Source organism: Aeromonas salmonicida subsp. salmonicida (genome assembly GCF_001643305.1).
In the GTDB taxonomy this organism is placed as follows: Bacteria; Pseudomonadota; Gammaproteobacteria; order Enterobacterales; family Aeromonadaceae; genus Aeromonas; species Aeromonas salmonicida.
The window spans coordinates 57,449-99,424 of the sequence record NZ_LSGW01000083.1 but is presented as its reverse complement, the minus strand read 5'-3'; the positions used below and the strand labels follow the sequence as shown (position 1 = coordinate 99,424).

34 protein-coding genes and 1 other annotated feature (1 of these 35 running past the window's edge) are annotated in these 41,976 nt (G+C 59.5%); of the genes, 19 read left to right on the top strand and 15 right to left on the bottom strand.

Annotation, left to right across the window (positions count from 1 at the left end; genetic code table 11):
* The first annotated feature begins 177 nt into the window (after window positions 1-177).
* The 3 genes from AXW79_RS15620 to AXW79_RS15610 all read left to right on the top strand — a co-directional run bounded on the left by AXW79_RS15620 (window position 178) and on the right by AXW79_RS15610 (window position 3,126).
* On the top strand, window positions 178-1,800 hold the full coding sequence (locus AXW79_RS15620) for an acyl-CoA synthetase (protein WP_005311363.1): 1,623 nt from the start codon (window positions 178-180) through the stop codon (window positions 1,798-1,800).
* A gap of 231 nt (window positions 1,801-2,031) precedes the next feature.
* Window positions 2,032-2,715, top strand: a complete 684-nt coding sequence (locus tag AXW79_RS15615) for a helix-turn-helix transcriptional regulator (protein ID WP_005311366.1) — start codon at window positions 2,032-2,034, stop codon at window positions 2,713-2,715.
* A 90-nt stretch (window positions 2,716-2,805) separates the two neighbouring features.
* Entirely contained in the window at window positions 2,806-3,126 is a 321-nt protein-coding gene (locus tag AXW79_RS15610) for a hypothetical protein (RefSeq protein ID WP_005311368.1), read from the top strand.
* A 103-nt stretch (window positions 3,127-3,229) separates the two neighbouring features.
* Here the strand turns inward: AXW79_RS15610 and hisIE are convergent, their stop codons facing one another.
* The 11 genes from hisIE to hisG form a co-directional block, all read right to left on the bottom strand.
* A complete protein-coding gene (hisIE, locus tag AXW79_RS15605; RefSeq protein ID WP_005311370.1) occupies window positions 3,230-3,865 on the bottom strand; it encodes a bifunctional phosphoribosyl-AMP cyclohydrolase/phosphoribosyl-ATP diphosphatase HisIE in 636 nt (211 codons plus the stop codon).
* Window positions 3,858-4,631 carry an imidazole glycerol phosphate synthase subunit HisF gene (gene hisF, locus AXW79_RS15600; protein ID WP_005311371.1) on the bottom strand — a complete coding sequence of 258 codons (774 nt, stop codon included), beginning with the start codon at window positions 4,629-4,631 and terminating at the stop codon, window positions 3,858-3,860. Before hisF ends, hisIE begins: the two co-directional genes overlap by 8 nt.
* Before the next feature lie 180 nt (window positions 4,632-4,811).
* The gene (locus AXW79_RS15595) at window positions 4,812-8,771 is read right to left on the bottom strand and encodes a PAS domain S-box protein (RefSeq protein ID WP_011898720.1); all 3,960 of its coding nucleotides are present in this window, start codon (window positions 8,769-8,771) and stop codon (window positions 4,812-4,814) included.
* Window positions 8,768-10,927, bottom strand: a complete 2,160-nt coding sequence (locus AXW79_RS15590; protein WP_005311375.1) for a PAS domain-containing protein — start codon at window positions 10,925-10,927, stop codon at window positions 8,768-8,770. The genes AXW79_RS15595 and AXW79_RS15590 overlap by 4 nt, the downstream gene beginning before the upstream one ends.
* Window positions 10,920-12,029, bottom strand: a complete 1,110-nt coding sequence (locus tag AXW79_RS15585; protein ID WP_005311377.1) for a response regulator — start codon at window positions 12,027-12,029, stop codon at window positions 10,920-10,922. The genes AXW79_RS15590 and AXW79_RS15585 overlap by 8 nt, the downstream gene beginning before the upstream one ends.
* A gap of 136 nt (window positions 12,030-12,165) precedes the next feature.
* Complete coding sequence (gene hisA, locus AXW79_RS15580) at window positions 12,166-12,912, bottom strand: 1-(5-phosphoribosyl)-5-[(5-phosphoribosylamino)methylideneamino]imidazole-4-carboxamide isomerase (protein ID WP_005311379.1); 747 nt, start codon at window positions 12,910-12,912, stop codon at window positions 12,166-12,168.
* 5 nt (window positions 12,913-12,917) lie between these two features.
* Window positions 12,918-13,541, bottom strand: a complete 624-nt coding sequence (gene hisH, locus AXW79_RS15575) for an imidazole glycerol phosphate synthase subunit HisH (RefSeq protein WP_005311381.1) — start codon at window positions 13,539-13,541, stop codon at window positions 12,918-12,920.
* An 82-nt stretch (window positions 13,542-13,623) separates the two neighbouring features.
* Complete coding sequence (gene hisB / locus AXW79_RS15570) at window positions 13,624-14,733, bottom strand: bifunctional histidinol-phosphatase/imidazoleglycerol-phosphate dehydratase HisB (RefSeq protein ID WP_005311383.1); 1,110 nt, start codon at window positions 14,731-14,733, stop codon at window positions 13,624-13,626.
* Window positions 14,734-14,744: 11 nt separating this feature from the next.
* Window positions 14,745-15,812: a histidinol-phosphate transaminase gene (gene hisC / locus AXW79_RS15565; RefSeq protein WP_005311385.1), complete on the bottom strand. Its 1,068-nt coding sequence runs from the start codon at window positions 15,810-15,812 to the stop codon at window positions 14,745-14,747.
* 109 nt (window positions 15,813-15,921) lie between these two features.
* Entirely contained in the window at window positions 15,922-17,220 is a 1,299-nt protein-coding gene (hisD, locus tag AXW79_RS15560) for a histidinol dehydrogenase (protein WP_005311389.1), read from the bottom strand.
* 12 nt (window positions 17,221-17,232) lie between these two features.
* Complete coding sequence (gene hisG, locus AXW79_RS15555; RefSeq protein WP_005311391.1) at window positions 17,233-18,129, bottom strand: ATP phosphoribosyltransferase; 897 nt, start codon at window positions 18,127-18,129, stop codon at window positions 17,233-17,235.
* A gap of 25 nt (window positions 18,130-18,154) precedes the next feature.
* Window positions 18,155-18,283: a sequence feature (His leader region), on the bottom strand.
* Window positions 18,284-18,469: 186 nt separating this feature from the next.
* On the opposite strand from hisG, the gene AXW79_RS15550 reads away from it, so the two are divergent.
* The 7 genes from AXW79_RS15550 to rnd all read left to right on the top strand — a co-directional run bounded on the left by AXW79_RS15550 (window position 18,470) and on the right by rnd (window position 26,099).
* Window positions 18,470-18,712 (top strand): hypothetical protein, encoded by a 243-nt coding sequence (locus tag AXW79_RS15550; RefSeq protein WP_005311393.1) that lies wholly within the window; start codon window positions 18,470-18,472, stop codon window positions 18,710-18,712.
* Window positions 18,713-18,779: 67 nt separating this feature from the next.
* Window positions 18,780-20,690, top strand: coding sequence for an ATP-dependent DNA helicase (locus AXW79_RS15545; RefSeq protein WP_005311395.1), 1,911 nt, complete (start codon window positions 18,780-18,782; stop codon window positions 20,688-20,690).
* Between the two features lie 132 nt (window positions 20,691-20,822).
* On the top strand, window positions 20,823-21,536 hold the full coding sequence (tsaB, locus tag AXW79_RS15540) for a tRNA (adenosine(37)-N6)-threonylcarbamoyltransferase complex dimerization subunit type 1 TsaB (RefSeq protein WP_005311397.1): 714 nt from the start codon (window positions 20,823-20,825) through the stop codon (window positions 21,534-21,536).
* A 92-nt stretch (window positions 21,537-21,628) separates the two neighbouring features.
* Window positions 21,629-22,156, top strand: a complete 528-nt coding sequence (locus tag AXW79_RS15535; protein WP_005311399.1) for a Slp family lipoprotein — start codon at window positions 21,629-21,631, stop codon at window positions 22,154-22,156.
* An 8-nt stretch (window positions 22,157-22,164) separates the two neighbouring features.
* Window positions 22,165-23,031 (top strand): alpha/beta fold hydrolase, encoded by an 867-nt coding sequence (locus AXW79_RS15530; RefSeq protein WP_005311401.1) that lies wholly within the window; start codon window positions 22,165-22,167, stop codon window positions 23,029-23,031.
* 197 nt (window positions 23,032-23,228) lie between these two features.
* Window positions 23,229-24,905: a long-chain-fatty-acid--CoA ligase FadD gene (gene fadD / locus AXW79_RS15525; protein ID WP_005311404.1), complete on the top strand. Its 1,677-nt coding sequence runs from the start codon at window positions 23,229-23,231 to the stop codon at window positions 24,903-24,905.
* An 81-nt stretch (window positions 24,906-24,986) separates the two neighbouring features.
* Window positions 24,987-26,099, top strand: coding sequence for a ribonuclease D (gene rnd / locus AXW79_RS15520; RefSeq protein ID WP_042467386.1), 1,113 nt, complete (start codon window positions 24,987-24,989; stop codon window positions 26,097-26,099).
* A 49-nt stretch (window positions 26,100-26,148) separates the two neighbouring features.
* Here the strand turns inward: rnd and AXW79_RS15515 are convergent, their stop codons facing one another.
* From AXW79_RS15515 to dusC, 3 genes are all read right to left on the bottom strand, one after another.
* Window positions 26,149-26,907, bottom strand: a complete 759-nt coding sequence (locus AXW79_RS15515) for a substrate-binding periplasmic protein (protein WP_043144380.1) — start codon at window positions 26,905-26,907, stop codon at window positions 26,149-26,151.
* A gap of 94 nt (window positions 26,908-27,001) precedes the next feature.
* Window positions 27,002-27,370, bottom strand: coding sequence for a TraR/DksA family transcriptional regulator (locus AXW79_RS15510; RefSeq protein ID WP_005311409.1), 369 nt, complete (start codon window positions 27,368-27,370; stop codon window positions 27,002-27,004).
* Between the two features lie 97 nt (window positions 27,371-27,467).
* The gene (gene dusC / locus AXW79_RS15505; RefSeq protein WP_005311411.1) at window positions 27,468-28,412 is read right to left on the bottom strand and encodes a tRNA dihydrouridine(16) synthase DusC; all 945 of its coding nucleotides are present in this window, start codon (window positions 28,410-28,412) and stop codon (window positions 27,468-27,470) included.
* Window positions 28,413-28,703: 291 nt separating this feature from the next.
* Between dusC and AXW79_RS15500 the strand changes: the two genes are divergently transcribed.
* From AXW79_RS15500 to AXW79_RS15485, 4 genes are all read left to right on the top strand, one after another.
* Window positions 28,704-29,081, top strand: a complete 378-nt coding sequence (locus tag AXW79_RS15500; protein ID WP_005311418.1) for a YbaN family protein — start codon at window positions 28,704-28,706, stop codon at window positions 29,079-29,081.
* Window positions 29,082-29,211: 130 nt separating this feature from the next.
* Entirely contained in the window at window positions 29,212-29,757 is a 546-nt protein-coding gene (gene apt, locus AXW79_RS15495) for an adenine phosphoribosyltransferase (RefSeq protein WP_005311419.1), read from the top strand.
* A gap of 179 nt (window positions 29,758-29,936) precedes the next feature.
* Window positions 29,937-32,534 (top strand): DNA polymerase III subunit gamma/tau, encoded by a 2,598-nt coding sequence (gene dnaX / locus AXW79_RS15490; protein ID WP_005311420.1) that lies wholly within the window; start codon window positions 29,937-29,939, stop codon window positions 32,532-32,534.
* 127 nt (window positions 32,535-32,661) lie between these two features.
* Window positions 32,662-32,991 (top strand): YbaB/EbfC family nucleoid-associated protein, encoded by a 330-nt coding sequence (locus AXW79_RS15485; protein WP_011898717.1) that lies wholly within the window; start codon window positions 32,662-32,664, stop codon window positions 32,989-32,991.
* Window positions 32,992-33,308: 317 nt separating this feature from the next.
* On the opposite strand, the gene AXW79_RS15480 is transcribed toward AXW79_RS15485, so the two are convergent.
* Window positions 33,309-34,631 carry a YjiH family protein gene (locus AXW79_RS15480; RefSeq protein WP_005311422.1) on the bottom strand — a complete coding sequence of 441 codons (1,323 nt, stop codon included), beginning with the start codon at window positions 34,629-34,631 and terminating at the stop codon, window positions 33,309-33,311.
* Window positions 34,632-35,196: 565 nt separating this feature from the next.
* On the opposite strand from AXW79_RS15480, the gene AXW79_RS15475 reads away from it, so the two are divergent.
* The 5 genes from AXW79_RS15475 to rplY all read left to right on the top strand — a co-directional run.
* Window positions 35,197-36,267 (top strand): helix-turn-helix transcriptional regulator, encoded by a 1,071-nt coding sequence (locus AXW79_RS15475; RefSeq protein WP_042467376.1) that lies wholly within the window; start codon window positions 35,197-35,199, stop codon window positions 36,265-36,267.
* A gap of 84 nt (window positions 36,268-36,351) precedes the next feature.
* A complete protein-coding gene (locus AXW79_RS15470) occupies window positions 36,352-36,774 on the top strand; it encodes a CBS domain-containing protein (RefSeq protein ID WP_005311439.1) in 423 nt (140 codons plus the stop codon).
* Window positions 36,775-36,977: 203 nt separating this feature from the next.
* Window positions 36,978-40,865, top strand: a complete 3,888-nt coding sequence (gene hrpA / locus AXW79_RS15465) for an ATP-dependent RNA helicase HrpA (RefSeq protein WP_017412213.1) — start codon at window positions 36,978-36,980, stop codon at window positions 40,863-40,865.
* Window positions 40,866-40,943: 78 nt separating this feature from the next.
* Entirely contained in the window at window positions 40,944-41,810 is an 867-nt protein-coding gene (locus tag AXW79_RS15460) for a LysM peptidoglycan-binding domain-containing protein (protein ID WP_011898713.1), read from the top strand.
* A gap of 106 nt (window positions 41,811-41,916) precedes the next feature.
* Window positions 41,917-41,976: the 5' portion of a 50S ribosomal protein L25 gene (gene rplY / locus AXW79_RS15455; protein ID WP_005311442.1), read on the top strand. The gene runs 228 nt beyond the window's last position; the window shows 60 of its 288 coding nt (coding positions 1-60); it begins with the start codon at window positions 41,917-41,919; its stop codon lies off the right edge, out of view.

Here is a 41,976-nt window from a genome sequence, read left to right as displayed (position 1 = left end):
TGGATACCGTGTCTCCTTTCCCCGGGAATGGCTATGGCACAGCGAAGGTGTAGCCCTATTAGGATCAGTTATTTAGGCTGTCAGCCCCATAAGAGGTCTGTGCAGTGCATGATGCCGGCGAGATCTCCCGCCCAATTCGATCCAGCCGCTTTGTGCCACCTGCGAGGAAGGAACCCGATGACAGAGCAGAACATCTACGAGGCCGGCCTTGATAAAAGTCCCGCCAATTTCGAGGCGCTGACCCCCATCAGCTTCCTTGCCCGGGCGGCGCGGGTCTATCCCGACTACCCGGCGCTGATCCATGGGGCCTTGCGTCAAAACTGGGCCCAGACCGAGCGGCGCTGCCGACAGCTCGCCTCGGCCCTGCGTCGGCATGGCATAGGCGAGGGGGATACCGTCTCCATCGTCGCCCCCAATACCCCGGCGATGTTCGAAGCCCACTTCGGGGTGCCCATGAGCGGCGCCGTGCTCAACACGCTCAATACCCGGCTCGATGCCGAGTCCATGGCCTTCATCTTCCAGCATGCCCAGAGCAGGGTGGTGCTGGTGGACAGGGAGTTCGGCGCCGTGGTGCGCAAGGCGCTCGCCCTTGTCAAGACGCAGCCGCTGCTCATCGCCATCGACGATCCCCTCTATCGGGAGGGGGAGTTGATAAGCGAGCTCGACTATGAACAGTTTCTTGCCCAGGGAAACGGGGATGAGCCCTGTTGGCTGCCGGATGACGAGTGGCAGGCGATTTCCCTGAACTACACCTCGGGTACCACGGGCAACCCCAAGGGGGTGGTCTATCACCACCGCGGTGCCCACCTCAATGCAATCAACAACGTGCTCTCCTGGGAGCTGCCCAAGCACAGCGTCTATCTCTGGACCCTGCCAATGTTTCACTGCAACGGCTGGTGCTTCCCCTGGACCCTGGCAGCCACCGCCGGGGTGAGTGTCTGCCTGCGCCATGTGCAGGCGAGGGCCATCTTTGATGCCCTGCGCGAGCACAAGGCGAGCCACTTCTGCGCCGCGCCCATTGTCCTCAACATGCTTAACAACGCCGACCCTGCGCTTAAATACGGGCTCAATCACCCCATCAAGGTGATGACGGCGGGGGCAGCGCCGCCCGCGACCGTGATCGCCGGCATGGAGGCCATGGGGATAGCCGTGACCCATGTCTATGGCCTCACCGAAACCTATGGTCCCTGCGTGTTGTGCGAGCCGCAGCGAAGTTGGCAAGGGCAGGATGCCACGGCACTCTCCCGCCTCAAGGCGCGCCAGGGGGTGGCATCCCCGCTGCAGGGAGAGATGCGGGTCATCAACCCGGTCAGCGGGGAGTCTGTGCCTCAGGATGGCAAGACCCTGGGGGAGATAGTGCTGCGCGGCAATGTGGTGATGAAGGGTTATCTCAAGAACCCGGATGCCAGCGCCGAGGCGATGGCGGAGGGCTGGTTTCGCAGCGGCGATCTGGCGGTCTGGCACCCTGATGGCTATGTGGAGGTCAAGGACAGGTCCAAGGACATCATCATCTCGGGCGGGGAGAACATCTCCAGCCTGGAGGTGGAGGACGTGCTCTATCGCCATCCTGACGTGGACGAGGTGGCGGTAATTGCCATGCCGGACGAGAAGTGGGGGGAGGTGCCCTGTGCCTTCGTGAAACTCAAGGAGGGCAGGGAGCTGAGCCAGGTCGAGCTGATTGCCTTCTGCCGCGAGCAGATGCCCCACTTCAAGGCCCCCAAGCGGATCATCTTCACCCCCCTGCCCAAGACCTCCACCGGCAAGGTACAAAAATACATGCTGCGCCAGCAGCTGGGGTAATAGGGATACAGCGCCATTTAAGAAATGCAGCGGGCCCTGATGGGCCCGTTTTGCGTGCCGACCCGGCGATGGCCGGCAATGCTTGCGGCCTTAGCGTGTCATCGTGTTGAGGGCCCATGAGAGGCGCTCGAACTACAAAGGCGTGTCAAGGTGTCTCCTCCCGGATTACCATGCCAGCCTGGTTCGGCAAGCAAGAGGTTGCTCGTGAGAAAATCGGATCGACTGTTTCAATTGACCAATCTGTTGCGGGCTCATCAGCCCCTGACCGCCCGCGAACTGGCTGAGCGTCTCTGCGTATCGGAGCGCACCATCTATCGCTACATGGACGATCTCTCCCTGGCGGGTATCCCCGTCTATGGGGAGGCAGGACTGGGCTATCGGCTAAGCGAGGGCTTTGAGCTGGCTCCCCTGCAGTTGAGCAACGCCGAACTGGAAGCGCTGATCACAGGAGTGAACCTGGTGGCTGTGCTGACCGGCAAGGGGTTGGCGGATCCGGCCCGGGCACTGCTCGCCAAGATAGAGGCCGCCTTGCCAGAAAGGGGGCCTGGCCGCGGGCAAACTCCCGTGGTGCGAGTGCCCGATTACCGGACTGCTCGTCCTGAGTACGTCCGTTGGGACAAGCTGCACGACGCCATCACGGCGGGTCACTGGCTGGAGATCGACTACGATGATGCCTTGGCCCGACAGACCCGGCGCCGCATCTATCCTCTGGGGCTCTTCTACTGGGGTGGATGCTGGACATTGGGTGCCTGGTGCGCACTGCGCCTGGCATACCGGGACTTTAGAGTGGATCGAATCGGCAGCCTAGAACTGTGCTCCAAAGAGGACTCCGTGCCCACAGGTGTGACGCTGGCGAAATACCTGGCCGTGCGCCAGGCGGAAAATCCCCTGCTTGATGGCGCCTCTGGAGGTTAAAAAATAGCGCCGGCTACTGACACAAGGCTGTCAGTGGCTCCCTTCTATGCTGGCTTCTCCAAACACACGGATATCAATGGAGAGTGCGAGATGATAATCAATGGCAGCATGCAAGGGGTTGGGGGGCTGGAGTTTGCCACCTTCAGGCTCAAGGAGGGAGTGACTGAGCAGGATCTGCTCGTTTTGTCACAGCGGGTGGAGGCCGAGTTTCTTGCCAAGCAGTCCGAACTCATCGTTCACTGCCTGCTGCGCGGTGCTGATGGCGTTTATGCCGATCTGGTGATGGCTCCCAGCCAGTCGTTGGCCGAGGCGTATTGCCAGCAGTGGCTGCACGATGAGGTCGCAGGGGAGTATCTGACCCTGCTGGAGATGGACTCGGTGAATATGAGTTTCTGGACTCGCATAGGTTAAATAAGAAAACTACCCATGCAGGCTTCTGGTACAGGAGCCCATGACTGAATGTCATAAGGAGAAACGGGCCCATCAGGGCCCGTTTTTCAAATCGGTTTTACGATCACTTGTTATGGCGCTCATACAGCCGCTGCACCACATCCTTCAACTCCAGCCCCTCGTTTTGCAGCAGGACTGTGAGGTGGTAGAGCAGGTCGGCGGATTCGTTGATGAGCTCTTCCCGATCCTTGGCCATGGCGGCCAGTGCCACTTCAACACCTTCTTCACCCACCTTCTGGGCGATGCGCTTGGTGCCTTTGCCGTACAGGCTGGCGGTGTAGCTGGTGGCCGGATCTGCGCCCTTGCGCGATGCCAGGATCTGCTCAAGCTCTGCCAGGAAGCCGAGCGGCGGCACAGGGTGGCCGTCGAAGCAGGAGGGCGTGCCCAGATGACAGGTGGGGCCGACGGGATTGGCGGCGATCAGCAGAGAGTCCTGATCGCAGTCGGTGCTGATGGCGACCAGCTTGAGCACATGGCCCGAGCTTTCGCCCTTGGTCCAGAGGCGCTGCTTGCTGCGGCTGAAGAAGGTGACCTGACCTGTGGTTTGGGTTTTTTCCAGCGCTTCGCGGGTCATGTAACCCTGCATCAACACCTCGCCGCTGGCGGCATGCTGGACGATGGCGGGGATCATGCCGTCACACTTTGCCCAGTCCAGGCGATCAATTAGCGGTGCCTGGTTTACAACATCTTGATTACTCACGGATGGCGACTCCTTCATTTTTCAGCCAGCGTTTCAATTCGGGAATGGGGATAAGGCCCTTGTGGAACACGGAGGCGGCCAGGGCCCCGTCCACGTCGGCGAGGGTGAAGGCATCGCGAAAGTGTTCCATGGCACCCGCGCCGCCGGAGGCGATGAGGGGCACCTTGCAGACGGCACGGACCAGCTTGAGCTGCTCGAGGTCGTAGCCCTGACGCATGCCATCCTGGTTCATCACGTTCAGCACGATTTCACCGGCGCCGCGTTTTTGCGCCTCCTGCACCCAATCGAGAGTGTGCCAGGCCGTGGTGCGGGTGCGGCTCTCGTCACCAGTGAACTGCTTGACCTGATAGTGGCCAGTGTCGGCATCGAAGTAGGAGTCGATCCCCACCACCACGCACTGCACGCCAAAGCGCTCCGCCAGACGGGTGATGAGGCCGGGATCCGCCAGTGCCGGTGAGTTGATGGAAACCTTGTCGGCGCCAAATTCCAGGATCTGGCGGGCATCTTCAACGCTTTTGATGCCACCGGCGACGCAGAAGGGGATGTCGATGACTTCCGCCACCCGGCTCACCCAGCTCTTGTCAACGACCCGGGCATCGCTTGAGGCGGTGATGTCATAGAACACCAGCTCGTCGGCCCCTTCTTCTGCGTAGCGGCGGGCGAGCTCAACGATACCGCCCATCACTTCATGATTTCGAAATTGCACTCCCTTGACCACGACACCATCTTTGACGTCCAGACAGGGGATAATACGCTTTGACAACATGCTCGTTGCTCCATGTAACGCACGGTTAAAAACATCGTTATTGCCGGATGACGCGGGCGTCAGACGGCCAATGAGTGAAGATCGTCGGCATGCTTCAACAGGCGGTGCCCAGCCGGGCGAAAACGTGGCCGCAAGGGAACGTGTTCGACAGGGGAACCAACACTATATGCATGACTTTATTCAGTGATTCAACCCTTTATCTTGATTCGTTGCCCCCTGATGCCGGCTTGATGCATCGGGGGTTAACGGTGAGTGCCCCTCTTCTGCTTGCAGGCTGCGGATGGTGATGAGGGCGCCGTCAAAATCGAACATTTTCAGCTGCCGCGCCAGCGTGTCCCCTTTGGGCCCAAGACTGATGAGCAGGGGGCCGGCATATTGTTCGAACAGGGGGATGGCGGCGGTGTCGCTTTGCAGCAGCAGGCCCTCAATCTGGCGCAGCAACTGCTGCTGCCAATGGCTGGTGAGGGGGGCTGGCATGGTTGCGGGGGCCGGATCTTCCTCCCCCAGTTGTTCGAGCAGGGTGGCAAGCACTTCGGTAATGGCGGACATCTGGTCGGTCAGTTCACTGCCATCCCCAGAGAGCGTTTGCTCCAGTTGCAGGCTCTGCTCTGCCAGAGTCACCAATCCCAGTGTGCTGGCGACACCGCGCAGTGTGTGGGCCAGTCGGGTGGCACTGGTCTGATCGCCTGCTTGCAGATGGCTGGTCAGCAGTGCCATGTCCTGGCTGTGTTCGCTGGCGAAATGGCGCAACAGGGCGACGTATTTGGTCTGGTTGCCCTGCAGCGTGGCCAACCCCTGTTGCAGATCCAGTCCCGGTAAGCTTTGCAACCGGACGAGGGGGGCGATCAGGGTATCGCTGGCCCGGCGCTGGTATTTGGGCTGTACGGGTGTGCTGGTGGGCAACCACTGTTGCAGCGCTTCGAACAGCTTGGCCGGGGTGACGGGTTTGGCAATGAAGTCGTTCATGCCCGCAGCCTTGCACGCCTTTCTGTCCTCTTCAAAGGCGCTGGCCGTCAGCGCCAGGATAGGCGTCTGCTCCCAACCCGGCAGGGTGCGGATGGCGCGAGTGGCAGTGTAGCCATCCATCAGCGGCATCTGTATGTCCATCAGGATGAGATCGAAGGGATGCTGACTGACCCTCTCCAGCGCTTCCTGGCCATTGACGGCAGTTTCGATGATGAGGCCGCTGTTGTTGAGCAGCTCCAGTACCACCTCGCGGTTGATGGCATTGTCCTCCACCAGCAGCACCCTGGCATGGTTGGAGAAAAAGAGCGCCTGCTGCACTGCCTGTTCGAGCTGGCCTGCTTGCTGTGGTTCGCCCTGGCCCAGTGAAAGCAGGGCGGTGAACCAGAAGCAGCTGCCTTTGCCCTGGGTGCTCTCCACGCCGACTTCTCCCCCCATCAGGGTGGCAAGCCGACTGGTGATTGCGAGGCCCAGCCCGGTGCCACCGTATTTTCGGGTGGTAGAGGCGTCGGCCTGCTCAAAGGCCTGGAACAGTTTCTCGCGCTGCTCCGGGCTGATGCCGATGCCAGTGTCTTCCACCTCGAAGCGCAGCAGATACCCATTGGAGAGCGGTCGTTCGACCCGTACCCGCAAGGTGACTGAGCCCTGCTCGGTGAACTTGATGGCGTTGGCCGCATAGTTGAGCAGTGCCTGACGCAGTCGGGTGATATCGCCGTGGACCCAGGCGGGGGAATCCCCGATATCGACAATGATGGTGAGCCCCTTGGCGCGGGCCTGTTCGCTCATCAGGGCACTGACGTTGTCCAGCATGGCGGTGAGGGAGAAGTCGCCCTGCTCCAGTACCATCTTGCCCGCATCGATTTTGGAAAGGTCCAGAATGTCGGTGATGATGGTGAGCAGATGCTGGGCGGCATTGTCGATCTTTTCCAACCGATCGTGCTGGGTGTGATCCGGTGTATCGCGCTTGAGCAGATAGGTCAGCCCCAGAATGGCATTCATGGGAGTGCGGATCTCGTGGCTCATGTTGGCGAGGAAGGCACTCTTGGCCCGGTTGGCGCTCTCCGCCCTTTGGTGGGCCTGGGCCAGTTGCAGGGTACGCTCGTTGACCATCTCCTCCAGGTGGTAGCGGTATTGATCCAGCTCCTCGCCGAGCTGCTTCTTCTCCGTGATATCGGCTTGTACCGTCACATAGTGGGTGACCTCGCCGTTCTCCTGACGGATGGGGGAGACGGTGGCCAGCACCTGGTAGTGTGAGCCATCCTTGCGTCGGTTGATGAACTCCCCATGCCAGCGCTGTCCCTGATGAATCGCATCCCACAGCGTGATGTAGGTGGCCTTGGGGGTGAGGCCTGAACGCAACAGGGTGGGGGTCTGGCCAATCACCTCGTGTTGCTGATACCCGCTGGCGGCGAGGAAGGCGACGTTGACGTATTCGATACGCCCCTGGATATCGGTGATGAAGACGCCGTCCGGGCTCTGTTTCAGTGCCAGTGACAGCTGGCGCAACTGCTGCTCTGCCTGCTTGCGCTCCGTGATGTCCAGATTGATGCCGAGCAGGCGCACCGGGCGTTGCTGTGCATCCCGATAGACGCTGCCCTTGCTCACCAGCCAGCGTACCTCGCCAGTGGGCCGCAAGATGCGAAACTCGATATCGAGCGGTGTGCCTGTGTGTGGCAGCTCGGACAGCAGCTGGTCGATGCGGGCCCTGTCGTCCGGGTGCAGGCAGCCTTGCCAGATGTGAAATTCGCAGAGTTGCTCCACGCTGCGGCCATAGAGGCGGGCACATTCGGGGGAGAAGAAGAGGCGGCCACTGAGTATGTCCCACTCCCAGATGCCGACGTGGGCTCCTTCCTGGGCCATCAACAGGCGCTGCTCACTGTCGCGCAAGGCCGTGCTGGTGGTTTCGGCGCGAATACGGGCGCTGATGGCATCGTCCATCAGATTCAGTGCCGCCAGCCGGGCGCGGCGCTGGGTATCGAGCGCCACCTGTTGATTGTGCAGCAGTTGCTGTTCGGCCAGCTTGCGCTCGGTGATGTCCTGTACAGTGCCATAGAGCTCGACGATGGCCCCACTGCTGTCGCGCAAGGCGGCGCCACGGGCGATGACCCAGACAGGGTCACCCTGTTCGTGGATCACCTCCGCATCGCACTCGTAGGGCTGGCCGTTTTGCAGGCAGCGCTCGACGGACTGGGCGATGGCGCGCCACCCCTCCTGGGTAAAGTACTTTTTCACTTCGGGGTAGACGGCAGGGGGCAAGCCCGGGTCACGGCCATAGATGCGGTAGATCTCCGGCGACCAGAAATGGCTGTTGTTGGCAATGTGCCAGCGCCAGTTGCCGATCTTGGCCAGATGCTGGGATTCATGCAGTATCACCTCGTTGCGCCGCAGGGCTGCTTCTGTCTCCTTGCGTTGCTGATTGTCCTCGATGATCGAGATGAAATAGTCGGGTTTGCCCCGGTCATCCCTGACCAGCGCCACAGTGAGGGTGATCCAGAGCACCTCACCATTCTTGCGCAGATAGCGTTTCTCCAGGGTGTAGTGAGGCCGCTCCCCTGCCAGCATCTGGGCGACGAAGGTTTGATCGATAAAGAGATCGTCCGGGTGCGTGATCTGCTGAAAGCTCATGCCCATCAACTCGTCAGCCTGATAACCGACCATGTCGCACAGCCGCTGGTTGACCCTTAACCAGTTGCCGTCGGGGGCGACCAGGGCGATGCCGACAGCGGCCTGCTCAAAGGTGGCCTGGAAGCGGGTTTCGCTCCGTTGCAGGCGGGATTGAGTGCTCATCAATTCCTGCCAGCGTTGAACCTCCCGTGCGCGGGATCGGTGCATGGCGGCGCTGAGCAGGGTGATGAGGATACCGTTGGTAATCAGGATCCCCCATTGCACCAGATCCTGGCCGGCGGCAATGGTCAGCGAGTGGAGCGGGGGCAGTATGAAATAGGTGGTGACCAGTGCACTCACCAGGGTGCTGAGCATGCCGGGCAGCAAGCCACCGAGCAGGGCGCAGACGATGATGGGCAGCATGAAGAGCACCAGCAGCGGCCGTTCGCCAAAGGCGATGGGGAGCTGTACCCGGATCTGCAACATGAGGATGGGCAACAGAATGGCCAGCAGGCAAGCCCCCCACTGTTGCCAGGGCTGGCGGACATGCAGCAGCTGAGACCAGCTCATCATAGGAGTTCCTCCGGCGGTGTGGGCGCCTGAGGATAAGGCGGCTGTTGTCCCAGCTGTATCGACAGCGTATTGATCTGATGCTTGAGGGCCAGCATGGCCAGCTCCCTGTCCACCATCACCTTGTTGAACCGTTCCAGCTCGTTGTTCTGCTGACGTAGCTCAGCGGCCTGACGGGTCAGGGCCTGCTCGACCTGTTCCCGCTCGGTGACGTCCAGCAACAGACCCAGTACCGCAGGCTTGCCGCGATAATCGACGCGTCGTCCGTACAGCTCTACCTCTATGTTCTGATGGTCATGGTGCAAGGCGGTGAAGCGGGTGTGTATCTCAGTGTCCTCCTGTTCGCTGCGCTGCAACTGTTCCGCGACCCTGGCGCTGTCTTTCGGGCTGGCCAGCGCATGCAAGGTGCCCATCTTCAGCAAGGTGGCGGTTGAGCTGTGACCGAACAAACGGGCGAAACCCGGGTTGATGTAACAGAGCTGGCCCTGCTGGATGATGTAGATGCCGGCGAGGGATTGCTCGACCAGAGCGCGAAACAGCCCTTCCCGTTCCCGCAATCCGGCTTCGGCCCGCTTGAAGTCCGTGATATCGCGGGAGATCCCGAAGATGCCGATCACCTGGCCGTCGTTGTCCTGCAAGGGGCCCTTGGTGGCGAGAAACACCCGTTCACCGCAGGGCAGGGTCAGATGTTCTTCCTGGGTCTGTACCTTGTTATTGACAATGACTTGCTGGCCCAGCTCCATCAGCATGCGAGCCTGATCCGGGGGGAAAATGGCCTGATCATCCTGGCCCAGTATCTCTGCGGCTGACTTGCCGGCGAACTGGCTGGCGGCGCGGTTGAAGAGGATGTATTTGCCATCCATATCCTTGGCGAAGATGGCATCTTCCGAGCTGTCGGCAATGGCGGAGAGCAGTTGCAGCGCCTGCAGGCGGCCTGCTTGGGATAGCCGGATCTGCTCGGCCATATAGAGCTGGGTATGCTGGCGCAGCAATATGATGCCCGTATTGGCAATGAACAGCACCAGCAGGCCGATGAGCCCGATCCAGACGCTCTCCCTGAAGGCGGCCTGGTTGAGCTCCGCCTTGTCTATCTTGGCGATCAGATACCAGTCGGTGCCCATGACGGAGTGGATGGTGCCAAAGACCTCGATACCACGGTAATCCTTGCCAAAAAGCACCTGTTTGTGACTTTCACGGGCGCCGCCATTGAGAAACTGGGCTGCCAGCAAGGTGCTGTTGCTGATGGGGATCTGCAGGGTGAGGGCCGAGGCGGGGCGGTAGCGCACGTCATTGAGAAACTGCACCTGATCGCCATGTTTGCGAAACAGCAGGGCTTCACCACTGCTGTCCGGGATCGGCCACTGCTTGAGAATGTGGTTGAGCCAGTCGCTGGAGCTGATTTGCAGCACGACAAGAGGGGACTTGCTGCCAGGCATGGATAGCGGGGCGATGAAGTCGAGCCTGGGCTGGCCCTGCTCATCGAGATAGGGGCCCACCCGCATGACACTGCCCGTTTCCACTTGAGCCAATGCTTCGCGCAGCGGTGTGCCAAGACTGCTGGCCCCGGGAGTCTGCCCCAGGGCAGTACCAGCAGGACTGAAGACGGTCGCTGCGCTGAATCCCCTGATGGAGATGAACTCGGCCAGCCGGGTCATTAGGGGGGCATGTGCCTGCGCCAGCTGTGTGACTTGCCCCTGGCGATAGAGGTCGGCATAGAGCGGGCTTTCGATCAGCTGGCGGGCGTCGCGCTCACGGGCATTGAGCCATTCGGTGATCTGCTTGCTTTTGAGGTCGGCGATAGCCTCGATCCGGGCTATCTCCTTGTCCTGTGTATGACTCAGGCTCTGGGCGATGGCCATGCCGGTGAGTCCCAGGATCAGGCCGTTGATCAGAATAAGGGGCAAGAGCTGGCGGCGAGAGAATTGGCGGGTGACCACCGGCATGTCGATGCGGCGACGCAGCATGGTATAGAGCATGAGCGCCGTAATGAGGATAAACAGCCAGCCCTTGATGGTGCTGGCCAGCGCGAACTGGCTGGGTGTGCTGAACAGCCACTCTACCGCCTTGTCGGATAGCAGGATCCACAGGCTTGCCACTGCGGCATAAGTGAGGACGATATTGAGAACATGAGCTCGGGTGAGTGGTGGCTGATCAGCCATGTGGTGCCTCGTTTTCATCCGTGTAGCGCTCGGCGATGGCAACGAACTGGTCGAAATGGTTGTCAAACGCCGTCACCACGTCCGGATCGAAATGCTGGCCTGTGCCACTGAGGATCAGGGCTCTCGCCTCGTCATAGGGCATGGCGGCCTTGTAAACCCGTACATTGATGAGGGCATCAAACACATCGGCCAGCGCCATCAAGCGGGCCGAAAGGGGAATTTCATCGCCACGCAGGCCGTCAGGATAGCCACTGCCATCCCACTTTTCGTGGTGCCAGTGGGCGATCTCCTTGGCCAGAGTGAGAAACGCCAGCGGTTGTTCAATATCCCGTTCGGCCTCTTCGATGGCATCGCTACCGAGTTTGGCGTGGGTACGCATGACCTCCCACTCCTCTACTGTCAGCTTGGCGGGCTTGAGCAGCACATGGTCGGGAATACCCACCTTGCCGATGTCGTGCAAGGGGGCGGAGCGGCTCAGCAGATCGATGTAGCGGGGGGTCAGGGTATCGATAAAACGGGGGTGGCTGGCGAGGGCATTCGCCAGCAGTCGAACATAGCCCTGGGTGCGCAAGATGTGATTGCCGGTTTCAGGATCCCGAATCTCCGCCAGGTGAGCGAGTGCGCGGATGGAGACCTGCTGGATCAGATCGTTCTCTGTCATTCGCCGCGCCACTTCGGCCTCCAGTGCCGTATTCTGGCTCTGCAGGCCGTCGCGGGCCTGCTTGGCCTCCAGCTGGGTGCGTACCCGTGCCTGAACAATGGCCGGCTTGATGGGCTTGGTAATGTAGTCGGCCGCTCCCAGCGACAGCCCGTACTCTTCACTCTGGCTGTCGGCGAGGGCGGTGAGCAGCACCACAGGGATGCGGCTGGTTTCAGGGTTTGTACGCAGCTGTTTGAGCACTTCATAACCATCCATGCCCGGCATCATCACATCCAGCAAAATGAGATCCGGCAGTGTCTTGCCAGTGGCAATCCGCAGGCATTTCTCTCCGCTCTGGGCGGCCAGCACCCGGTAGGTAGGCGAGAGCAGGTCGGTCAGCACCATCAAATTCTCGGGCGAGTCATCGACGATCAGTATGGTGGCGGCGTGAGATGTGAACATAAGTCCTCCATGACTTGTTTCAATCAGTCGAGTATAGAGTCAATTGTTACCGAGTAATAAGGACTTACCTCGACCTACCCCTTGATGGAGAGACGTTTGTCCAACCTCTGTGCTGTCATGCCTGCTGGCCAGGCCGTCAGTCTTGCGTGCCATTGGCCCAGCAGGCGATGGCATCGCCCACCGAGAACTTGCCCTCCAGCAGGGCGCGACCGAGGATGATCCCCTTGACCCCTGTGCCCTTGAGCGCTTCTATATCCGCGATGCCACCGATACCGCCGGAGGCCTGGAAGCCCACGCTCGGGTAGCGGGCACAAAGATCCCGATAGAGCTCGACGTTGGTGCCGGAAAGGGTGCCGTCGCGGCTGATGTCGGTGCAGAGCACATGCTTGAGACCGGCAGGGAGGAAACGCTCGATCAACGCCTCTATGGTCACGCCGCTGTTCTCCTGCCAGCCTGCCACCGCGATATGGCGATTGCCCTGGGCATCGATATTGACGTCCAGCGCCAGCACTATCTGCTCGGGGCCATATTTTTCCATCCAGCTTGCCACCAGATCCGGTGATTTGACGGCAGTGGAGCCTATCACCACCCGGCTGGCACCGGCGGCCAATAGGTCTGCCACATCCTGCTCGGTGCGTACGCCGCCACCGACCTGCACAGGCGCTTCAGTAGCCGACAGCAACTGGGTCAGCAGGGGCAACTGGCGGGCTTGTGTCTCTTTGGCGCCGTCCAGATCCACCAGATGCAGCTGCACCGCGCCCTGGGAGACATATTCATCAAAGCGGGCCTGGGGGCTGCTGCTGTATTCGGTCTTTTGGTCATAGTCCCCCTGATAGAGACGTACGACCTGACCATTTATCAAATCGATGGCGGGAATAATCATCCTTGTTACAGCTCCAGAAAGTTTTTCAGTAAACGGGCACCGGCTGCGCCTGAGCGCTCCGGGTGGAATTGGGCACCAAAGAAGTTGTCCCGGCTCACGATGGCGGTAAAGGGCTGGCCATAATCGCAGGTGGCGAGTGTCGCCTCCGTCACCTCCAAAGCGTAGGAGTGGACGAAGTAGAAGTAGCTGCCGCATGGAATGCCGCTCAGCAGCGGGTGCGTTTCATCGTGCTCAATCTGGTTCCAGCCCATGTGGGGCAGGCGCAAATTGCCCACCTCCATCAGCCGGATCCTGCCAGGCACTATGCCAAGGCAGTCGATGAGCTGGCCTTCACTGCCATCAGCGACCATGTTCTCTTCGGAGGCTTCCGCCAGCATCTGCATGCCGAGGCAAAAGCCCAGCAGCGGCTGTGTGGCGGCGCGAATAAGGGGCACCAGACCCCGTTCGTTGAGGTTCTTCATGGCGGCCACCGCCGTGCCGACGCCGGGCAGGATCAGCTTGTCAGCCTGCTCGATATCGGCCGCCTTGCTGGAAACCTGCGGCTGCACGCCGAGGCGCTCGAACGCCATTCTGACCGAGGCCAGATTCGCGCAGCCGGTGTCGATGATGACCAGTTTCTGATTGTTCATCGTGCCTTACCTATGTCGATTGGCGAGATTTGCACCATCACTGCTGTGCCGATAATGACCCGCTTCTGCTTGCTCATATCCATCACAATACCCCTTTGCTGGAGGGGAGCTCGCTCCCTTCCACCCGGATGGCCTGACGCAGGGCGCGGCCAAAGCCCTTGAACAGTGCTTCCACCTGGTGGTGGGTGTTGCCGCTGCCCACCTTCATCTGCAGGGTGATGGCCATGGCATCCGACAAGGAGCGGAAGAAGTGGGGCACCATTTCGGTGGCCATTTCGCCCACGCTGTCGCGGCCAAAGCCACTCGGGCAGTCAAACACGAAGTAGGGGCGACCGCTGAGATCCAGTGCCGTACTCACCTCCTGCTCGGTGAGGGGACGTGCGTCGATCACCGCCTGCACCTCGTCCATCGCCAGCACGAAGCCGAAACGGCCTATGCCGCGCTTGTTGCCAAGGGCCTGGCGCATGGCCTGACCCAGCGCCAGTCCCACATCTTCCACCGTGTGGTGATCGTCGATGTGCAGATCACCGCTGACGTTCAGCTTGAGCCTGAAACCTGCGTGGGTCGCTATCTGATCCAGCATGTGATCAAAAAAGCCGATGCCGGTAGCGATCTGGTTGCCGCCACTTTTATCCAAATCAACGGCTACCTGGATGCGGGTCTCCTTGGTGTAGCGTTCAACTTCGGCCACGCGCCCCTTGGATAGCAGCTGATCACGAATGGTGAGCCAGTTGTGATCCTGCGGGTGGTAGCGAATGCCGCTAATGCCCATGTTCTCGGCAAGTTGCAGATCGGTCTGGCGATCGCCAATCACGAAGGAGTTGGCAAAGTCGATGCGACCCGAGGCGAGATACTCCTTCACCAGCCCGAGGTGGGGTTTGCGGCAGCTGCAACCGTCGGTGGGAAAATGGGGGCAGATCAGCACCTGCTCCCAGTTCACCCCTTGGGATTCAAAGAGATGCATCATCAGGTCGTGAGGGGGCTGGAAGTTCTCCAGCGGCAGGCTGGCGGTGCCCAGTCCATCCTGGTTGGTCACCATCACCAGCACGTAACCGGCAGCCTGCAGCTCGCGCAGTACTGGTATCACCATGGGCTCGAAGCGCAGCTTGGCGAGGCTGTCCACCTGCTTGTCGGTCACCGGCTCCTCGATCAGGGTGCCGTCGCGGTCGATAAACAAAAACGGGGTCTTCATAAATTACATCCTTATAAACTGACGGGCTGATCACGCAGGACTGCAAGCACGGCATCCATTTTGTTCTGATAGCCGATGGTAATGCGAATGCTGTTTTCAAGGCCCGGTTTGGTGGAGAAATCCCGCAATATGATGCCGGCAGCTTTCATGGCGGCAAACACGGCCGCGCTGTCAACGAAGCGCACCAGAATGAAATTGCCCTTGTCCTCGAATACTTCTCTCACACAAGGCAGCGCCGTCAGCGCTGTCTTGATAAGCGCCTTCTGCTTGTTGAGCTCGGCGACCCGCTCCTGCATCAGCTCCAGCCCCATGGGGGAGAGCGCTTGCGCCGCTATCTGGGCGATGGGATCCGGGATGGGATAGGGGGCAATCACCTTGGCCAGCATGGCGATGACCTCAGTGCTTGCCAGCGTAAAGCCGCAGCGGATCCCGGCCAGGGCAAAGGCCTTGGAGAGGGTGCGGGTCACCACCAGATTGGGGAAGCGGGCCAGCAAGTCCACCACGGACGCCTTGGGGCAAAATTCGATGTAGGCCTCGTCCACCACGATAATGGCGCGATTGCGTGCTTTCTCCAGCAGGGCGATGAGGCCGTCTCGGCCCACCAGATCCCCTGTGGGGTTGTTGGGGGAGCAGAGGAACACCAGCTTCACATCAGACAGACGGTCAGCGATGGCGGGCCAGTCCGGCTGACGGCAGGCGGTAAGCGGCTGCTCGACTATGCCAACGCCACAGGTCTCGGCACTGATGGCGTACATGCCGTAGGTAGGCGGGCAGATGAGGATCTGATCTTCACCTGCTTCACAGAAGGTGCGGATCAGAAGCTCGATGGCCTCGTCGGCGCCACGGCTGACCAGCACCTGGTCGGGGTTGACCCCCGCATAGGCGGCGTAGCCGTTGACTACCTCGGCCGGTTGGCATTCTGGATAGCGGTTGAGACGATTTCCCTCAATGGTGAAGGGATAGGCCTGCGGCGCCTCGTTGGCGTTGAGCCAGACATGCCCCTTGCCGCCGATGCGGCGAGCGGATTGATAGGGGGTGAGAGCCCGCACCACGCGGCGAGCCAGATTGGCGATGCTCATGACAAATCCTTCTGCTGTGCGTTTTGCTGTGACTCAATGGCTAAGGCGTTCAACCTGAGGGTGACGGCGTTATTGATGGGGGCATCGAGCCCCCTTGGTGCGGTGTTATTCATGTCCGCTCCTTTTGCAGTGCATTCAATCTCAGCGTCACGGCATTTTTGTGTCCATCGAGCCCCTCGGCCTGTGCGATGCGCTGGACTATGGGGCCGAGCCCCTGGATGCCCTCGACGCTGAGTTCCTGCACAGTGTAACGGCGCTGGTAATCGGCCAGCCCCAGGCTCGAGCAGGTACGGGCATAGCCGTAGGTGGGCAGGGTGTGGTTGGTGCCGCTGGCATAATCCCCCACCGACTCGGGCGTCCATTGGCCCAGAAAGATGGAACCGGCGTTCTCGAGCTGGTCCAGCAGCTCGCGGGGCGCTTGGGTCTGCACGATCAGGTGCTCCGGGGCGTAGGCATTGGAGATGGCGCAGGCCTCATCCAGCGTGTCGCAAAGGATCACCAGGCTTGAACCCAGCGCCTTGGCGGCGATCTCGCGGCGGCTGAGCTGGGCCAACTGGCGCTTGATCTCGCCCGCAATGGCATCGGCCAGCAGCGGCGATGTGGTGACCAGCACTACCTGGCTGTCGGGGCCGTGCTCGGCCTGAGAAAGTAAATCTGCCGCCACGAAGGCGGGATTGGCGCTCTCGTCGGCAATCACCAGCACCTCGGAGGGGCCGGCAGGCATATCGATGGCGGCGCCGCGCCAGTCGCGGGAAACCTGCCCCTTGGCCTCGGTCACGTAGGCGTTGCCCGGGCCGAAGATCTTGTCCACCTTGGGGATCGTCTGCGTGCCATAAGCCATGGCGGCGATGGCCTGAGCGCCGCCGATGGCGAATACCTTCTCGACGCCGCAGGCACGAGCGGCAAACAGGATCTCGTCGCTGGCGGGGGACGGGGTGCAGAGCACCACTTCACGGCAACCGGCTAGGCCTGCCGGAATGGCCAGCATCATGACGGTGGAGGGGAGCGGCGCGCTACCCCCCGGCACATAGAGGCCGACCCGACTGATGGGCTGGCTGCGCAGCTCGCACACCACCCCGGGTTGGGTCTCTACCCGCACCACGGGTTGTGCTTGCGCCGCATGGAAGGTGTGAATATTGGCAATGGCAGCCTTGATGGCGTCTTTGATGTCGTCATCCAGACGCCCGCAGGCGGCCTCGATTTCGGTCTCGCTGACCCGCAGCTGTTCACGGGGGGCGCGCTCGAAGCGCAGGCTCAGCTCGCGCAGGGCCTCGTCGCCACGGCTGCGGACGGCTGCGATGATCTCCTTTACCACTGCGCCGATATCGGCCTCGTCATTGAGGGCAGGGCGGGTCAGCACGTCGGCCTGCTGGGCAGGGGAGAGGGTTTTCCAGATCAGGGTCTGCATGATGTCCCTTCCTTATTCCATCATTTTTTCGATGGGCAGCACCAGAATGGAGCTGGCGCCGAGGGCCTTGAGCTGCTCCATGGTCTCCCAGAACAGGGTCTCGCTGGATACCACGTGCAGGGCCACCTGATTGGTGTCACCGGCCAGCTGCATGATGGTGGGGCGCTCGGCGCCCGGCAGCAGATCCGTGATGGCATCGAGCTTGTCTTTCGGGGCGTGTAGCATGATGTACTTGCTCTCGCGGGCCTGCTGCATCCCCTGGATGCGGGGCAGCAACTTGTCGATGAGCTTCTGTTTGGCCTCATTCAAGGGGTTGGGGGCCTGCACCAACACCGCCTTGGAGCGGTAGATCACCTCCACCTCTTTGAGACCATTGGCTTCCAGTGTGGCACCGGTGGAGACCAGATCGCAGATGGCATCGGCCAGACCCGCGCGCGGTGCCACTTCCACCGAGCCGCCCAGCATGACGCTCTTGAAATTGAGTCCCTTCTCATCGAAGAAGCGTTTGAGCAGACCCGGGTAAGAGGTGGCAATGCGTTTGCCTGCCAGACTTTCGGGCCCTGTGTAGGCCACATCGTCCGGTACTGCCAGCGACAGACGGCAACCCCCGAAATCCAGCTGCTTGAGGGTTTTCACTTGTGCAGGCAGTCCCTGGGAGGCGCGAATGAGCTGCGCTTCCTCCAGCACGTTTTCACCTATGATGCCAAGGTCGACTACCCCTTCCATCACCAGACCGGGGATATCGTCATCACGCACCCGCAGTATGTCGATGGGCATGTTTTCCACATGGGCGATGAGACGCTGCTCCCGCAGGTTTATCTTGAGGCCGCAGCTCTTGAACAGGGCTTGGGAGTCCTGGCTCAGACGACCGGACTTTTGCATGGCGATACGCAGGCGTTGTGTTTCCATTTGCTCGATTTCCTTCTAGTCAAAAACGAAAAAACCCTCGGAAGTATGTGCTTCCGAGGGTTTATGAATCTTGCGGTCCTTTTGGAAGTCACCAGTTAAGTGTCTTCCAGCAGTCAACCTCCTGAAAGACTAGTCGGGATGATGATGGTGGTGATGAGTCTTCAGCAGGGTGAACTTCATGTAATCAATCCTTTACAAAGAAGATGTCGTAGTTGACGCCCGATTTAAACTACCTTCCTTGACAGAAAAAGCAACCCGAAATTGTGATTTCATCGATTAAAGTGAAGAAAACGGTTTTCTGGTCGATAACTAGACAAGATGCCCCAGAGGAGTCGAGATCATGCCAAGCCAGGACCTGTTATTCCCCATTTTGCCTAGAGCGCCTGCTGCCCCGAATCCTGACGAGATCAAGCGGGAAGTGACCCAGATCAGCAAGAAACACCAGTTGCGCAAGACCAGTACGGACAACGGCGAATCCCAGCAGCGCCAGCAAGCCTATCCCGATGCCAAGCGTGATCAGCCAAAGGTTGAAGAGGATGATCACAAGCCGGACCCCGACCATCAGATCGATCTCTTTGTCTGAACGCATTATCAGTCCCGCTTTCGCCACGCTTTTGGCATAATGCCCGCTTTTGCAGCGGGACGCCCCTTTGACCATCCAGACCTTGTTCAAGCCAGATGGCCCTCTGGCCAGCCACATCGACGGCTTTGTTGCCCGCGCCCCGCAGCTGGCCATGGCCGAGGCTGTTTCCAGCGCCATCAAGAGTGGCGGCCGTCTGCTGGTGGAGGCGGGCACGGGCACCGGCAAGACCTACGCCTATCTGGTGCCTGCGCTGGAATCCGGCAAGCGGGTGGTGATCAGCACCGGATCCAAGAACCTGCAAGAGCAGCTCTTCTACCGGGATCTCCCGACCATCACAGGCGCGCTCTCCTACACCCCGCCAGTGGCCCTGCTCAAGGGGCGCAGCAACTATCTGTGCATAGAGCGGATGAACCGGCTCTTGAGCGAATCCCATCTGCAAAAGCCTGACATCCTCAATGATCTGGTGAAGGTCAAATCCTGGTCTACCGCTACCGACAATGGCGATGTGGGGGATATTCCGGGATTGCAGGAGAACGCCGAGATCCTCGCCCACGTCACCAGCACCAACGACAACTGCCTCGGCCGAGATTGTCCCTATTACGACGACTGCCATCTGGTGGTGGCCCGTCGCCGCGCCATGGATGCCCAGGTAGTGGTGATCAATCATCACCTTTTCTTCGCCGATATGGCAGTGAAAGACACGGGATTTGGCGAGCTGGTGCCCGAAGCACAGGTGTATGTGTTCGACGAGGCGCACCAGCTGCCGGAGATCGCCACCAACTACTTCGGCAAGTCGGTGGGCAGTCGCACCATCCAGGATCTGGCGCAGGATATCCAGCTGGCCTATCGGGCCGAGGCGCACGATATGGGGCAGCTTGGCAAGGCGGCGGACCGGCTCTCCATCGCCAGTCAGGACTTGCGTCTCGCCTTCGGGGTGGATGGCGGGCGCGGCAATACCCGCGACATGTTGCGCCATCCGCTCTGGGCCCAGGCACTGGCCCGCCTCAATGATGCCCTCGGGCTCTGTTACGAGGTGCTTAAACTGGCGCTGGGGCGTGGAGAGCAGCTGGATCATGCCTTCGAGCGGATCTGCGAACTGCGCACCCGTTTGGGGGAGGTGCTGGCCATCAACCAGACCGGTTTCTCCTACTGGTATGACTGCTCGCGGCTTCACTTTTCCCTCAATATCACCCCGCTGTCGGTGGCCGAGCGGTTTGGCGCCGAGGTGCTGCGGCCTGAGGTGGCCTGGATCTTTACCTCTGCCACCCTGACGGTGGATATGCGCTTCGATCACTTCAAAGCCGAGCTGGGACTGGCCGGCAGCGCCGAGCTTATTCTCGACAGCCCGTTTGACTATGCCGAGCAGGCGCGGCTGTGCGTGCCCCGTTTTCTGCCCGAGCCCAATGCCTTCGGGCGGGGCGAACAGCTGGCCCAGTTGATGATCCCCCTTATCAACAAGACGCCTGGGGGCTGTTTTTTCCTTTGCACCAGTCATCAGGTGATGCGTCAGGTGGCCGAGGTGCTGCGCCGTGAAATTGGCCGCACCGTCTTGCTGCAGGGGGAGGATAACAAGCAGCGACTGCTCAAGGAGTTCGTGGAGAATGGCCGCGCCGTGCTGGTGGCCACCAGCAGTTTCTGGGAAGGGATAGACGTGCGGGGGGCTGCTCTGTCGTGTGTTATCATCGACAAGCTGCCGTTTGCAAGTCCGGATGATCCCTTGCTCAAGGCGCGGGTCGATGACTGCAAGCTCAAAGGGGGCGATCCCTTCGCCGATATACAGCTGCCCAAGGCGGTGATTGCCTTGAAACAGGGGGTCGGGCGGCTCATTCGTGATCGCAGTGATCACGGCGTACTGGTCATCTGTGATCCACGCATGGTCAACAAACCCTACGGCGCCACATTTATCAAGAGTTTGCCAGCTATTCCCCGTACGCGGGCGTTGGGGACGCTGGGTAACTTCTTCGATCGCTGTGAGTGAGCCTGCCGGTGCGCCTTGTTCAGCCTGCCCTGCACGGATTGCGCTGAATAAATACACTGATTTGAACAGCCAGTGAGTTCGTCCTGGACTTGCCGGTTATGTAATTGACTGATGTTATAGAGATTGGAAAGCATGAACGAGTTGAAGATCCTGGCCGTTGATACCGCCACCGAAGCCTGCTCTGCCGCCTTGCTGGTGGGTGACACGCTGTTCTCCCGCTGGGAAGAGGCGCCTCGGGATCACACCCGTAAAATTTTGCCCATGGTTCAGGCTGTGTTGGACGATGCCGGGATAACCTTGGGAGAGCTTGATGCCATCGCCTTCGGCCGTGGGCCGGGTTCCTTTACCGGCGTGCGGATCGGGATCAGCGTGGCTCAGGGGCTGGCGTTCGGCGTTGGCGTGCCGCTCATCGGCATCTCAACACTGGCTGCCATGGCGCAGGGGGCTCACCGGCTGGAGGGCGCCGAGCGGGTGTTGACCGCCATTGATGCGCGCATGGGGGAGGTTTACTTCGGTCAGTACGAGCTGAAGGATGGCCGCATGCAGCTGGTAGGGGACGAAGTGGTGAGCGATCCGGTCACTCTGGTGGCTGACCGTACGCTGGTACATGGCAAGATGACTGGCAGCTGGAGCCGGGTTGGCACCGGTTTTGAAACTTATGGCGAAGTCCTTGCTGATCTCGCTGCAGAGCTGGCGGTGAGCCAGGTGCGCTTCCCGGCCGCGGTTGACATGCTGCCGCTGGCACGCGCCGCCTGGCTGGCGGGGGAGGCGGTGCCGGTGGAGCAGGCCACGCCCGTCTATTTGCGAGACAAGGTGACCTGGAAAAAACTGCCGGGCCGCGAATAACGGCGAAAAGCCGTGGCATTGATGGTGCTCTTGCTGCATACCAACAGGGCTGGTAACGCGCCCGGTATCTGTATCCCAAAAAGGAGAGTGACATGATCAAGCGTGCGATGGTAATAGGGTTGGCAGGCTTGCTGCTCGGTGCATGCAGCTCCGTACCCAAGGAGCTGGCGTATGAGCCGGCAAACCAGCTGGTGGCTTATCAGCCCGGCTTGGTTGGTCAGGAAGGCAAGCCTGCCCGCTGGAGCGGGGTCATTTCTGCGGTACATAACAAGGCGGATCAGAGCGTCGTCGAGGTGGTCTATCTGCCGCTCAAGTCCAATGGCGTGCCGGAGCAGACCGAGCAGAGCCCGGGTCGATTTCTGGCCATCATGAAGGGATTTGTCGATCCAACTCTGTACGCCAAGGGACGCAGCCTGACGGTGCTGGGTACCATAGACAAACCGGTAGACAGCCAGATTGGCGAGCACAAGTATCGCTTCTCCGTGCTCAATGCCAACTCCAGCAAGCTGTGGCCGCCGGTGAAGGAGGTGGAGATCCACTACATGGACCCTTACTTCTACGACCCCTTCTATGATCCCTTCTATGATCCCTTCTGGCCGAGACGGCCGCTGCGCCGCTAAGGTTGCTCATGACTGTCACCATGCAGGAGAACATGGTCACCCTGGCCGATGGTCGGCGGGTGGCCTTGCTTGAGAACGAACAACCGGCCCCTGGTCAGCAGGGCAAGCCGCTGTTGATCGCGCTGCACGGCTGGCTCGACAACGGCGCCAGCTTTCTGCCTTTGGCGTCCTATCTGGCCGATTTTCATCTCATCTGTGTCGATCTGCCAGGTCATGGCCACTCCGATCACAAGACCACCCCCTATGTTTTTGTGGACTGGCTCGATGATCTCTACCAGATCACTCAGGCCACCGGCTGGTCCCGTTTTATCCTGCTCGGTCACTCCCTCGGTGCCCTGATCGCTTCTGCTTATGCCGGTGTCTTTCCCGAGCAGGTAGAGCGACTCATCATGCTGGAGGGGCTGGGGCCACTGACCCAGCCCGATGACACTGTGCCGGAGCAACTGCGTAAAGCGATCTTGAATCGCAGCCGCACTCGCGAGCGAGCCCCCAATGGATTCGCCTCCATCGACGAAGCGGTAATGGCCCGTTGCAAGGTGGCGGATATAGCCCCATCGGCCGCCCGCCTTATCTGCGAACGGCAGCTGGTTGAACGGGCAGGGCGCTGGTATTGGCGCAGCGATCCCCGCCTGCGGGATCTCTCGCCGATGCGCATGAGCGAAGGCCAGGCCCAGGCGCTGATCCGTGCCATCCGTTGTCCTGTGCTCTTTATCCGGGGTGAGCAGGGCTTTGCCAGTCTGCTGGCGCAGTGGCAGCTGCGTCATGGTGCATTCGAGCGGATAGAAAGGGTCGTTTTGGCGGGAAACCACCACTTTCATATGGAAAATTCGGCCGATACCGCCGTTTGTATCGAAAAATTTTGTCAAATTCGTTAGAATCACCGGCTTTGAATCATTCTAGGTTTGTCTTCCTCCTCACATTTTCCTTTGTTAATTTGCTGTTAATTGATGTTGCCATATGTAAGTATGTGCGGCATTAGAGCATGAGCTTAAAACAACCAATTGAAATGGATGTGAACAGGGACGGAGGCAACACAGTGAGCGCACAGGTGCTAGTTATGCAGGAGAAGTTCGTGGAAAAAGTCTGGCTGAAGCGTTATCCGGAAGGGGTCCCCGCCGAGATCAATCCAGACCAATACAGCTCCCTGGTCGAAATGTTTGAAGAGTCGGTGACCGAGTTCGCCGATCAACCTGCCTTCGTCAACATGGGGCAGACCATCACCTACCGCCGGCTGGAAGAGCAGTCCCGCGCCTTTGCCGCCTACCTGCAAAATGACCTCAAGCTCAGCCAGGGTGATCGGGTAGCTGTCATGATGCCGAACCTGCTGCAATATCCCATTGCCGTGTTCGGCATACTGCGCGCCGGTATGATAGTGGTAAACGTCAACCCCCTCTATACCCCCCGTGAGCTGGAACATCAGCTCAAGGACTCAGGCGCCAAGGCCATCGTCATCGTCTCCAACTTTGCCCATACATTGGAAAAAGTGGTCTACGACACCCCGATCAAGCACGTCATCCTGACCCGCATGGGTGACAACCTGGGGCTGGCCAAGGGCACGCTCGTCAACTTCGTGGTGAAATACGTCAAGAAGCTGGTGCCAAAATACAACCTGCCCCATGCCAGCACCATGCGCCAGGCCCTCGCCAAGGGGCGCTATCTGCAGTACATCAAGCCCGAGATCACCAACGACGATCTCGCTTTCCTGCAGTACACAGGTGGCACCACGGGTCTCTCCAAGGGAGCCATGCTGACCCACCGCAACATGATTGCCAACGTCGAGCAGTGCCTTGGCGTCTACGGCCCCATGCTGGAGCGTGGCAAGGAGTTTGTGGTCACGGCGCTGCCGCTCTACCACGTCTTCGCCCTCACAGTGAACTGTCTGCTGTTCATGCGCATGGGCGGGTACAACCTGCTTATCAGCAACCCGCGCGATATACCGGGCTTTGTCAAAGAGATCAGAAAATACCCCTTCACCTGCATCACGGGGGTCAACACTCTGTTCAATGCCCTGGTCAACAACGGCGAGTTCCAGTCGATGGATTTCAGCAAGCTCAAGTTGACCATAGGGGGTGGCATGGCGGTGCAACGGGCGGTCGCCGAACAGTGGAAGGGGCTGACCGACACCCCGCTGCTGGAAGGTTATGGGCTGACCGAGTGCTCCCCTCTGGTGAGCGTCTGCCCCTACGACCTGCTCGATTACAACGGCTCCATCGGTCTGCCGGTCTGCTCTACCGATATCCGGTTGGTGGATGACGCAGGTCAGGTGATCACCGAGCTCGGCAAGCCGGGCGAGATGCAGGTGCGCGGCCCGCAAGTGATGGTAGGTTACTGGCAGCGACCGGAAGCTACCGCCGAGGTGATGCAGGATGGCTGGCTCTGTACCGGTGATATCGCCGTGTGCGACGAGCAGGGTTTTTTCAAGATTGTTGATCGCAAGAAGGACATGATCCTGGTCTCGGGTTTCAACGTCTACCCGAACGAGATCGAGGACGTGGTGGCGCTCCATCCCAAGGTGCTGGAAGTGGCCGCGGTCGGTGTGCCACACAAGGTATCTGGCGAGCTGGTGAAGATCTTCGTGGTCAAGAAAGATGCAAAGTTGCAGGAGGACGAGATAATTGCCCACTGCCGCACACATCTGACTGCCTATAAGGTGCCGAAACTGGTAGAATTTCGCGACGAACTTCCCAAGACCAATGTGGGCAAGATCCTGCGGCGCGTGCTGCGCGACGAGGAAATTGCCAAGCAATAACGGGCGATCCGCCGCTGTCATGCAAAACCGTGGGTCAATCCACGGTTTTTTCTTTTGGCCCTGATCAACGCGCAGGCAACGATGCACTATCAACTTATCACTCAGCAAGCCGAACTGGAGCAGTATCTCGCCTCCCTGGCCGATGTTCCCCTGGCCATCGATACTGAATTCGTTCGCACCCGCACCTATTACCCCCAGCTGGGTCTGTTCCAGATCTATGATGGTGAGCATCTGGCGTTGCTGGATCCACTCACCCTGGATCTCGCCCCCCTTTGGCAACGGCTCGGTCGGGCAGGGCAGATCGCCATACTGCACGCTTCCGGCGAAGACCTTGAGCTTATCCAGCATGAAGCTGGTCACCTGCCCAATCAGATGCACGACACCCAGCTGGCAACGGCCTTCCTGGGCTATGGTGTCTCTGTGGGTTTTGGTGCGCTGGCCAAGGAGTTTCTCGGGGTGGATCTGGTCAAGGATCAGGCGCGTACCGACTGGCTCGCCCGCCCGCTCACCGAACGTCAACTCGAATACGCAGCCGCCGATGTGCTCTACCTGATGCCCCTCTACGAGAAGGTGATGGCCAAACTGCACGAAAGCGGCAAATTTGCCTGGTTCGAGCAGGAGTGCCAGAACCACTCGGCTCGCAAGACTCAGGGTAGCGATCCCTATCAAGCCTATCTCGACATTATCAACGCCTGGCAACTGGGGCGCCGCGAACTGGCCATACTGCGCGAGCTGGCTGCCTGGCGCCAGCAGGAAGCGGTGCGCCGGGATCTGGCTCTCAACTTTGTGGTCAAGGAGCTGCACCTGTTCAAGGTGGCTGAGCGTCGTCCGGCCTCCCTGCGCGACCTCAACGAATTGGGTCTGGCCCCCATCGAAATCAAGATCCATGGCAAGCGGATGCTGGACATAGTTGCCCAGGCCCAGCGCAGCGAGCCGGATAGCTGGCCCGAGCCGATCCGCCGACTGGTGGATTATCCCCAGTACAAGGCTGAACTCAAGCGCATCAAGGGGATGGTGGAAGAGAAGGCCAAGGCCTGCAATATTCCGCCTGAACTGGTGGCGAGCAAGAAGATCATTCACCAGTACTTCACCTGGAGCTGGCGCATGAGCGATGAAGAGCGCGCCCGAAGCGACAAGCCCATGTTGCTGCAAGGGTGGCGTCATGAGCTGGTGGGTCATTTGCTGGCCCAATAACAGACACCAAAAGAGAGATGGGCCGCTGGGCCCATTTTTTATATCTGCCTCAGCGTAGCGGGTAGTGATAACGGGCGAGGATTTGGGCGTATTGCGGGCTTTGCATCAGCGCCCGTATGGCCTCATCGAGGCGCTGCAACTGCGGCTCTGTGGTAGTGCGGCGATTTAGCATCAAATGCACGGGGTTTTGCTGGATATCGAGCAAGGTGGTCAGTTTATCGAGGGATATGCCCGCGAGGGCCAGCTCCTGCATGCCCATGGGATCCATGACCACCCCCTGAATGCGCCCCGCCAGTAGCAGCTTGATCAATTGCTCCATCCGCAACCTGATGATCAGGCGATCCGTCACCTGGGGGGCCTGCATGAAGGTGCGAAAATCCGCCCCATAATCAAAGTCGCGCAGCACGCCTATGGTGAATTGGGTGAGAGGCAGCAGCTCGGATAGCTGGTCGACCCCTTGCCAGCGTGCTTTGTCCTGGCGTCGGATGATCAGCACTGTGCTTTCATGGCGATAGGGGATGGAGAAGCGGGCAAACTGTTCCCGCTGAACTGTCTTGTTGGCCGTCATCGTCATCTGGAGGGAGCCGAACTCCAGCTCGCGCAGGGTCCGGGCCCAGGGCATTTCGATGTAGCGGGCTTCGAAGTCGGCCCGGTTGAAGATGGCTTCCAGCAGTTCTATGTCCAGCCCCTGCAACTGCTGTTGTTCATCGCGAAAGCTGAACGGGTGCCAGCTTGACCAGCCCACGCTCAGTGACTCCTGTGCCCAGGCGGTGAAACACAAACACCATAACAACAAGACTCTGTACACGGAAACATCCCTGTTCAGCACGGTTGTTGTTGATTATTGGATAGAAGCGACAGCCTGACCAGCCGGGAAGAGAGGATGCACGAATGTGCATCCCTTAGAGTTCGTGAGCGTGGAACCCCTTGTCATAACGGGTTTCGCAGCGCGGACAGCGTTGCAGGGTCGGATCCTGCTCGAGTTGCTCGATGGAGAGCGGCTCCTCGCAATCGGAGCAAAGACCATAAAGGCCCAGATCCATTTGACAGAGAGCCGCATCGATCCGCTTGAGGCTCGCCACACTCTGCTCCACCTTGGGCAAATCGAGACGACTGGTCAGGTCAACCAGCTGATCCCGCTCGCAGTGATCCACTTTTTCCGCCCACTCGTCACGCCGGCAGGCTTTGAGCTGATCGATCAGCTCTTCTCTTACTTGCGCCCAGTCAGCCAGCAGGCGTTCACGCCACACGGCCAACCGGGCTTGCGTCATTTCACACACACTAGCCCCCAACAGACGAATTACAAATCCAGGGCAGTATAGGGAAGCGACAGGATTATCAAGATGATATGCGTCAAGTAAAGGACGGTTAGATCACAGTTTTCGTGGCTTGCAACAGGGCCTCGCGAATGGGATCCGTCTCCTTGAACAGGCGGATATCACGAAACAACAGGTCGGCTTGCGGGTATTCCCGCTTGAGGTAGCTGAACCACTGTTTGATGCGGCTGGGATAGTAATCTGCCTTCTCGCTCGCCAGATCCTGCTCCGTGTAACTCACCATCAGCTGCAACACTGCTGCCCAGCTCATGTGAGTGCAGCCGGTCTTCATCACGTTGGCCAGATTGGGGAGGGAGATGGCGCCACGGCCCACCATAAGGGCGTCGCAACCGGAGACACTGGCGCAGGTCAGGGCATCCTGGTGATCCCAGATCTCGCCATTGGCAGTGACGGGAATGGGCAGGGCGCGGCGGATGGCGTCCACATACTCCCAATGAGCTGGCGCCTTGTAGCCTTCGCGCTTGGTGCGGGCATGTACCGCCAGCTCGTTGGCGCCGGCCTGATAGACAGCCTGAGCATTCTCCAGGTAGAGATCCTTGTCATCGTAACCGAGGCGGATCTTGGCACTGACCGGCAGATGAGCGGGCACCGCCTCACGCACCGCCTTGACGATGCGGTAGACGGCATCGGGCTCCTTGAGCAAGACGGCGCCCCCCTTGCTCTTGTTCACTGTGGGGGCAGGGCAGCCAAAGTTGAGATCGACCCCCGGTGAGCCGAGCTCGATGGCACGCACAGCATTTTCTGCCAGCCATTCAGGGTGCTGCCCCAGCAGTTGTACTCGCACCGGTGTGCCGGCGCGGGTCTTGCCGCCCTGCTTGAGTTCGGGCGCGATCCGATAAAACACCTTGGCAGGCAGCAGCTGATCGACCACACGGATAAATTCGCTCACGCAGAGGTCGTAATCGTTGACGGAGGTGAGGACCTCCCGCATCAGGTGATCCAGCACCCCCTGCATGGGGGCCAAAATAACGCGCATAGCTGCTTCCGAAGACAAGGGGAGAAAAAAGAGCGCAGATTGTAGTGGCAATGGCCGGTGTTGTCAGCCGTCGGCCCACACGTCGGGATGAATCATCCAGCTAGTTAGTGCAAGGGGATGAACATCATAACGCGCATAACCGGTTCCGAAGGCAAGGGATTGCAGAGACGATAGCCGTTGGCAGCTTCATTGAGTCTGATGAGCCGCAGATTGCTGCGGAGATAGCCGACGTTGTCGGCTTTTGGGCCAATTCTGTTAGGCTAAGCAAAGGTGCATTGTAAAGGAGCGGCCATGAAACGTTGGTGTCTGATGGGGTTGGGCTGGCTGGCCTTCGTGACCGGCATTGTCGGGATAGTGCTGCCACTGCTGCCAACCACTCCCTTCATGTTGCTGGCGGCGGCGCTGTTTGCCCGTTCTTCTCCCCGCTTTCACCGCTGGCTGCTGGCTCACCCCTGGTTCGGGCCGCCCATCGTCGACTGGCAGCTGCACCGCGGCATTCGCCGTCATGCCCGCCGCCGCGCTGTCGTCTTTATCCTGCTCTCTTTCTCTGTGTCCCTGGCGGTGGTGCCTCTGCTGTGGGTCAGATTGCTGCTCATTGCCATAATGGTGATCCTGCTCACCTGGTTAATACGTTTGCCAGTACTGGAGCCAGTTGCAATGGAGAAGTGAAGTCCCTAAGCTATTGCTGCAATAATGCTATGGAGTCGGCCTGTCATGTTGCGTGATGGGCCTTTTTATTTCCCGCTGGCGGGAAGATGAGATAAACGGCCATCTGGGTCGAAAAACAAACGGTCAAACCATGAATCCGGAAACCCTGAAATTTATCGAAGCGAGCATCAAGACCATTCCCGACTATCCGAAGCCGGGCATTCTGTTTCGTGACATCACCAGCCTGATAGAGAATGCGGAGGCCTTCAAGGCCACCATCGATCTGCTGGCCGAGCATTATCGTGATCAAGGGATCACCAAGATCGTCGGTACGGAAGCCCGCGGCTTCATCTTCGGTGCGCCGGTCGCCTTCGCCATGGGCTTGGGGTTTGTGCCTGTGCGCAAGCCTGGCAAACTGCCCCGCGCCGTGATTGAAGAGTCCTATGCCCTCGAGTACGGCACCGACACCCTGCAACTGCACACCGATGCCATAGTGCCGGGTGACAAGGTGCTGGTGGTTGACGATCTGCTGGCGACCGGCGGTACCGTCGATGCGACCGTCAAGCTTATCCGCCGTGCCGGTGGTGAGGTGGCCGATGCGGCCTTCATCATCTCACTGCCGTCCCTGGGTGGTGATGCCCGCCTGACTGCCGCCGGCATCAAGGTCGTCTCACTGGTCGAACTGGCCGGCGAATAATCCCCCAGTATGCAAAGCAGGCCTCGTCAGCCTGTTGCGCGTCTTGAAACCGGTGCCCGTCCGGGCATCGGTTTGAAATTCAAGCGATCCCTCCCGACCTCGCCGATAGCCGATACAGCCCAACATCCATTTGTGTTAGCATTCTGCCTCAATGCCTTGTTATCCCTGCATCGAGATTTATGAGCTATCAGGTTCTGGCGCGTAAATGGCGCCCCCATACGTTTGAACAAGTGGTAGGCCAGCATCATGTGCTGACCGCCTTGACCAACGCCCTGGATCAGGGGAGGTTGCATCATGCCTATCTGCTCAGCGGTACCCGAGGGGTCGGCAAGACCACCATAGCCCGCATTCTGGCCAAGAGTCTCAATTGCGAGCAGGGGATCAGCAGTCACCCGTGCGGCGTATGCGACACCTGCCGCGAGATCGATCAGGGCAACTTTGTCGATCTGCTGGAGATTGACGCCGCCTCCCGCACCAAGGTGGAAGATACCCGCGAGCTGCTCGATAACGTGCAGTACCGCCCGGCCCGTGGCCGCTTCAAGGTGTATCTCATCGATGAGGTACACATGTTGTCGCGTCACAGCTTCAACGCCCTGCTCAAAACCCTGGAAGAGCCGCCTCCCTATGTGAAGTTTCTGCTGGCCACCACGGATCCGCAGAAGCTGCCCATTACCATTCTCTCCCGTTGCTTGCAGTTTCATCTCAAGAGTCTGGATCAGACCCAAATTGCCAAGCAGTTGGAGTGTGTACTGGATCAGGAAGCTCAACCGTTCGAACCGCGTGCCCTGCTGGCCCTGGCCAAGGCGGCCGATGGCAGCATGCGCGATGCCCTGAGTCTGACCGATCAGGCGCTGGCCCATGGCAATGGCAGCGTGCGCCTTGAAAGCGTGCTGGCCATGTTGGGCACCCTGGACCATCGTCACCTGCACCAGTTGCTGGAGGCGATCCTGCGCCAGGATGCTGCGGCCACCATGGCCAAGATCACTGAAATCGCTACCCTGGGCCCCGATTTTGATCAGCTCCATGCCGAGCTGGAAGGTCTGCTGCACCGCGTTGCCATGGCACAGCTGTTGCCTGCCACAGTGCAGGAGCAGGGGGCCGATGCCGAGTCTCTGCTGCAACTTGCCCAGGCCATGAGCCCGGAAGAGGTGCAGCTTTGTTACCAAATCGTGCTGGGGGGACGAAAAGATCTGCCTTGGGCACCGGACGGTCGCACCTCGCTGGAGATGACGTGCTTGCGCATGCTGGCTTTCTCCCCGCGTCGTGAGGCCGTGCATCCTGCCAATCTCACGGTTCTGCCACCCTCCATGGCGGGAGGGATGGGAGTCGCGCCGGCCCAGCTGGGAAAGTCCCGCGGGGCTGACTCCGCCCCGACGCTGGCCACTGCGATTGTGGCTCCCCCTGCTGCCCCCGGATCCGTGTCGGTAGAACATACCGCCACCCAGATGGTGCCCCTTGTTGCGCATGCCGTGCTCGAGACGGATGAGCAGGAGATGGCCAGCGATGCGCTGAGCGCGCCGCTCTTTGTCGAACAGGACGAGTTGCTGCGCGAAGCGCAGCAGATGGGCTACGAGGCGCAGCCTGTCATGGATGCGCCGAGCGCCCCGATCAGCACCGTTGTGGCTGCCGATGAGGCGATGCAGCACCTTCCTTCAGACATGGCAGTGGCAGCTGAGCAACCCACCGAGGTGCCGGCTGAGATAGTCGCCGAGTCGGTGGTTGAGCCTGAAGCCGCGCCGTCTGCCGCGTCCAGCATGCAGAGCCTGCTGGGCAAGCGCAATCTGCTGCGCAGTCGATTGCGCAGCGAGCCTGCGACAGCCCAGGCCCCGCGTGTTGCCCCCATCAAACCGGTGGCTGCGCCCGAGGGGCGCCCTGTCGCGCAGCCAGCCGTCACGCCACCATCAGCTCCCTGGCAAGGGGCGGCTGTGGCGCCTGTCCATCATTCAGCCCCTGTGACGGCATATGACGAATTGCCGCCGCTGGATGCGTATGATGAGGGTGGCAGCGACTATGAAGAGTATCTGAATCAAGGCTTTGGCGAGTCTGCTGCCAGTGCGTCAATGGCGAATGTGGCACAGACGGCGGCTTCGGGAGCCAGTGCCGTGCCTGCCTATGGTCAGGCTGCCCCGGCTCAGGCGCCCACCAGGGCTCGCCCCAACCCCGATGATCTGCCGCCCTGGGATCTGGACGGTACGCCGGCCGCGAGGGCGCAGGTAGCGCCTGCCGTGTCCAGTGCCGCCCCCGTGATGCCCCAAGCAGTTGCTACCAGCGAGCCAGCGCCCATGGTTGACTCCGTGATGGAGACCATCGACTGGGATGAGCTGGAGAGCGACAACCAACCCGAGGAGGGGGAAGAGGTCGCCAGACTGATCCCGTCTTCCTTGCTGGTCAATTGCGACGATCCCTGGGCTGAGTTGATTGCCCGTACTGGCGTCGGTGGCCGGCTTCGCCAGCTTGCGATCAACTCTGTTATGACCCGGCAGGGAGACAAGGTGTTGTTGACCCTGAAACCCGAACAGCGTCATCTGGTCAGCGACAGGGCCCGTGTCGATTTGGCCGAGATCATAGGCCCCGAGCTTGGCCAAGCCGTGCAGGTGGAGGTGACACTGGGGACTGTGCCGGATCAGGAAACCCCCCTTGAGATCGAGCATCGCCTCTATCTGGGGGTGCGCGAGCAGGTGAGCCGGGATCTGGAGCAGGATCCCAATGTGCAATTTCTAAGACAAAGGTTTGGCGCCGTGCTCCACCAGGAGAGCATAGAGCCGCTGAGCAGTTGAATACGATTCGTTAAAACCCATGCCGGGCCCTGTGCCCGGTTGAAAAGGGGTTTGCCTGTCCCCATTTAGGACAGAACAAGCCCACAGCCCGGCGCTGGATGCCGGATTTCAAGACGAGAGACGACATATGTTTGGTAAAGGTGGAATGGGGAACCTGATGAAACAGGCCCAACAGATGCAAGAGCGCATGCAAAAGATGCAAGAGCAGCTTGCCGAGATGGAAGTAGTCGGCGAAGCCGGTGCTGGTATGGTCAAGGTCACCATGGCTGGCAGTCACAGCGTGCGTCGCATCGAGATCGATCAGAGCCTGATGGAAGATGACAAAGAGATGATCGAAGATCTGGTTGCTGCCGCCGTCAACGATGCCGTACGTCGTGTGGAAGAGCAGAGCAAGAGCAAGATGGGCGAGCTGACCGGTGGCATGCAACTGCCCCCAGGCATGAAGCTGCCCTTCTAAGGATGCTGACGTAAATCCAATGCGTCGATAGGGACGTGAGCTCAGGGCCAGATCGGTCTGATGCTCCTTGCGATGTGGCGCAGAGTGAGTGTTTCATTCGTTCCTCATCTGGCATCGCAAGCCCTATCAAGCGTGACCAGGACGCAGCTGATACAGGGATCTGTGTCAGCTGCGTTTTTTATGGCGTTTTTTCCGATTAAGCGCCCCGGTGCCGGGCTGGTGTAATGGCTGCCCCTAAGCCAAAAGAAGGCGCCCTCGGGCGCCTTCTTGGTTTATGCACTTGCTTGCACGTCATTACTAGGGTCTTGCCACCTCGCTTAACTCAGCCAGCCTGCTGCCATGGCAAGCTTGCCGCACAGTGCGGCAAGCACTATGCCAAGCAGGGTGCGTAGCAGCCAGATCACCACCAGCTGGCCCACACTCACCGGGATCCGGGTGGCCAGGATGCAGGGTATGGAGGCGGAGAAGAAGAGAACCGAGCTGACCGATACCACTGCGGTGACATAGCGCACCAGCAGGTCGGCATCTTTGAGCAAAATGGCGGGCAAGAACATCTCTGCCAGCCCGGCAGAAAGTGCCCTGGCAGTTTCCAGCGGTTCGCCCAGTTCCAGCAGCCAGGTGAGAGGCCACAGCAGCCAGCCCAGCAGGTCGAACAGCGGTGTGTGCTGCGCCAGCAACAGACCGAGCAGACCGACCGACAATATGGTGGGCACCACGGCAGCCGCCATCAGCAGGCCATCCTTGAGGTTGTCCTGCAACTGGCGCAGTACGGGTTGCGCCATGCTGGATTGGGTCAACCCGGATGCCAGTGCGGCTTGCCAGCGGTTCTTGCCGGCGGGCAATGGTTCGTCGGTTTCCCCATGATGGGCCATGTTGGAGATGGGGGGCACGCGCGCCAGGATGGCGGTGATGACAAAGGTGATCACCAGGGTGGACCAGAAATAGAAGTTCCAGTGTTCCATCAGGTTGAGGGTCTTGGCCACTATGATCATGAACGCGGCCGATACGGTGGAGAACCCGGTCGCAATGATGACCGCTTCCCGTACAGTGTATTTACCCGCGAGAAAGACCCGGTTGGTGATGAGCAGTCCCACCGAATAGCTGCCGACGAAAGAGGCGACCGCATCAATGGCAGAGTGCCCCGGCGTGCGCCACAGCGGCCGCATCACGGGCTGCATCAGTACGCCTATCAGCTCCAGCAGACCGAAGCCGAGCAAGAAAGTAAGGGCCATGGCACCAATGGGCACGATAAGACCGACCGACATGGCCAGCTTGTCAAACAGGAAGGGCAGACGATCCGGCGTCATCAGCCAGGCCGGCCCCAGATTGGCAACATACATGAGTGCCAGTACCAGGCCGATCAGCTTGAACAGGCTCAGAAGCCGGTCGATGGGGCGGGCGCGCCAGCGACCATCCAGCAAGGGTGTGATGGCACCATAGCCAATCAGCAACAGGATCAACCCCACCGCCAGTGGGCGCTGCGCTATCAGAAAACCGGCCAGGTGGTCCACCATGATGGTGCTGCGGCCTGTCAGTTCAAAGGGGATGAAGAAGATGGCGATACCAAACAGGCTGGCTAGCAGCAGCTTGATCCCCGCCGCTGATCGGGTGGGCGCTATCAATACATTTTCCGGTTCCATACACTCTCCTTGTGGTTGATACCTGTCCGATATCCATCTAACGAATTGTATATACAATGCTCGTCCTCGTTCACAAATAAAACACAAAATTAACCATTGAGAAACAAGCTCAACTTGAGTCTTTTATGAGGGGACACAGACAACTAACGGCTTGCCCGGCTCTTTGGGATGAGGTTTTTTGGTTCAGGCGCCAGCACGATGGAATAGATAACCAGTGGCTTGTCTGCGTAGACCCGGTATCGCAGCGCTGTGGGGTTGCAGGGGGTCACGCTTTTATCCGGGCTGGACCCGCTGTCATGGCAAAAGGGATAAAATGTGAGGCCTGTCGGGTAATCAGGATGTCACAGAGACAGGAATCTTTAGGCCGACAAAAAATCCATAGCGACAAAAAGCATAAAAAACATTAACTTGGATTTTAAATTTTCGCTTTCGCTCACCCTTATGTCGTTTCATCATTACTATTTACGGAACAGTTATAAAACCTTTGTTCATTTGACTACTTTTCGCGTTTCTCATTGCAGAGTAAGATGCCTCCTCAATAAAAATAAGAATTAGGAGTTCGGGTGTGAAGGCATTAGTAAAGGAAAGGGTATCGCCCTATATAAGCCAGTTATATGAGTGCGGTATTGATGATTCTGACATTAAGTTGGTGGTGGATCAGTTCCGCACCGATGTGTCGGGGAGTTCCTCGCTATTTTTGTTACGGGATGATGACAAAAGCGACGGGATAAAACTCTTCTCAAGCGGCCTGACCGAGGCTCAGCAGCAGTTCTATGTGCAACACCATCGCCAGGATGTGTGGTTCAATCACTATCTGGACAAGGGCTGCCAGGGCATAGTCAATGCCACCACCCTGTCCAACTCGGCAGGATTGCTGGCCAGCTTCGGCGCCCAGTTTGCGGCGGGTGGCGTCTGCCGGGTGAAGGGGCGGGGCCTTAGTAGCCTGTGTACCTATCGTGGTGCCAGCCAGGATGATTTCAGCGCTCAGGATATCTCCTCACTGGGAGAGGTTTATTCCGGCCTGGCTGCCTGGAGCCACCATTATTGGAATCTGCTGGCCCTGGAGACCCAGAACTACCAGCTGCAGCAGCTGGTTAAAAATCATAATAAGCCCAGTGCCATCGTCGATGACAAAGGCCATATCCATTATTCCAATGTGGCCTTCAACCGTATCTCAGATGAAAATGTGGAGCTGCGAGCCATCAATGGTATCTTCTCGCTGCAAAATAAGGAGCAGCAACGCCAGTTCAAAGAGATATTGAATGGCTTTGCTTACCTGTTGCCGGGAGCGAGCGCTTATATGTCCATTCCCCGTCAGGCCAATTTAAGGCCCTTGCTGATCCAGTGCACCCTGATGAGCGGCCTCAGCCGGTTTGAGCGTTATGTGGAAGTGGTGCTGCGGGATCCCGAACACTCATTCAATCCCGATATCGAGGCACTGGCGAGCCTTTACCCCCTCACCATCGGCGAGAAAGAGTTGTTGGTGCTGATGAGCAAGGGTTATAGCAGCAACGACATCGCAGAGCTGCGCGGTGTCAAGGTGGAAACAGTCCGCTCGACCCTCAAAGGGGTCTTCAAGAAAACCGACTGCCACAGCCAGAACGAGTTGCTGTTGCTGCTGCAATCCATCTCCTGATATTGGGCGAGCTATGCTTGGTGTGGGTCGGACATAGTGTCTGACTTGCGCCTCCCGCCCGGGAGGCTGGTTGGGGGAAGCACAATGGAATCACTAAAAGCAAAGGATTACATGCAGCACCGGCCCATCACGTTCAGCGCTGACATGATGGTGCAATCTGCGGTGGAAAAGTTTCTCAATAGCCGCCAGCTCGGTGGCCCGGTAGTGGATGCACTGGGTCATCTCATTGGTTGGGTGTCCGAGCAGGACTGTATCGCCGTCATGCTCAAAGAGGCCTATCACTGCGAGCAGGTGGCTCAGGTCAAGAATGTGATGCGCAATGAGGTGCTGGCCGTCGGGCCTGATACCAGCATTCTGGAGTTGGCCGAGATGATGATGGGGCAAAAGCCCAAGATCTATCCGGTGGTGGAGGAGGGTCGCCTGCTCGGGGTGATCAGCCGTCACGATGTGATGCAGGCGATCCATGCCCAGCTGGGTACCTGCTTCGTGCACAAGGCCCGGGTCTGATCAGGTTGAGTGGAAGGCGTCATCAGGAGCAGGCCGGGTGCCTGCTCTTTTTATTCAGGCATTCTCTTCATACCGGATCTATTCCGGCTTTCATCGCTACCCCAATCGCTTTAAGGCTTGCACCGCTCCCGCCCGCTCTTTAGGATCTGCCGAAGCTTGTCGATATGGCCCCATGCCGGGCTCTCTATTAAGGAATTTGTACCTTGTCTCTCTCTATCGAGGCGCTGCGCCGCCGTCTATCAGCCTGCATGAACCTTGATGCCCGTCGTCTTTCCAGTCGTCTGAACGGGATCAAGAAGCTGCCCGAGGGCAAGCAGATCACAGTGCTGGAGACCATTGCCGCCGATCTGGACGCAGCGCAGGCGCGTTATCAGTCCCGTCTGGCCGGTGTCCCCAAGGTCACGTACCCGGACAACTTGCCTGTTAGCCAGAAGCAGGCAGAGATCGCCAAGGCGATCAGTGAGCATCAGGTGGTGATCATCGCCGGTGAAACCGGCTCAGGCAAAACGACCCAGATCCCCAAGATCTGCCTGGCGCTGGGGCGCGGGGTGAAGGGCTTTATCGGCCACACCCAGCCGCGCCGTCTGGCTGCCCGTACTGTAGCTGCCCGTATCGCAGAGGAGATGGAGTCAGAACTCGGCCAGTACGTGGGTTACAAGGTGCGCTTTACCGATCAGGTGAGCGAGCAGACCCACATCAAGCTGATGACAGACGGTATCTTGCTGGCGGAGATCCAGAACGACCGTATGTTGACCCAGTACGATACCATCATCATCGATGAGGCCCACGAGCGCAGCCTCAACATCGATTTCATTCTGGGTTATCTCAAGCAGCTGCTGCCAAGGCGCCCCGACCTCAAGGTGATCATCACCTCGGCCACCATAGATCCCCAGCGCTTCTCCCGCCATTTCAACAAGGCGCCGGTGATCGAGGTCTCCGGCCGCACTTATCCCGTCGATGTGCGCTATCGGCCGCTGCTGGAGGGGAGTGACGATCGCGACCAGTTGCAGGGTATCTTCGATGCGGTGCAGGAGCTGGCCGAGGAAGGACTGGGGGACATTCTCATCTTCATGAACGGCGAGCGGGAGATCCGCGATACCGCCGATGCCTTGAACAAATTGGGCCTGCGAGATACAGAAGTGCTGCCGCTCTATGCGCGCCTCTCCAATACAGAGCAGAACCGGGTGTTCCAGCAACACGCCGGGCGGCGCATCGTGCTCGCCACCAACGTGGCGGAAACCTCTCTCACAGTGCCGGGCATCCGTTATGTGATAGACCCGGGCACTGCCCGCATCAGTCGCTACTCCTGGCGTACCAAGGTGCAGCGCCTGCCCATAGAGCCGGTCTCCCAGGCCAGTGCCAACCAGCGCAAAGGGCGTTGTGGCCGGGTGGCGGACGGTATCTGTATCCGCCTCTACTCCGAGGAGGATTTCAACAATCGTCCCGCTTTTACCGATCCCGAGATCCTGCGTACCAACCTGGCCTCCGTCATTTTGCAGATGCTAGCGCTGGGGCTTGGCAACATGGAGGCCTTTCCCTTCGTCGAGCCGCCCGAGTCGCGCCACATCAAGGATGGCCTGAGCCTGCTCAAGGAGCTGGAGGCAGTAAGAGAGCTGCCTGGCACCCGGGATCAGGAACCCAAACTGCAGTTGACTGACATAGGTCGTCAGCTGTCGCGCATTCCCCTTGATCCCCGTTTGGCGAAGATGGTGATCACGGCGGCGCAAACCGGTTGCCTGAGCGAGGTCATGGTGATCACCGCCGGCCTCAGCATCCAGGATCCCCGCGAGCGGCCCATGGAGAAGAAGCAGGCCGCCGACGAGCAACACAAACGCTTTGAAGACAAGGATTCTGACTTCCTTGCCTTCGTCAATCTGTGGAATTACCTCAAAGAGCAGCAGGATGCACTGGGCAGCAACTCGTTCCGTCGCATGTGCCAGAAGGAGTTCCTCTCCTACCTGCGAGTGCGCGAGTGGCAGGATATTCACTTCCAGTTACGCCAGACGGTGAAAGAGCTGGGCTTTAAAGCCAATCATGAACCGGCGGATTTCAAGACGGTGCATTGCGCCTTGCTGACCGGCCTCCTGAGCCATATCGGCAACAAGGATCTGGAGAAGCCCGAGTTTCTCGGCGCCCGCAACGGCCGCTTCCACATTTTCCCGGCCTCGGGTCTGTTCAAGAAACCGCCCAAGTGGGTGATGGCCGCCGAACTGGTGGAAACCTCCCGCCTCTATGCCCGGGTCAATGCCAAGATTGAACCCGAGTGGGTGGAGCCGCTGGCGGCTCACATCATCAAGCTGCACCACAGCGATCCCCACTGGTCGAAGAAGAATGGCGCCGTCATGGCCAAGGAGAAAGTGACCCTGTTTGGTCTGACGCTGGTCAATGAGCGCACCATCAACTTCAGCCGCCTCGATCCTGTGCTGTGTCGAGAGCTCTTTATCCGTCGTGCCCTGGTGGAGGGGGATTTCGAGACCCGTCACCGCTTCTTTGGCGACAACCGCAAGCTTCTGGCCGAGGTGGAGGAGCTGGAGCACAAGTCCCGCCGTCGCGACATTCTGGTGGAGGATGAGGACTTGTTCCGCTTCTACGACGCCCGTTTGCCGGAAGAGGTGATATCAAGTCGCCACTTCGACAACTGGTGGAAAGAGGCACAAAAGCAGGACCCAGAGCTGCTCAACTTCGAGCGGGAGATGCTGATGAAGGGGGATGCGGCCCACATCAGTGATCTCGACTATCCCAACTTCTGGCAGCAGGGGCGACTCAAACTTAAATTGAGCTACCAGTTTGAACCGGGGGAGGCGGCCGATGGCGTTACCCTGCATATTCCGCTGCCATTGCTCAATCAGGTGGAGGTAAAGGGGTTCGAGTGGCTGATCCCCGGGCTGCGCCATGAGTTGCTGGTGGCGCTGATAAAATCCATGCCAAAGCCGATGCGCAAGAATTTCGTACCGGCCCCCAACTACGCCGATGCGCTGCTCGCCAGCCTCAACCCCGAGCAGGGACCACTGCTGGACGAGATGGAGCGTCAACTGCGGCGCATGACGGGGGTGACTGTGCCCCGCGAGGCATGGGACTGGGCTGCGGTGCCCGATCACCTGAAACTCACCTTCCGGGTGGTGGACGATAGGCACAAGCCTATTGCGGAAGGCAAGGATCTGGAGGCACTGAAAGAATCCTTGCGTGGGCGTGTGCAGGAGACGCTGTCCCAGGTGGCGGACGATGATATCGAGCAGTCAGGCCTGACGCTGTGGAGCTTTGGTGAATTGCCGCAGGAATACAGCCAGAAGCGCGGCGGCTTCGAGGTGAAGGCCTATCCGGCCTTGGTGGATGAGAAGGACTCTGTCTCCATCCAGCTGGTGGAGAGCTCTGTGGCCCAGCAGCAGCTGATGTGGGCTGGCCAGCGCCGACTAGTGCTGCTCAACGTGCCATCACCCATCAAGTACCTGCAGGAGAAGCTGCCCAACAAGGCCAAGTTGGGGCTCTATTTCAATCCGTTTGGCAAGGTGGCAGAGCTTATCGATGACTGCATTGCCTGCGGTTGCGACAAGTTGATCGCCCAGCATGGTGGATTGGCATGGGATGAGGCCGGTTTCGAAGCGCTCAAGGAATTTGTGCGCGCCGAGCTCAACGATGCCGTGGTGGAAGTGGCCAGCCAGGTGGAAGCCGTGCTGACGCTTTCTCACGAAATCAAGAAGCGGCTCAAGGGCAAGATGCAGCTCGACACCGCCTTTGCCATGTCGGATATCCAGCTTCAGCTGGGCAACCTCATTCACAAGGGGTTCGTGACCGAGACTGGCTGGCAGCGGCTGCCGGATTTGCTGCGCTACCTGCGAGCCATCGAGCGCCGGATGGAAAAGCTGGCCATCGATCCCAACCGGGATCGGGTTTACATGCTCAAGGTGCAGAGCGTTGAAGCCGAGTACAAGGCTCTCTTGGCCAAGATCCCCAAATCCCAGTTGATCCCGACCGAAGTGGCCAATATCCGCTGGATGATCGAGGAGTTGCGGGTCTCCTTCTTCGCCCAGAATCTGGGGACCCCCTATCCGGTGTCAGATAAACGGGTGCTCAACGCCATCGCCCAGTGCTAATCTGCTGTAGGAGACAGGCAGGTCTTCGTGTCGGTGGCCCTTGCCGCCGACCAGGAAAAGGCTAACGGAGGAGCAAGGATGCTTGGATTCTGGTTAAGCGTGGCAATGGTCAACATCAGTGGCTATCAACCCATAGCCGAGCAAACCTGGGTACAACTGAACCCGGAGTATTACCCGCTACACCGTACTCCGCCGGCCATGTTCGTGGCCTGGCGGGGCAATCAATTTCCCCCCCTTGAGCTCAAGAAAAAGAAGGGCCGCTGGCAGGTGCTGTTTCCGGCCCGGCTGGTGCCCCCTTTTGACCTGTTCGAGGGGGAGGCTCAACTCTCCAAGGCGTATCTGGCCCGGCTCAGGCGTATCGATGAGGCCGCCTACGGGCTTGCGCCCCTGCTGCCTGCCTTGGATCGGGGGCAGAGCCAACAGGCTGCGATCCCTGGTCAGGTACCCTTTATGGCGGAATTTTCCCCGCCGGTGATGCCCGGTCAGCCAAGAGCCATCCGTGATGGAGCCGAGCCGCTGCTGGTGAGTCTCAATCTGCGCGCAACCTGGCTGGCGCCGGAGGCCATGCTGGCGAGTGTCGCCCTAGACGAGGCGAAGAGAGCATCGCAACCCGTTGTCACACCGACATCCGTCAACACAACCTTGACGCTGGCGGCTCCCGCTGCCGGTGGCAAGCAGGTCTGTCATCGGGTGGCATCGGGAGAAACCCTGTGGCGCATTGCTGCGACCCTGGCTCAGAACGGCACTGTCACGGGCATAGCGGGGGACACTTACAGCTATCTGTTGGCCATTGTCGATGACAATCGCCCGCTGATGGGCAACGGCATCCGGGTCAAGGCGGGGGATACCCTCTACTGCCCTGCGCCGCAGACGCTGGCGCGCTTCGATGCCCTGAGTCCTGCACAGCGGCAGCAGCGTTTTGCCCGGCTGGAGCAGGGGCGTTAAGGTATCTTGTCACTGTTCAGGGCCCATGCTAGTATGCGCCCTCGTTTTGCGAGGTGCTGACCGGTCGCAGTCAGCACCATAAATTCATCTATATGAGATAACCACAATGTCTTTCGTATTCCAAGCTGAAGTCCGTTCTGACCTGGGGAAAGGTGCGAGCCGCCGC

Excerpts from the sequence above, each read along its gene's own strand:
- tsaB (WP_005311397.1), top strand. The coding sequence starts at position 20,823 with ATGAACGAGTTGAAGATCCTGGCCGTTGATACCGCCACCGAAGCCTGC.
- rnd (WP_042467386.1), top strand. The coding sequence starts at position 24,987 with ATGCACTATCAACTTATCACTCAGCAAGCCGAACTGGAGCAGTATCTC.
- AXW79_RS15550 (WP_005311393.1), top strand. The coding sequence starts at position 18,470 with ATGCCAAGCCAGGACCTGTTATTCCCCATTTTGCCTAGAGCGCCTGCT.
- hisF (WP_005311371.1), bottom strand. The coding sequence starts at position 4,631 with ATGTTGTCAAAGCGTATTATCCCCTGTCTGGACGTCAAAGATGGTGTC.
- AXW79_RS15500 (WP_005311418.1), top strand. The coding sequence starts at position 28,704 with ATGAAACGTTGGTGTCTGATGGGGTTGGGCTGGCTGGCCTTCGTGACC.
- hisB (WP_005311383.1), bottom strand. The coding sequence starts at position 14,733 with ATGAAGACCCCGTTTTTGTTTATCGACCGCGACGGCACCCTGATCGAG.
- dnaX (WP_005311420.1), top strand. The coding sequence starts at position 29,937 with ATGAGCTATCAGGTTCTGGCGCGTAAATGGCGCCCCCATACGTTTGAA.
- hisA (WP_005311379.1), bottom strand. The coding sequence starts at position 12,912 with ATGATTATTCCCGCCATCGATTTGATAAATGGTCAGGTCGTACGTCTC.
- dusC (WP_005311411.1), bottom strand. The coding sequence starts at position 28,412 with ATGCGCGTTATTTTGGCCCCCATGCAGGGGGTGCTGGATCACCTGATG.
- apt (WP_005311419.1), top strand. The coding sequence starts at position 29,212 with ATGAATCCGGAAACCCTGAAATTTATCGAAGCGAGCATCAAGACCATT.
- AXW79_RS15470 (WP_005311439.1), top strand. The coding sequence starts at position 36,352 with ATGGAATCACTAAAAGCAAAGGATTACATGCAGCACCGGCCCATCACG.
- hisH (WP_005311381.1), bottom strand. The coding sequence starts at position 13,541 with ATGAACAATCAGAAACTGGTCATCATCGACACCGGCTGCGCGAATCTG.
- AXW79_RS15585 (WP_005311377.1), bottom strand. The coding sequence starts at position 12,029 with ATGTTCACATCTCACGCCGCCACCATACTGATCGTCGATGACTCGCCC.
- hisC (WP_005311385.1), bottom strand. The coding sequence starts at position 15,812 with ATGAGCATCGCCAATCTGGCTCGCCGCGTGGTGCGGGCTCTCACCCCC.
- AXW79_RS15485 (WP_011898717.1), top strand. The coding sequence starts at position 32,662 with ATGTTTGGTAAAGGTGGAATGGGGAACCTGATGAAACAGGCCCAACAG.
- AXW79_RS15620 (WP_005311363.1), top strand. The coding sequence starts at position 178 with ATGACAGAGCAGAACATCTACGAGGCCGGCCTTGATAAAAGTCCCGCC.
- AXW79_RS15480 (WP_005311422.1), bottom strand. The coding sequence starts at position 34,631 with ATGGAACCGGAAAATGTATTGATAGCGCCCACCCGATCAGCGGCGGGG.
- AXW79_RS15610 (WP_005311368.1), top strand. The coding sequence starts at position 2,806 with ATGATAATCAATGGCAGCATGCAAGGGGTTGGGGGGCTGGAGTTTGCC.
- AXW79_RS15530 (WP_005311401.1), top strand. The coding sequence starts at position 22,165 with ATGACTGTCACCATGCAGGAGAACATGGTCACCCTGGCCGATGGTCGG.
- AXW79_RS15460 (WP_011898713.1), top strand. The coding sequence starts at position 40,944 with ATGCTTGGATTCTGGTTAAGCGTGGCAATGGTCAACATCAGTGGCTAT.
- AXW79_RS15590 (WP_005311375.1), bottom strand. The coding sequence starts at position 10,927 with ATGGCTGATCAGCCACCACTCACCCGAGCTCATGTTCTCAATATCGTC.
- AXW79_RS15510 (WP_005311409.1), bottom strand. The coding sequence starts at position 27,370 with ATGACGCAAGCCCGGTTGGCCGTGTGGCGTGAACGCCTGCTGGCTGAC.
- AXW79_RS15595 (WP_011898720.1), bottom strand. The coding sequence starts at position 8,771 with ATGATGAGCTGGTCTCAGCTGCTGCATGTCCGCCAGCCCTGGCAACAG.
- AXW79_RS15535 (WP_005311399.1), top strand. The coding sequence starts at position 21,629 with ATGATCAAGCGTGCGATGGTAATAGGGTTGGCAGGCTTGCTGCTCGGT.
- hisD (WP_005311389.1), bottom strand. The coding sequence starts at position 17,220 with ATGCAGACCCTGATCTGGAAAACCCTCTCCCCTGCCCAGCAGGCCGAC.
- hisG (WP_005311391.1), bottom strand. The coding sequence starts at position 18,129 with ATGGAAACACAACGCCTGCGTATCGCCATGCAAAAGTCCGGTCGTCTG.